57 protein-coding genes and 2 pseudogenes are annotated in these 57,671 nt (G+C 42.4%); 17 read left to right on the top strand and 42 right to left on the bottom strand.

Annotated features, from left to right (window positions below; genetic code table 11):
• Nucleotides 1–18: 18 nt before the first annotated feature.
• Both ACVBDU_RS12150 and ACVBDU_RS12145 read left to right on the top strand, forming a co-directional pair.
• Nucleotides 19–357, top strand: a complete 339-nt coding sequence (locus tag ACVBDU_RS12150; RefSeq protein ID WP_447180024.1) for an SMI1/KNR4 family protein — start codon at nt 19–21, stop codon at nt 355–357.
• A 204-nt stretch (nt 358–561) separates the two neighbouring features.
• Entirely contained in the window at nt 562–1,467 is a 906-nt protein-coding gene (locus ACVBDU_RS12145) for a DUF6892 domain-containing protein (protein ID WP_447180023.1), read from the top strand.
• 105 nt (nt 1,468–1,572) lie between these two features.
• Here ACVBDU_RS12145 and ACVBDU_RS12140 read toward each other — a convergent pair.
• Nucleotides 1,573–1,922: pseudogene (locus ACVBDU_RS12140) on the bottom strand (transposase).
• Between the two features lie 75 nt (nt 1,923–1,997).
• Nucleotides 1,998–2,585, bottom strand: coding sequence for an RNA polymerase sigma factor (locus ACVBDU_RS12135; RefSeq protein WP_447180022.1), 588 nt, complete (start codon nt 2,583–2,585; stop codon nt 1,998–2,000).
• Between the two features lie 104 nt (nt 2,586–2,689).
• Between ACVBDU_RS12135 and ACVBDU_RS12130 the strand changes: the two genes are divergently transcribed.
• The 9 genes from ACVBDU_RS12130 to ACVBDU_RS12090 all read left to right on the top strand — a co-directional run bounded on the left by ACVBDU_RS12130 (nt 2,690) and on the right by ACVBDU_RS12090 (nt 15,872).
• Nucleotides 2,690–3,853: a FecR family protein gene (locus tag ACVBDU_RS12130; RefSeq protein ID WP_447180021.1), complete on the top strand. Its 1,164-nt coding sequence runs from the start codon at nt 2,690–2,692 to the stop codon at nt 3,851–3,853.
• A gap of 229 nt (nt 3,854–4,082) precedes the next feature.
• Nucleotides 4,083–7,325: a TonB-dependent receptor gene (locus ACVBDU_RS12125; RefSeq protein WP_447180020.1), complete on the top strand. Its 3,243-nt coding sequence runs from the start codon at nt 4,083–4,085 to the stop codon at nt 7,323–7,325.
• A gap of 23 nt (nt 7,326–7,348) precedes the next feature.
• On the top strand, nt 7,349–8,815 hold the full coding sequence (locus tag ACVBDU_RS12120) for a RagB/SusD family nutrient uptake outer membrane protein (protein WP_447180019.1): 1,467 nt from the start codon (nt 7,349–7,351) through the stop codon (nt 8,813–8,815).
• A gap of 54 nt (nt 8,816–8,869) precedes the next feature.
• Nucleotides 8,870–10,549, top strand: coding sequence for an FAD-dependent oxidoreductase (locus tag ACVBDU_RS12115; protein ID WP_447180018.1), 1,680 nt, complete (start codon nt 8,870–8,872; stop codon nt 10,547–10,549).
• A 7-nt stretch (nt 10,550–10,556) separates the two neighbouring features.
• Nucleotides 10,557–12,002 carry a carbon starvation CstA family protein gene (locus tag ACVBDU_RS12110; protein WP_447180017.1) on the top strand — a complete coding sequence of 482 codons (1,446 nt, stop codon included), beginning with the start codon at nt 10,557–10,559 and terminating at the stop codon, nt 12,000–12,002.
• Nucleotides 11,995–12,732 carry an SGNH/GDSL hydrolase family protein gene (locus tag ACVBDU_RS12105; protein ID WP_447180016.1) on the top strand — a complete coding sequence of 246 codons (738 nt, stop codon included), beginning with the start codon at nt 11,995–11,997 and terminating at the stop codon, nt 12,730–12,732. The genes ACVBDU_RS12110 and ACVBDU_RS12105 overlap by 8 nt, the downstream gene beginning before the upstream one ends.
• Before the next feature lie 16 nt (nt 12,733–12,748).
• Nucleotides 12,749–13,588, top strand: a complete 840-nt coding sequence (locus ACVBDU_RS12100; protein ID WP_447180015.1) for a sialate O-acetylesterase — start codon at nt 12,749–12,751, stop codon at nt 13,586–13,588.
• 41 nt (nt 13,589–13,629) lie between these two features.
• A complete protein-coding gene (locus tag ACVBDU_RS12095; protein WP_447180014.1) occupies nt 13,630–15,327 on the top strand; it encodes a GMC oxidoreductase in 1,698 nt (565 codons plus the stop codon).
• A gap of 104 nt (nt 15,328–15,431) precedes the next feature.
• Nucleotides 15,432–15,872 carry a gluconate 2-dehydrogenase subunit 3 family protein gene (locus ACVBDU_RS12090; protein WP_447180013.1) on the top strand — a complete coding sequence of 147 codons (441 nt, stop codon included), beginning with the start codon at nt 15,432–15,434 and terminating at the stop codon, nt 15,870–15,872.
• Between the two features lie 613 nt (nt 15,873–16,485).
• Here ACVBDU_RS12090 and ACVBDU_RS12085 read toward each other — a convergent pair.
• From ACVBDU_RS12085 to ACVBDU_RS11915, 34 genes and pseudogenes are all read right to left on the bottom strand, one after another.
• Nucleotides 16,486–17,409: an LLM class oxidoreductase gene (locus tag ACVBDU_RS12085; protein WP_447180012.1), complete on the bottom strand. Its 924-nt coding sequence runs from the start codon at nt 17,407–17,409 to the stop codon at nt 16,486–16,488.
• A gap of 332 nt (nt 17,410–17,741) precedes the next feature.
• Nucleotides 17,742–18,932, bottom strand: coding sequence for an ergothioneine biosynthesis protein EgtB (gene egtB / locus ACVBDU_RS12080; RefSeq protein ID WP_447180011.1), 1,191 nt, complete (start codon nt 18,930–18,932; stop codon nt 17,742–17,744).
• A gap of 11 nt (nt 18,933–18,943) precedes the next feature.
• Entirely contained in the window at nt 18,944–19,942 is a 999-nt protein-coding gene (egtD, locus tag ACVBDU_RS12075) for an L-histidine N(alpha)-methyltransferase (protein ID WP_447180010.1), read from the bottom strand.
• A gap of 161 nt (nt 19,943–20,103) precedes the next feature.
• Nucleotides 20,104–20,406, bottom strand: coding sequence for a phosphoribosylpyrophosphate synthetase (locus ACVBDU_RS12070; protein ID WP_447180009.1), 303 nt, complete (start codon nt 20,404–20,406; stop codon nt 20,104–20,106).
• Nucleotides 20,407–20,542: 136 nt separating this feature from the next.
• Nucleotides 20,543–20,932, bottom strand: coding sequence for a RidA family protein (locus ACVBDU_RS12065; protein WP_447180008.1), 390 nt, complete (start codon nt 20,930–20,932; stop codon nt 20,543–20,545).
• A 73-nt stretch (nt 20,933–21,005) separates the two neighbouring features.
• The gene (locus ACVBDU_RS12060) at nt 21,006–21,977 is read right to left on the bottom strand and encodes an alpha/beta fold hydrolase (RefSeq protein ID WP_447180007.1); all 972 of its coding nucleotides are present in this window, start codon (nt 21,975–21,977) and stop codon (nt 21,006–21,008) included.
• A 19-nt stretch (nt 21,978–21,996) separates the two neighbouring features.
• The gene (locus ACVBDU_RS12055) at nt 21,997–22,437 is read right to left on the bottom strand and encodes an SRPBCC family protein (RefSeq protein ID WP_447180006.1); all 441 of its coding nucleotides are present in this window, start codon (nt 22,435–22,437) and stop codon (nt 21,997–21,999) included.
• 24 nt (nt 22,438–22,461) lie between these two features.
• On the bottom strand, nt 22,462–22,854 hold the full coding sequence (locus ACVBDU_RS12050) for an OsmC family protein (RefSeq protein ID WP_447180005.1): 393 nt from the start codon (nt 22,852–22,854) through the stop codon (nt 22,462–22,464).
• 28 nt (nt 22,855–22,882) lie between these two features.
• Nucleotides 22,883–23,200 carry a GNAT family N-acetyltransferase gene (locus ACVBDU_RS12045; RefSeq protein WP_447180004.1) on the bottom strand — a complete coding sequence of 106 codons (318 nt, stop codon included), beginning with the start codon at nt 23,198–23,200 and terminating at the stop codon, nt 22,883–22,885.
• Between the two features lie 283 nt (nt 23,201–23,483).
• Entirely contained in the window at nt 23,484–24,464 is a 981-nt protein-coding gene (locus ACVBDU_RS12035) for an alpha/beta hydrolase (RefSeq protein ID WP_447180003.1), read from the bottom strand.
• Nucleotides 24,465–24,560: 96 nt separating this feature from the next.
• Nucleotides 24,561–24,851, bottom strand: a complete 291-nt coding sequence (locus ACVBDU_RS12030) for a UBP-type zinc finger domain-containing protein (protein WP_447180002.1) — start codon at nt 24,849–24,851, stop codon at nt 24,561–24,563.
• Nucleotides 24,852–24,861: 10 nt separating this feature from the next.
• The gene (locus tag ACVBDU_RS12025; protein ID WP_447180001.1) at nt 24,862–26,505 is read right to left on the bottom strand and encodes an FAD-dependent oxidoreductase; all 1,644 of its coding nucleotides are present in this window, start codon (nt 26,503–26,505) and stop codon (nt 24,862–24,864) included.
• 39 nt (nt 26,506–26,544) lie between these two features.
• A complete protein-coding gene (locus tag ACVBDU_RS12020) occupies nt 26,545–26,802 on the bottom strand; it encodes a glutaredoxin family protein (protein WP_447180000.1) in 258 nt (85 codons plus the stop codon).
• Nucleotides 26,795–27,976: a cation:proton antiporter gene (locus ACVBDU_RS12015; protein WP_447179999.1), complete on the bottom strand. Its 1,182-nt coding sequence runs from the start codon at nt 27,974–27,976 to the stop codon at nt 26,795–26,797. Before ACVBDU_RS12015 ends, ACVBDU_RS12020 begins: the two co-directional genes overlap by 8 nt.
• An 11-nt stretch (nt 27,977–27,987) precedes the next feature.
• Nucleotides 27,988–28,200 (bottom strand): (4Fe-4S)-binding protein, encoded by a 213-nt coding sequence (locus tag ACVBDU_RS12010; RefSeq protein WP_447179998.1) that lies wholly within the window; start codon nt 28,198–28,200, stop codon nt 27,988–27,990.
• 8 nt (nt 28,201–28,208) lie between these two features.
• Nucleotides 28,209–28,490, bottom strand: a complete 282-nt coding sequence (locus ACVBDU_RS12005; RefSeq protein WP_447179997.1) for a GNAT family N-acetyltransferase — start codon at nt 28,488–28,490, stop codon at nt 28,209–28,211.
• An 11-nt stretch (nt 28,491–28,501) separates the two neighbouring features.
• Nucleotides 28,502–29,866 carry an alginate export family protein gene (locus tag ACVBDU_RS12000; protein WP_447179996.1) on the bottom strand — a complete coding sequence of 455 codons (1,365 nt, stop codon included), beginning with the start codon at nt 29,864–29,866 and terminating at the stop codon, nt 28,502–28,504.
• A gap of 63 nt (nt 29,867–29,929) precedes the next feature.
• Complete coding sequence (locus ACVBDU_RS11995) at nt 29,930–30,454, bottom strand: YceI family protein (protein ID WP_447179995.1); 525 nt, start codon at nt 30,452–30,454, stop codon at nt 29,930–29,932.
• A gap of 29 nt (nt 30,455–30,483) precedes the next feature.
• Nucleotides 30,484–32,280: an amidohydrolase gene (locus ACVBDU_RS11990; protein WP_447179994.1), complete on the bottom strand. Its 1,797-nt coding sequence runs from the start codon at nt 32,278–32,280 to the stop codon at nt 30,484–30,486.
• Between the two features lie 64 nt (nt 32,281–32,344).
• Nucleotides 32,345–33,034, bottom strand: a complete 690-nt coding sequence (locus tag ACVBDU_RS11985) for a hydrolase (protein ID WP_447179993.1) — start codon at nt 33,032–33,034, stop codon at nt 32,345–32,347.
• A gap of 53 nt (nt 33,035–33,087) precedes the next feature.
• Nucleotides 33,088–33,532, bottom strand: a pseudogene (locus tag ACVBDU_RS11980) (pirin family protein).
• Between the two features lie 344 nt (nt 33,533–33,876).
• Nucleotides 33,877–34,260 (bottom strand): hypothetical protein, encoded by a 384-nt coding sequence (locus ACVBDU_RS11975; protein WP_447179992.1) that lies wholly within the window; start codon nt 34,258–34,260, stop codon nt 33,877–33,879.
• Between the two features lie 31 nt (nt 34,261–34,291).
• Nucleotides 34,292–35,647, bottom strand: coding sequence for an alginate export family protein (locus tag ACVBDU_RS11970; protein ID WP_447179991.1), 1,356 nt, complete (start codon nt 35,645–35,647; stop codon nt 34,292–34,294).
• 65 nt (nt 35,648–35,712) lie between these two features.
• Complete coding sequence (locus tag ACVBDU_RS11965) at nt 35,713–36,732, bottom strand: LLM class flavin-dependent oxidoreductase (RefSeq protein ID WP_447179990.1); 1,020 nt, start codon at nt 36,730–36,732, stop codon at nt 35,713–35,715.
• A gap of 336 nt (nt 36,733–37,068) precedes the next feature.
• Nucleotides 37,069–37,212 carry a nuclear transport factor 2 family protein gene (locus ACVBDU_RS11960; protein WP_447179989.1) on the bottom strand — a complete coding sequence of 48 codons (144 nt, stop codon included), beginning with the start codon at nt 37,210–37,212 and terminating at the stop codon, nt 37,069–37,071.
• A gap of 15 nt (nt 37,213–37,227) precedes the next feature.
• Nucleotides 37,228–37,542, bottom strand: coding sequence for a MoaF-related domain-containing protein (locus ACVBDU_RS11955; protein ID WP_447179988.1), 315 nt, complete (start codon nt 37,540–37,542; stop codon nt 37,228–37,230).
• Nucleotides 37,543–37,628: 86 nt separating this feature from the next.
• Nucleotides 37,629–39,122: a gluzincin family metallopeptidase gene (locus ACVBDU_RS11950; RefSeq protein ID WP_447179987.1), complete on the bottom strand. Its 1,494-nt coding sequence runs from the start codon at nt 39,120–39,122 to the stop codon at nt 37,629–37,631.
• A gap of 99 nt (nt 39,123–39,221) precedes the next feature.
• The gene (locus ACVBDU_RS11945; RefSeq protein ID WP_447179986.1) at nt 39,222–39,593 is read right to left on the bottom strand and encodes a nuclear transport factor 2 family protein; all 372 of its coding nucleotides are present in this window, start codon (nt 39,591–39,593) and stop codon (nt 39,222–39,224) included.
• Nucleotides 39,594–39,613: 20 nt separating this feature from the next.
• Nucleotides 39,614–40,024, bottom strand: a complete 411-nt coding sequence (locus ACVBDU_RS11940; protein ID WP_447179985.1) for an OsmC family peroxiredoxin — start codon at nt 40,022–40,024, stop codon at nt 39,614–39,616.
• 47 nt (nt 40,025–40,071) lie between these two features.
• Nucleotides 40,072–41,022 carry a hypothetical protein gene (locus ACVBDU_RS11935; protein ID WP_447179984.1) on the bottom strand — a complete coding sequence of 317 codons (951 nt, stop codon included), beginning with the start codon at nt 41,020–41,022 and terminating at the stop codon, nt 40,072–40,074.
• A 298-nt stretch (nt 41,023–41,320) separates the two neighbouring features.
• Entirely contained in the window at nt 41,321–43,126 is a 1,806-nt protein-coding gene (locus tag ACVBDU_RS11930; RefSeq protein ID WP_447179983.1) for an amidohydrolase, read from the bottom strand.
• A gap of 29 nt (nt 43,127–43,155) precedes the next feature.
• Nucleotides 43,156–44,016, bottom strand: coding sequence for a pirin family protein (locus ACVBDU_RS11925; protein WP_447179982.1), 861 nt, complete (start codon nt 44,014–44,016; stop codon nt 43,156–43,158).
• A gap of 12 nt (nt 44,017–44,028) precedes the next feature.
• The gene (locus ACVBDU_RS11920; protein ID WP_447179981.1) at nt 44,029–44,388 is read right to left on the bottom strand and encodes a hypothetical protein; all 360 of its coding nucleotides are present in this window, start codon (nt 44,386–44,388) and stop codon (nt 44,029–44,031) included.
• A 61-nt stretch (nt 44,389–44,449) separates the two neighbouring features.
• Nucleotides 44,450–45,106 (bottom strand): hydrolase, encoded by a 657-nt coding sequence (locus ACVBDU_RS11915; protein WP_447179980.1) that lies wholly within the window; start codon nt 45,104–45,106, stop codon nt 44,450–44,452.
• Nucleotides 45,107–45,343: 237 nt separating this feature from the next.
• Here ACVBDU_RS11915 and ACVBDU_RS11910 point away from each other — a divergent pair, with 237 nt between their 5' ends.
• Nucleotides 45,344–47,458 carry a sigma-54 interaction domain-containing protein gene (locus tag ACVBDU_RS11910; protein WP_447179979.1) on the top strand — a complete coding sequence of 705 codons (2,115 nt, stop codon included), beginning with the start codon at nt 45,344–45,346 and terminating at the stop codon, nt 47,456–47,458.
• A gap of 208 nt (nt 47,459–47,666) precedes the next feature.
• Complete coding sequence (locus ACVBDU_RS11905) at nt 47,667–49,802, top strand: sigma 54-interacting transcriptional regulator (protein WP_447179978.1); 2,136 nt, start codon at nt 47,667–47,669, stop codon at nt 49,800–49,802.
• Nucleotides 49,803–50,089: 287 nt separating this feature from the next.
• On the opposite strand, the gene ACVBDU_RS11900 is transcribed toward ACVBDU_RS11905, so the two are convergent.
• Together ACVBDU_RS11900 and ACVBDU_RS11895 are read right to left on the bottom strand one after the other, a co-directional pair.
• Nucleotides 50,090–50,317 (bottom strand): hypothetical protein, encoded by a 228-nt coding sequence (locus tag ACVBDU_RS11900; protein ID WP_447179977.1) that lies wholly within the window; start codon nt 50,315–50,317, stop codon nt 50,090–50,092.
• A gap of 12 nt (nt 50,318–50,329) precedes the next feature.
• The gene (locus tag ACVBDU_RS11895; RefSeq protein WP_447179976.1) at nt 50,330–50,470 is read right to left on the bottom strand and encodes a hypothetical protein; all 141 of its coding nucleotides are present in this window, start codon (nt 50,468–50,470) and stop codon (nt 50,330–50,332) included.
• A 70-nt stretch (nt 50,471–50,540) separates the two neighbouring features.
• On the opposite strand from ACVBDU_RS11895, the gene ACVBDU_RS11890 reads away from it, so the two are divergent.
• The 4 genes from ACVBDU_RS11890 to ACVBDU_RS11875 all read left to right on the top strand — a co-directional run bounded on the left by ACVBDU_RS11890 (nt 50,541) and on the right by ACVBDU_RS11875 (nt 54,419).
• A complete protein-coding gene (locus ACVBDU_RS11890; protein ID WP_447179975.1) occupies nt 50,541–50,846 on the top strand; it encodes an ArsR/SmtB family transcription factor in 306 nt (101 codons plus the stop codon).
• Between the two features lie 51 nt (nt 50,847–50,897).
• Nucleotides 50,898–51,833 (top strand): NADP-dependent oxidoreductase, encoded by a 936-nt coding sequence (locus ACVBDU_RS11885; RefSeq protein ID WP_447179974.1) that lies wholly within the window; start codon nt 50,898–50,900, stop codon nt 51,831–51,833.
• A gap of 1,252 nt (nt 51,834–53,085) precedes the next feature.
• On the top strand, nt 53,086–54,060 hold the full coding sequence (locus ACVBDU_RS11880; protein ID WP_447179973.1) for a zinc-dependent alcohol dehydrogenase family protein: 975 nt from the start codon (nt 53,086–53,088) through the stop codon (nt 54,058–54,060).
• A 29-nt stretch (nt 54,061–54,089) separates the two neighbouring features.
• Nucleotides 54,090–54,419, top strand: a complete 330-nt coding sequence (locus ACVBDU_RS11875; protein WP_447179972.1) for a nuclear transport factor 2 family protein — start codon at nt 54,090–54,092, stop codon at nt 54,417–54,419.
• Nucleotides 54,420–55,218: 799 nt separating this feature from the next.
• Here ACVBDU_RS11875 and ACVBDU_RS11870 read toward each other — a convergent pair.
• The 4 genes from ACVBDU_RS11870 to ACVBDU_RS11855 all read right to left on the bottom strand — a co-directional run.
• Entirely contained in the window at nt 55,219–55,482 is a 264-nt protein-coding gene (locus ACVBDU_RS11870) for a hypothetical protein (RefSeq protein WP_447179971.1), read from the bottom strand.
• Between the two features lie 186 nt (nt 55,483–55,668).
• Nucleotides 55,669–56,175, bottom strand: a complete 507-nt coding sequence (locus tag ACVBDU_RS11865) for a hypothetical protein (RefSeq protein ID WP_447179970.1) — start codon at nt 56,173–56,175, stop codon at nt 55,669–55,671.
• Nucleotides 56,176–56,177: 2 nt separating this feature from the next.
• The gene (locus ACVBDU_RS11860) at nt 56,178–56,816 is read right to left on the bottom strand and encodes a hypothetical protein (protein WP_447179969.1); all 639 of its coding nucleotides are present in this window, start codon (nt 56,814–56,816) and stop codon (nt 56,178–56,180) included.
• A gap of 468 nt (nt 56,817–57,284) precedes the next feature.
• Nucleotides 57,285–57,671 (bottom strand): C40 family peptidase (locus tag ACVBDU_RS11855; RefSeq protein ID WP_514372381.1); only part of this gene is annotated, 387 nt, incomplete at its 5' end.

Here is a 57,671-nt window from a genome sequence, read left to right as displayed (position 1 = left end):
TAAAAATTAAAGGCAGATATGATTCTCGTACATGCAAATATGATGGGTGAAGAAGAATTATTAGAAAGGTGGAAAATGAATGGCGTTGGAGAAGCTGCCAACTATGAATGTTTAAAATTACATACACACGTTCAAAAAGAAGTCGGAGAAGCTCAATTTGCCCATTCTGTCCATTATGGCAGAGTCAATTCAGAACGTGTGGCAGCAGGTTTTGTTATAGGTCGGGAAAACGGAGACTACTTATATTTAGATCCTGGTTGTAGTTTCTCTGTTTGGGCTTATTATCACGATGGCGGAGAAGTCACAAAAATTTCAGGCTCTTTTGATAAATTCTTAAAAAGCAGAAAGCCGTTATAACTCCGGACTGCAAGTCCGGAGGTTAGAAAGTGGCAATCCTGCCCGCCCGGCGGGGAAATTGCCATAGTTATTAGGTTACTAGGTTATTTAGGCACAATAACTGAATAACCGATTAACTAAAGTAGCTGCAATAGTCCCGATCCCGATAATATCGGGAGAAGGGTTTTAACCTTCAACTTAATAATAAATCATTAAACATCACGTATGATCACATTACGTTTATCTTCAGATCTTTTCCAAATTAATACTATTTCAGTAGAATTTCCAATTCCTATAGAACATTTAAGAAGCATCATTGGGAGCGATCATAGCGCATTTAAAGCAAAAAACCATACCCTTTGCACTTGGAATGAATTAGGAATTATAGCGTATTCAAAAGATGGAGAGATGGTTGAAGCATTAAGCCTGGAATTAGAACTCCAGAGCTATACGTTTAGTCCTAAAAAAACATTCACAGGAAAGTTCTTTTTTGATGATGAAGAAATTACAAGTTATTATAATGCCCATAAAGATAAGCGTGTAAAACTTTTTAATGGGGATTCATCCGGTGCCTTGGTCTTAAATAACATTAGCGCTTGGTTTGACACTAATGAAACAAATATTAGAGCTATTGAAGTCAGAACATACAAAGCTTATTTTCGTGGAGAGGGTATCCCCAAAGATAAATATAGTATTGAAAAACCGGAGGAAGAGGAAATCACTTTTGTAGATTTTGGGTTTAAACTATCTGTCATACAGGAATTAATGTATAACAAAGAATTAATCAAACCTAAATTTGATTTGCATGAGTTTGTAAAGTGGTATCCTAAAAGAGAAATTGATCTTGAAGAAGAAGGATATGAACCAATTGAAGAAGTGACCCGGTATTTTAAAGAGTTGCCAATTCCCAAAAGATTGGCTACAGCAGTAACGGAAATTTATCAAGATGGGGGGAACGATATTTATTTAAACCTAGTATGCTTTGCTGAAGGCTGGGAAGATTATTGGGATATAGAAAGCAGTGAAGACGCTAAAAATTTTCCAAACCTAAAAAAAGCAACTTTATGTTATGCAAAAGAATCTATTGTTGATGAGTTTAATAAAATAGGAATAGACGCACAATGGCTATAATCTTTGTGCGTCTATAATTTTGAAAGTTCGGGGGGGAACGATCATCTTTATTGTCCGTTATTCTATTTTCCATTCTTAATTTTTTCTAGCATTTTCCCGGCTTTTTTATTTAATTCTATGAAGCATCAGCCTGATCATTGCAATTTGCACCATTGCTTCTGCTGTATCTGTATGATATTCAAAATCTTTGCTCAATCTTCTGTGACTTTCGAACCAGGAAAAGGTTCTTTCCACAATCCATCTCTTGGGCAAGACCTCGAATTTCATCTGGTTGTTGGTTCTCATCACAATTTCAAGGATAAATTTATATTTTTGTTTGACCTTATCAATAAGTTCCCCTCGATACCCTCCGTTGGCAAAGACTTTGACCAAAGTGTAGCACTGTTGCTGGAGTTTTTCTAAAACTTTATAGGCTGCTTTACTGTCGTGCTGTTTGCCGAATGGACTACAACCACTAACAATAAGCCTAAAGTATCTACTACAATATGTCGCTTTCTGCCTTTAAAATATCAGATCATGGATAATAATAGTTATTCAGAGATCAAATTGGGATTGAAAAATATAAATAAAAATGACTCATACTTATCTCCAAGCTTTTGTCTAAGAATCGAAAAGGCATTCGTTATATGAGCTTCCACAGTTTTGATGGAAATATTCATATAGTCTGAAATTTCCATGTTAGTAAGTCCTTCCCTTTTGCTAAGGGTGAAAATTTCACGACATTTTTTCGGCAAGTTTTGAATTTCCATGGTGACCTGTTCAATTATTTTCTCCAGTGCTTCTTCATCCATTGATCCGGCAACTTCATTTAATAACCCGTAATGGGAATGTTCCAATGGAATTACTCTTTTGTTCCTGCGATATTCCATCAAGAACTCATTGTAAGCTGTCTTGTATAAAAATCCTTGTAAGGAAAATTCGGGATTCAGTTTTTTTCTAAAGTGCCAGGTTTTAATAAAAACATTCTGTACGATATCCTCAGAAGTGGAGTGATCATTTCCCAATGCCAGACAATAAGAATATAATCTTTGGTGGTATTTATCCACTAAGTACATAAATGCTCTTTCATCTCCATCCTTCAGATATTTAACAAAAGTTTTGCCGTCTTCAAAATACATAAACTGCTTTTTTTAAATGCAAAATATGACAATATTAAAAAAAATTATCAAAAATATAAGGGTATTATAAATTTCACGCATAATATTATTGAAGTTAAGAAATCATGGGAAATAAAAAATTCGAGCATTTTTTAGTAAAGTATCTGCACAGAACGGCTACTGAGGAAGAACTGGATATGCTGGATAAATGGATTCAGAATCCAGAACATAAATCAGTGCTTAAAGGGCTGATAAAAGTATTATTTATTACTCAAATTGCTATGAATAAACCTGATTCCAATAAAATAAAGGATACCCTAAGGAAAGAAATAAAAAGAGAGGGAGAAAGAACGAAAAGACTCCGAAGAGGCAAATATATCCGATATGCGGCAACGGTGATGATTCTTCTCTCCCTGGGATATTTTTTGATGCAACCTTTGTCAACTGAGAAGTCTTTGCATAAAATTTCAATGCCATCCGATAGTGAGATCACTCTTGAATTGAGTAATGGTAATGTTGAAGTTATTTCAGAATCAGCAGATTCAAGATTAGTAAGTGAAAAAGGAGCTTTTATCGGAAAACAAAAAGGAAATAGAATAACTTATAATAAAAAAACAGAGGACCCGGATGTATTTTCATATAATCAATTGACCGTACCTTATGGAAAGAGATTTGAGCTGGAACTTTCGGACGGGACAGTAGTCTATTTAAATTCAGGATCTTCCTTAAAATATCCTGTGAACTTTCCGAAGCATAAGGAAAGGCTGGTTTATTTATCCGGAGAGGCATATTTAGATGTTGCAAAAGATACCGGGAGACCTTTCATTGTTAACGCCAATACTTTAAACATAAAGGTTTTAGGCACACAATTCAACATTTCTACCTATCCGGAAGATCAGACGACTGATGTTGTTCTGGTTGAAGGTTCTGTCTCTTTAGATATTGAGAATACTGATCTTCCGGAGCATAAATCTGTTCTTCTAAAGCCAGGTTTTAAAGGAAGTTTTGACAGAAGGGAAAACAATATCACCACAAAAGCGGTAATTACGGACACTTATACTTCCTGGATGAAAGGAAAGTTGATTTTTAGAAATATGACTTTCGAGAATATCTTAAAAAAACTGGAAAGACATTATAACGTTACAATTATCAATGAAAATCATAAGTATAGGGATAAAAAGTTTAATGCAAATCTTGGAAATGAACCTATTGAAGAAGTATTGAAGTATTTTAAAAACACCTATGATATTGAATATAAAATTAATGACCGACATATAACCGTTAAATAAACTTAAATTTTTCGCCTATGTATAAATAGAAAAACACCTGAAAACTTCCGATTTCAGTGACGGAGTTTAGTCATTTGATCTACAAAAAAAATCGGGAAATGTTGGCGCATTTCCCGATTTAGACAAAATGGTCAGACTTAAAGTATAACCACATCAATATTACAAAATTATGAAAATTCCTCTGAACCGTGCCAGGAAAAGACCTGCGTTGGTCAAATTTGATTTAAGAATGAAAATCAGTTTACTTTTATTGTTTACGGGTGTGTTTGCAATAAGCGCCCGAAATTCATATTCACAGAATACGAAAGTATCTGTTGATCTAAAGAATGTAACTGTAGAGAAATTCATCGATTACATTGAAAAGAAGACGGAATACAGGTTCCTGTATTTGATTGACGATATCAATCTACACAGGGAAGTTACCGTTAAAGTCAGGAATGAAAAGATTAATATTATTCTGGATAGGATCTTTTCAGGCTCTGATACCACATATTCGATTGAAGACAAGCAAATATCCCTGGTCAGAAGGTCTGATCAGGCAAACAGGTCGCAGCATACTATCGCACAATACGCAATAAGCGGCAGGGTTATCGATAGTACAGGTACTGTTTTGGCAGGGGCCAATATTATCGAAAAAGGGACCACTAATGGAACACAAACCGATTTTGACGGAAATTATTCCATAAATGTAGCCGGACCTGAATCTGTACTTGTTTTTAGTTACGTAGGGTTTCAGTCCCAGGAAATTAAGGTGGGTGATAAAACCTCCATTAATATAACCCTCATAGAAAGTGCAGAAGGACTGGAAGAAGTGGTGGTTGTAGGCTACGGTTCCGTAAAACGGACAGATGTCACAGGAGCTGTTTCAACCGTTAACTCAAAAGACCTGACTGCCTTACCGACGTCCGACGTCCAACAAGCCCTAAAAGGAAGGGCTTCCGGGGTCAGGGTTGTTCAGAATTCCGGACAGCCGGGGGCTAATGTCCAGATCCAGATACGAGGTGGTAACTCCTATTTAGGGGATAATAATCCTTTATATGTAGTCGATGGTTTTCCCATAGTTGGAAGTATTTCCTTTCTGAATCCCTCCGATATACAGTCTATAGATATTCTGAAAGATGCTTCGGCTACCGCTATCTATGGCTCCAGGGGAGCAAACGGTGTGGTTATGATTACCACTAAAAAAGGGACGAAAGGACAACAGGGCAGAATAGATTACCAGAGTTATTATGGGGTTCAGCAAGTCATAAAAAAATACAACATGATGAATTCTTCCCAGTTCACAAGATTTGCTAATTTACGGGCTATTAATGAAAGTGTAGCGGAGCCCTTCGATCCGGACAACCTTCCTGAGGCCGATACAGACTGGCAGGATGAAATTTTCAGGTCGGCTCCAATCCAAAGTCACACGCTTACATTCTCCGGGGGGAATGAAAAATCTTCCTATTCCGTTTCCGCCAATTACTTCGACCAGGATGGAGTAATTCTAAACTCCAGTCTTAAAAGAGGGTCCCTGAGACTTGCACTTAATCAGGATGTAAATGACTGGCTTAGATTAAGTACCGATGCGGTACTAACGCGCTGGGAAAATAATGATGCCAACGTCAATAACGGTTCTGGCGGAGGAAATAATATTTTTGCTGCTGCACTTGCCGCACCACCAACCATTGCACCTTATGATGCAGAAGGAAATCTAAACGAGGTGGGCATATATCCCTTCAGTCCCGTAGTTATCAATAACCCCCTGGCTTATGCGGAAATCCTGGATCGCCAGTATTCTACCAGGGTATTGGCTAATATTTCTGCCGAGTTCAGACTTAGCGATCGTTTGAAACTTAAGATACTGGGAGGTACGCAACAGGCATTTACCGAAAGTAATTATTATTCTCCCTCTATCATTACAAATCGTACACCGACAGGTTATGGACTCACCGACATGACCAGAAGCATTTCTTATTTGAACGAGAACATCCTTACGTATGACAGGCAGATCGGGAATAATGACAGGCTGAATGTTGTTGGAGGTTTTACCGTCCAGACTTTTCAAAGCAAATATAACGGGTCCAGCGCCACTGGTTTTGCGACCGACGAGCTACAAAATAATGCGCTGGGTTCGGGGAGCAATACTCTTCCTAATAGTTCTTCTATCACGGAATGGACCTTGTTATCATGGCTGGGAAGAGTAAACTACCATTTAAACGATAAATATCTGTTTACGGCAAGTATAAGAGCGGATGGATCGTCCAGATTTGGAAAAAACAACAAATGGGGAATCTTTTCTTCAGGTGCATTCGCCTGGAAAATCAAGAACGAAGAATTTCTAAAGGACTGGGACCCCCTGTCAGATTTGAAACTGAGGATCGGATACGGAGAAACCGGAAGTACAGCCATCGATCCCTACAGATCCCTGAATTCCCTCGGGCAGACCAGGGCTACATTCGGGAATTCCGATGTGATAGGATTTGCAAACCTTTCCGCCCCTAATCCTGATTTAAAATGGGAAACCACAACTCAGCTTGGTATTGGCCTGGATGTAGGATTTATCAATGACCGTTTCAGGTTTACTATAGATTACTACAATAAAAAGACCACAGACCTTCTCGCGATAATTCCCCTACCGGAATCTGTCGGATACAATTCATTGATCACTAACCTGGGAGAAGTAAGAAATTCCGGGATGGAATTCAGCCTCGGAGCACTGGTTTTTGATGGTGATTTTAGCTGGGACATTTTCGGACAATTGTCCTTTAACAGGAATAAGGTAATCACCATAGGACAAGATATATTAGGAGGTCCTTTGGATATTCCTTTTGCTGCTCCTATAAACATTGCCGGGGAAGGAGAACCCCTGGGAATGTTTTACGGGTTTGTAGAAGATGGCTATGACGATCAGGGTGTAATTAATTACAGGGACCTTAACGGAGACGGACAAATCTCCAACGAAGACCAACAGATCATTGGAAATCCGTATCCCGATTTTATCTATGGTTTGAATAATACCTTTAATTACAAAAATTTTGAGCTGAATATTTTTGTAGAAGGATCTCAGGGAAATGATCTTTTCTGGGCTACTGGTGCAGTGGTAGCAAACTCTCTGAGCGAAGGAGGAAATCAGCTCTCAGACTTGTCCGATAATTATTGGAGTCCACAAAACACGGATGCCCGCTATCCGGCACCAACCGCCAACCGCTCTCAATTCAGGGTCTCCGACAGGTTTATTAAAGACGGATCTTATCTGCGGTTAAAAAATATCAGGTTAGCATACAACCTGCCTGTCTGGGATACGGGGCTTCCCATCAAATCCCTGCAACTGTATATCAGTGGACAAAACCTCATTACACTAACTAATTATCCCGGGCTGGATCCGGAAGTAAATACCCGGGCAGCCCAGGGGGATCTAAGAATAGGGATCGATCAAACAGGGTATCCTTCTTCCAAGATCTTTACCCTTGGTTTGAACTTACAGCTGTAACTAACCGCCATAAACCTATAAAAATGAAAAGAATACAAATAATCATAGTTTTAGTCTTATCCCTGGCATTGGTCAACTGCGGGGATGAATTAACCGAAGACCCCAAACACTTTCTGGTAAAGGAGAATTTTTACAGAAATGAATCCGATGCTTTTTCAGCTTTAACAGCTGTATACAGTACTCTCGGGCAAGATGGAGGGTTTCCGACAATCTGGTATATGGCCATGCTTGAAAACAGGGCCGATTATTCTAATGGCAGGGGAAGTCAATCCCCGATGAGTGTCTATGACCTCCCTCTCGATAATAGCAATCAAAGCAGGATGTTCGATGCCTATGCCGATATCTACAGAGGAATCAACCGTGCAAATGCCGTACTCGACAATGTCCCCGGAATTGATATGGATGAGGCGCTAAAGAAGCGATATATTGCCGAGGCCAGGTTTTTAAGGGCTTATTTTTACAGTAATCTGGTAAAGTATTGGGGAGGTGTTCCCATAAGAGATCACGAGTTTACTGATCTTAAAGATATTGCCACACCGAGAGCTACAGTTCAGGAAACATGGGACTTTATTATTAAGGACCTGGAAGAGGCCATACCAGACCTTTTCACTTCATTTCCGGATTCTGAAAGTGGCCGTGCTACACGTTGGGCGGCAAAAATGCTAATGGCCGACGCCTATCTGAATACCGAAAAATGGCAGGAAGCAAGTGACCTGGCCGACGAAGTCATTACAAGCGGGGCTTTTTCACTGGTTGAAGTGAACGAAGCAGAAGATTTTATGCAGATATATGGTCCGGGAGTTAATACACATTCAGAAGATATTTGGTCAATTCATCACAGCGGAACAAACGGACAACGCATACCTACTTATATAGGAGATCCCGGCATGGGCTATTCTGTAGGGGGCTTCAGGGGATGGGTTCCTGTGGAAAATTCCGTTTTTGGAAGATGGAACGAAAACGACCTTCGGAAAGAATTTAACCTGTTCTCCTATAGAATTATTGATGGCGATACGGTTTGGGTTAACCAGGAAACTCCCGTTCTGTTCAGAAAGTTCAGGGATCCTGATGCTCCGGATACTAATAACAGCAGGAACAATGTACCCGTTTTCAGACTGGCGGAAGCCTATCTTATTTATGCCGAAGCAGCCAGTGAATTAAAAGGCCAGCCGGATAATATGGCATTGGAAAGACTCAATATGATTCGAAGAAGAGGATACGGATTGGACCTGAACAGTCCTTCCGGAATAGATTATCCTTCAGGGATGTCGGCTTCGGACTTCAAGGATAAGGTTTTAGATGAAAGAGCATTTGAGTTTGTCCTGGAAATGAAAAGATGGAACGACCTCTTAAGAACCGGTAAGGCACAACAGGCCATTGAAGCTACAGGGAAAGCATGGAATGACGTGAGCCTGCTTTTACCCCTTCCCGTAAATGAGATCAATAATAACCCTGCCCTGAGTCCGAGTGACCAGAATCCGGGGTATTAAGAGAAATACGGATAGTACTATCCCATACTTATTTTTTAATTTAAAATCTTCAAAATGAATCCGAAAAAGGCTATACAAGTACTCCTGATCATCTTTTTCAGTATATCATCTCATGGGCAAATCCAAAAAGGCGCTCCGGCAGTGGAAGCAGATGTTGTAATCTATGGCGGGACTTCGGCAGCTGTTATTGCTGCGGTCCAGGTAAAAAAAATGGGGAGATCCGTAGTTGTAGTATCTCCCGATAAACATCTTGGCGGTCTTTCCTCTTCCGGGCTGGGATATACCGATACGGGAAATAAAAGTGTAATAGGCGGCCTCGCCAGAGAGTTTTATCAGCGGATCTATAATTATTACCAGGAATCTTCCACCTGGAAATGGCAAAACAGGGAATCCTATGGCAACATTGGGCAAGGAACCCCTGCTATTGACGGGGAACACAGGACAATGTGGATATTCGAGCCGCATATAGCAGAACAGGTATTCGAGGATTTTATAAAAGAACACGAAATTACCGTTTACCGGGAAGAATATCTCAACAGGGAAACCGGGGTCGAAAAAACCGGGGACCGGATTAACACCATAACAACGGAATCTGGTCTTAAATTTAAGGCAAAGGTATTTATAGATGCTACTTACGAGGGAGATCTCATGGCCTCTGCAGGAGTTTCTTATACGGTAGGAAGAGAATCTTGTGATACTTATAAGGAGCAATGGAACGGCATCCAGCCCGAAGTATTTCACCATTCCCATCATTTCGGGAATTTCGGGATAAGCCCCTATAAAGTACCCGGAAACCCGGAGAGTGGGCTGCTTAAAGGAATCTCTCCGGAAGCCCCGGGAGAGAAATGCGACGGAGACCACAGGATACAGGCATACTGTTTCAGGGTATGTATGACCCGGGTAAAAGAGAATCGAATTCCTTTTGAGAAACCGGAGGGCTATGACCCGGAACAATATGAGTTACTGGTCAGACTGTACGATAAAGGCTGGAACGAGACTTTTAACAAGTTCGATCCTGTCCCTAATTTAAAAACAGACACCAATAACCACGGCCCTTTTAGTACAGATTATATAGGAATGAATTACGAATATCCCGAAGCCGGTTATCCAAAACGCAAGGAAATCGTCAAAGCTCATAAAACGTACCAGAAGGGACTGTTTTATTTTATGGCTACAGATCCGCGTATCCCGGAGGAAGTCCGGAAAGAATTCGGACAGTGGGGCCTTGCCAAAGATGAATTTGCGGATAATGGCCATTGGCCCTATCAGATTTATGTCAGGGAAGCAAGAAGAATGATAGGGCAATATGTAATGACCGAGCACGAAATCCTCGGAAAAAAACCGGTACCCGACCCGGTAGGCATGGGATCTTATACCCTGGACTCTCACAATGTACAAAGGTATATCACCAGGGAAGGTCATGTGCAGAACGAAGGGGATATCGGGGTGCATCCGGATAACCCGTACCGGATTTCACTTGGCGCTATTCTACCAGAAAAAAAAGAATGTAACAACCTTATTGTGCCGGTAGCAGTTTCAAGTTCCCATATAGCCTTTGGGTCTATTCGAATGGAACCCGTGTTTATGATACTGGCGCAAAGTGCTGCCACTGTCGCCGTTATGGCTATTGAACATCATAGCGCCGTAGTTCAGGACCTGGAGTACGGGCCACTCAGAAAACAGCTTGAAGCTGACGGGCAGGTCCTTGAATCGACATCATCGCAAAATCATTAGTCCGACCATGATTTCATTTATAATATCCATATGCGTACTTATAGCCGGTTATTTTCTCTATGGAAGTTTTGTTGAAAAGATCTTTAAAGTAGACCCGGATCGTTCTACTCCTGCCTACAGGCTAAGGGATAATGTTGATTTTATTCCCTTGCCGACCTGGAAGGCTTTTTTGATACAGTTTTTAAATATTGCCGGACTGGGGCCGATCTTCGGAGCCATTTCCGGGGCAATGTTCGGCCCTTCTGCATTTTTATGGATTGTCCTGGGTTGTATTTTCGGCGGGGCCGTACACGATTATTTTTCCGGAATGCTATCGTTAAGACACAACGGGTTAAGTATTAGCGAGGTTGTAGGAATTTATCTGGGGCCTCACACCAAACAGGTAATCCGGCTGTTTACGGTAGTCCTTCTGATCTTTGTAGGTACTGTTTTTCTGGTCGGGCCTGCTAAAATTATAAATGAACTCACGGGAAATTTCGCAGATCAGTGGCTATGGGTAGCCATCATCCTCGTTTATTATATTTTATCTACCCTGCTCCCCATAGACAAGTTGATAGGGAAACTCTATCCCATCTTCGGGCTGGCCATGCTTATTATGGCTTTCGGCCTGTTGATCGCTTTATTGTCGGGCCGGTATGCCATTCCGGAAGTCACCTTCTCCAACCTTCACAATATGACGGGGAATCCCCAACAGACCCCCATGTTCCCTATACTGTTTGTCACTATTGCATGCGGCGCTGTTTCAGGATTTCACGCCACTCAATCGCCGATGATCTCAAGGTGTATCACCAATGAATCCCGGGGAAAACGGATCTTTTTCGGAGCCATGATCACCGAAGGTATCGTCGCTCTTATCTGGGCGGCGGCAGCAATGGTCTTTTTAGGCAACGTGGAAGGGCTCAATACAGCCATGGAAACAAACCATAATAACGCTGCATGGGCAGCCAATGAGATTGTCACCAAAATGCTTGGAAATATAGGAGGTGTGCTGGCCCTTATCGGAATTGTAGCAGCACCGATTACCTCGGGGGATACCGCTTTCAGGTCGGCACGCCTAGTCATAGCAGACACCTTTTCCCTGAAACAGGACAGCATACAAAAACGGTTATATATAAGCAGTCCGCTGTTTATCATTGCATTTTTACTGACTTTAGTAGATTTTGGCATAATCTGGAGATATTTTGCCTGGAGCAACCAATCCCTCGCCGTGGTGGTATTATGGACCGTAACCGCCTACCTGTATTACACCGGAAAATTCTATTGGATAAGCCTAGTCCCGGCGGTGTTTATGACCATGGTTTGTACCACTTATATCCTGATAGCCCCTGAAGGTTTTGAGTTGGATAACAACATTTCCTATATAGGAGGGGCCATAGCTACATTATGCGTTACAATTTTGTTCCGGATTTATGTACTCAAAGGGAAAACCGAATTTGAAATGGATTATGTGTGAATTTTTTAAAAAGAAAATCCAAATACTTATCCTGACGGGCATAAGTATTTTATCCCTTATCCGGGCATACGGACAAAATCATTCCGTGATCAATTCCGGAGTGTGCGGAAATACCACCGGGGATTTACTTGCCCGTTTAGATGCCGATGTATGGGAAAAACATCCGGACCTGATCCTCTTAATGATAGGCACCAACGATATGCTCAATACGTCGAAGATGATCTCCTTCAAGGAATATGAAGACAATCTCAGAACCATATTGAACGAGATCAAAGAACGGAAAATAGGGTGTATCCTGGTCAGCCCCCCTCCCGTGGACACTATTTATTTGTATCAAAGGCACGATCCGGAAATGTTCAAACAGGATCCCAACAGCAAACTGGACAGTATTACTTCCGTTATGAAAAAACTGAAAAACGTTTATGATTTCGGGATGATAGATCTGTATCACGTTTTTTCCCAAAAGAAAATACCTGTGCATAACCGGGACCGATTCATAAAAAATGAGTTGAATAGCGGTGAAAAAGACGGGGTCCATCCTACGGCTGAAGGCTATTACTTTATAGCAGAAAGGATTTACGAATATCTCATGCAAAACAACCTGATAGAAAACGGCATTAAGATCCTGTGTTTCGGAGATTCCATAACCTATGGAAAGCATGTAAAAGGGCAAGGCACTTCCCTGGGAGAGACTTACCCCGCCTTTTTACAAAAACTAATCGATAATTAAGAACGGAAATTTTATTATGACAATAAAAATCAATAGTCTGTGTATATGTTTACTGTTGCTGGTTCTGGGAACGGGGTGCCATAATACTAACAGGAAGAATAACGAAAAGGATGTTACAAAGAAAAACAAAAAAGAACCGGTCGGTCTCATCATTCTCGCAGGACAATCCAATATGGTGGGTGCCGGACAAAAAAAAGAGATCGATCATAAAGGGATAAATGAACATATCACCTATTACAATTTTGGGAAAAGCTCCAGGCTCTCCCCTGCTTCCGATAGTTCATTCGGGCCGGAATTAGGGATCTGCGATAAATTATCAGCATATTTTCCGGACAAGGAATTCATACTAATCAAATATGCTGTTGGTGGTTCTTCCCTGTATGATTGGGCCGTGAATTATGATCCCGAAAAGGTCGCTGCAATGGGAACCCCGGAATTTGGCAAGCTCTATGATTCATTGGTTCACCATACCTATCAGCTCACCAAGGGAAAAAAGATCAAACCGATGGCTCTGATCTGGATGCAGGGCGAGACGGACGCGAGATTCACAGCGGCCGGAAAAGATTACTATACCGGTTTCCGGAAGTTGATCGACAATATCCGTAAGGATATGGATCAACAGGATTTACCGGTACTATACGGCAGGATCAACCCGGTTATCGAACGATATCCCGGGGCCAAATTGGTGCGGGAAGCTCAGGAAAAAATAGAAAAAGACGTAGAACATGCCTATATGATTTCTACAGAGGGCCTTGACAAAAATCAGGATGAGCTGCACTATTCCTCCAAAGGGCAGATTGGGTTAGGACACCGGTTTGGAAAAGTGTTAACGGACCTTATACAAAAGAAAAATTGAGACTATTCAATCATATACAAACAAAAGATCAACCAACAAGAATGTACATCAATAAAAAAGGTAAAGACAAGAACACATACGATGCCATAGTCATAGGCTCCGGTATAAGCGGGGGCTGGGCAGCCAAGGAACTATGTGAAAAGGGATTGAAGACCCTGGTCCTGGAACGCGGGAGAATGGTAGAGCACATAAAGGATTATCCGACCGCCCACATGCATTTATGGGAATTTCCGCATAGAAACAGGCTGCCTCTGAAAGTGATCGAAGAAAACCCGATAGCAAGCCGATGTTATGCATATTCGGAAGATACCGAACATTTCTTTGTAAAAGACAGGGAACATCCTTATGAGCAGTCTAAACCTTTCGACTGGATACGGGGATACCAGGTGGGAGGAAAATCCCTGCTATGGGCACGTCATACCCAACGTTGGAGTGATCTGGATTTTGAAGCTAATGCCAAAGAAGGGATAGGAGTGGATTGGCCCATACGATACAAAGATATAGCTCCCTGGTACAGTTATGTTGAAAAATTTGCGGGGATCAGTGGAAACAGGGATGGCTTGCCGCAAATCCCTGACGGGGAATTTCTGCCTCCTATGGAAATGAACTGCCTGGAAACTTACGTAAAGGAAACCCTTTCCTCGAATTACAAAGACAGACACCTGGTAATTTCGAGAACTGCTAATCTTACCACACGGCACAACGAGAGAGGTCCCTGCCAATACCGGAATCTATGCAGGAGAGGATGTCCTTTCGGCGGTTATTTCAGCAGTAATTCCTCCACCCTGCCGGCAGCAGAGAAAACCGGGAACCTTACCATAAGACCCCATGCCGTGGTAGATTCTATAATTTATGACCGGGAAAAAGGTAAAGCAACCGGGGTAAGAGTCATAGATGCTGACACAAAAGTAGCTACCGAATACTTTGCCAAAATAATATTTGTAAATGCCTCCACCCTAAACTCCACCCTCATTCTGATGAATTCCAGGTCTGATCGTTTCCCCGACGGGTTGGGAAATGAAAGTGGAGAATTAGGACATAACTTGATGGACCATAACTATAATGCCCGGGTAGTCGGGGAATACAACGGCCTTAAAGACAAGTATTACGCAGGCAGAAGACCCACCAGTACGTATATGCCCCGGTTCAGGAATTTTAAGGAAGATAAACAAGTCGGATTTAAAAGGGGATATGCCTATTCCTGCGGCGGCTTTCGTCCTTCCGCAAGCGGCAAACAAGAGTCGTTGATAGGAAAAGAATTGAAAAAAGAAATGACCAGTGTCGGTCCCTGGATGTTTTCTATGCTTGGGATGGGCGAATGCCTTCCCTATCATGAAAATCGTGTTACCCTGCACCCGGACAAAAAGGATGCGTGGGAAATTCCCCTGCTCGTAGTGGATGCCGAATATAAGGAGAATGAAAAAGCTATGGAGAAAGATATGGTCATGTCCGCAATGGAAATGCTGGACAAGGCCAATTTTAAGAACATCCGGGACCTGAAAGAAAGACGGAATTTCGGGCTCAATATTCACGAAATGGGAACTGCCCGGATGGGCAGGGACAGAAAAACTTCCGTACTGAACAAAAATAATCAGGTTTGGGGGGCAGAGAACGTATTTGTCACCGACGGGGCCTGTATGACTTCCAGCGGATGTCAAAACCCTTCTTTAACTTATATGGCCCTGACCGCCCGTGCAGCAGATTTCGCCGTAAGGGAATTAAACAAAAGAAATTTATAGCAATGTTACGAAGAACCTTTTTACACCATGCAGGCCTATTAGGAGGAATAACACTAATTCCTTCATGGCTTTTATATTCCTGTTCATATGTACCAAAAAACAGGGTGAGCATTGAAGATGTTGAACTTTCTCTTCTCGATGACATAGGAGAAACAATTATCCCTGCTGCCGATGACATTCCCGGGGCGAAAGCTACCCGGATCGGGGAATATATGATCGTTATGGTAAAAGATTGTTTCAGGGATGAACAAAAGAAACTGTTCATTGACGGCCTCAACGATTTAGACCAAAAATGTGCAACTCAATATAACAGGTCTTTTCAACAATTGGCTCCTGATCAAAAACTCGAATTTTTGGGAAGATTGCAGGAAGAAGCTCTAAACTCAGAGGAAAAACACTATTTTGATATTTTCAGAAGCCTTACCATTAGCGGTTATTTCACTTCTGAAATCGGAATGGTACAGGCCAGAGCCTATGAGCCGATTCCCGGGCGATATATTCCCTGCATGTCCCTTGCAGAAGGACAAAAACCCTGGGCGATATAGCACCAAAATAATGACCCTTCAAAACTGGATAACAATATTTGGTCTCCCATACTCTATGACAACTTAAATTGCTTATCGAATGTGAGTTCCTTCGGAAATCTGACATTCAACAAAGCTAAAACATTTATAAAAACTAAAATAACTGCAATGAAATTGCAAGGTTTGAACCTTTAACCGGATAATCAATCACTTAACCAAGTTCGAATCCTGTTAAGCTATCTTGTAAGGTTTTCAAAGAAATAACAATACTTGACGAACAGCATGGTATAAAATGTTAAATTAAAGAGGCTAAATTTAGTTCGAACTCACAGATAGAATAATTTCATACAGTACATCATTCTGACTAACAGAATATTGGGTGCAAGTAAAAACGGGACATTCGTTCCCGTATTTTTATCTTTGTATGGTGGGATTATGCTACCATACAAAGATTTTACTATGGCTTATACAATACCGAAAAGATAAGATCGACCCTGTATTACAAGGGACCGATGCCATCGTGGACGTGGAAACATATCCGATATTGGGAAATATGCTTGCGCCCCTTCAGCAAGTACAGCGAACGGCACTCCCCTAGCCCTAGTAGCTATTTTTTCAAAGCAATGTGATTAAGTCAAGAAAAATTTGGAATTATTTTTTCACCAATTTCCTCTATCAATTCCTCAGCTGGTCGTGAGGCATATTTTAAATTCAACATCACGTGGTTTACACCATACATTTCCAATATTTTTAAATGGGCATTTAAATGTTCCGTTCCCGTTTTAAATCCGAGATGGATAGGTGTTGGTTTTGTTTTTGGATCTGTGGTCAGATCAACGTACAAGGATTGCATAAACGGTTTCCAATCGACCTTGTTATTTTTTAACGCATCCTTCCAGAGTTGCATCATTAGTTGCAGTTTTTTAAAATCTCTTGGATAATATAACCAACCATCTGAATGTTTTGCGATCCATTCCAAGGATTGTCCGGAATGTCCGGTCACAAACATTGGCGTTTTTTTGTGATACTTTGGAAGTAAATCAATTCCGCCATTGGTGTTGCCATAAAATTCTGAGGTGTATTTTGGGAAATCTTCCTGCAATGCCTTGATGTAGTGAAAACTATCTCTAAAAAGTTCTGATTTATGTTCCAACTGTTGATTAAACGCAGGATATTCAATAGGCCTATCTCCTGAAGCAACACCCATTACCAGTCTTTGCTTTGAAAGTACTTGAAGACTGTTCATTGATTTTACCGTGTGTACAGGATGGCGCAATGGCAAAATGATACTTGCGGAACCTAAAGCAATTTCGGCTGTGTGATTCATTATATGAGTCATATAAATCCAAGGGTCATACAACTGTCCGGCATCACCAAAATTTGGGTCGTTGAACGGAACATCTCTAAACCATAAAGCTTTAAAACCAAGTTCCTCTGCTCGTTTGGCCAATTGTTCTTGATTGTTCATTGTTGGAATGGAACCACTATAAGCTTCCAATGGAAACACAAGGCCCAAAGTCAATTTACCTTTGGTCGCAATTTTGGTAAAAGCACTCATTTGAATATTTTAATTTCCATGTTTCAGATAGTATTCTTGTTACTTTCTCTCGTTCATAGACATCTGTAACCTGCCCTTTTCTCGGACCATTGGTCAGACGAATTTTATTTATTCTAAATCTCCTCCCATATTTAAGTATCGGTCATATCTGGAGAATTCGGGTTATTTTCATAGTTTTCAATGTACTTGTTGGGAGATATCTCTCCCACGGAGCTGGTCGGTTAATAGCTGTTTATAGTCTTCTTTCCATATATCGAACTTTTCCTGGGTATCCTCCAAGAATCAGACTTAAAAATGGACAAACCAAATCAGCAATCTTATTATTTGGCTATTTATTGCGCCAATCTCACACCGGAAAATTGCCATCGTCGATCGGTTTGGAAAAAATTCCGGTACGTTTTGCGGCTATGGCCTTGTGGGGTTGCCACGGACGCTCCTCGCAAAACCATTTGATCGACCATGAACTTCCCATTGTATTCCCCTATGGCGCCTTTGGCTTTCTTGAATTTTGGGTAGGGCAGATAGGCGCTTTCCGTCCATTCCCAACGATGGCCCCACTTGATCAGTTCGGAAGCCACCTCCCATTCCATTTCGGTTGGCAATCTTTTGCCTCTCCATGCCGCAAAAGCCGCAGCTTCATAATAGCTGATATGGCAAACAGCTTCTTTGGCATCAATTTCCTTTAGGCCCTTGAGTTCATACTCCATCCAATGCCCATCCATCCAATGCCAGTACAGTGGTGCCTTGATTTGGTTCTTGTTCACCCATTCCCATCCTGCTGCATGCCAAAATCTAAAATCGGAATACCCTCCATCCTCAATAAATTCCAAATACTCCCGATTGCTAACGGGGTGGGGAGCGATCTCGAAGGCATCCAGATAAACCAAATGTCTTCCCTTCTCATTGTCAAAACAAAAGCCCTTGCCTTTGTGACCTATCCAATAGGCCCCTTCGGAAAAAGCAACCGGCTCTTCCCGTACAACCTGTATTTCATCAAGGACCGTTTCCTGGGAATAGGCCGGAAACAGGGGATTATGCCCCAGTATGTACTTGATGTCCATAAACAGCAGTTCCTGGTGTTGTTGTTCGTGATGAATCCCCAATTCCAAAATGTCCCATAGTTCTTTGTCGATACCCGCCCCCCCAAACAGTTGTTCGACATGCTTGTCCACGTATTGTCGGTACTGATAAATTTCGGACACCGTAGGGCGGCTCAGGTTTCCCCTATCCGTTCTAATTACCCGTGCCCCTACGGTTTCATAGTAGCTATTGAACACGAAGTTAAAATTGGGGTCAAACACCTTATACCCGACCAAGTTGGGAACCAGGACAAAGGTTTCAAAAAACCATGTCGTATGTCCCAAATGCCATTTGGGGGGACTCACATCATCTATGGGCTGCACCACATAATCCTCAGTTTGTAGTGGGGAACATATGGTCTCGGTATGCTTTCTAACACGTACATAGGTGTCCAATATTCGTTGTTCCTTATCCTTTTCTTTTTCTTTTGGCAATGTTTTCATAGGGCTTACCTTTAAACTTCTTCCTTGATTTTCCAGACAGCATCCACAAACCACTCCTTGGAGTCATGAATCATTCCGACGGTATCAAATCCGGTCTGTTCCGCTAGGTTTTGGATTTCTGTCAGGTCGTACTTTTGTGATATCTCTGTAGAAATCACTTCATGCTTATCAAATCGGATGGTATGTCCATCGACATGAACATCTTGTTCCCGCAAACTGACCAAAAAACTCCTGCATGCCCCACTAATCGGATCATACGTAGGATAATGCTCAAATTGGCCCAGGACAAAATCGGCCATAAGTTCCCTATTGATCCGTTCCAAAAGGTTCAAATTAAACTTGGATGTCACTCCTGTTGCATCATCATAGGCCCGAAGTACCTGTTTAGGATCTTTCTTCAGGTCAAACCCTATCAGCACCATATCGCCCGGAGAGAGCAAGCTTTGCAATTGACCACAAAAGTCCTTGCATTCATCCTGTTCCATATTTCCGATATTGGCCCCTAAAAAAAGAACGACTTTTCGATTGTTGGAGCAGGAACAGGCCTCGGCCAACATTTCCATGTATTCGCCCTCAAAACCTTGTACTTCCACTTCGGGGAATTCCGTTTGTAATGAACTGCCCAGTAAATCAAGAATAGAGTCAGAAATGTCAATGGGCATATAGTTAAATCTCGCATTTTCCAGGTAAAGCTCCCGAAGCAAATACTTTGATTTAAACCCATCCCCTGCCCCTAGTTCGATCAAGTCGAACGGGGTACCGTCCTTGTTGACCAACTTACTCAGTTCACCGGTTTTATTCTTGAATATGTCCAGTTCACAATCGGTCAGGTAATACTCAGGCAACCCCATGATTTCCCTGAACAATGCCGACCCTTTTTTATCATAAAAATATTTGGGGTACAATTGTTTTGGTGAAGAAAACAATCCCTTCAACACATCCTCCCTAAAGCGCAACACGGTTGCCCTTCGAATTCCTGATACTACCGTACTGGTTCCGTTTAAATCCAATTTTATTCTATTTTTCGTTTCACTAATTAAGCTTCTGTGTGTTCCAAACACTTCCACAAGTTGCAGTATCACTGCCCCAAACATTAAATAACAGCCCAGGGTTTCCAATGGACAAGCATATGTGATGTTCAATGCACAAAATCCCTGAAATATGAAAGGGATCAAACTTTGAGTTTGTCCAACATTTCATCCGTAATACTTTCTGAATAAATACCATAACCATTGACCAATTGTCCTTTTAGCTTGTATTTATCCGATGAAATAGCATATAGAATACTGGAGTCCCCAGGGTCACTCATACCTTCAAAACGGTAGTATTCATCTATTTTAAATTCATCATGGAATACTTTGTATTCGCCATTGCGGCACTCAAGGCAATTCTGTTTTAGGTTAAAATCTTCTACATAACCCTCATCTCTCAGTACATTCATTGCCTGGCTCAACGTATCAAAATCTCTTTTCATGATTATATCCGGTTTTTTATTTTAATTCAATTATTGCCCAATTAAAAGAACCTCAAAATTCAATCAACAATTAAAGAGGTAAACTGTAAAGAGTTTTACAGCCCTCCTTCTTCACAACATCATGTGATTTATCAGCTTATTTCACTACAGTTACTTCGAGTTCAACGGTTAAGGTTTCAAAAAGGCTTACAACTTCAAGTAATGTTAGCGCCTGTTTTATTTCATTCTTTTCTACCCAATTTTGAAGTATGTTAAAGTGTGGCCAAAGTTCTTTTGTTGAAGTTGTATAAATGTTAAGCCTTACGATATTTCGGCATTCATACCCAGCCTCAGAAATTACTTTTTCCAGGTTCTTAATAGCTAATTCCAATTGGGTTTTCATATCCGCGGTGCTGGATATACCTTCATCGTTAATAGCAGTTTGACCGGATATATATAAAGTTCCAGTTACATTCTTTACTTCGACCGCTTGATTGTAACTGCGCTCATTTTGCCAGGTCCAAGGGTTGATTACACGTTTTTCCATTTTTCTTGATTTATATTGAGCGAATAAATCGCAGTTATTGTGTTGATTAATAGGAATGTCAATATGAGTTATGCTATTTATTTACCACACCTCCCATAAAGGTTCTGATTTTATTTATGATTTCAGTTCCATCTTCTTCCAAAGCAAAATGTCCTGTATCATAAATATTATAGTCAATGTTTCTCACATCTTTTTTAAATGCTTCAGCTCCACTTTCAGGAAAGTATTCGTCATTTTTCCCCCAAACAACCAATAACGGTGGTTGATTGTCCCTAAGGTACTTTTGCCATTTTGGATATAGTTTCAAGTTATTTTGATAGTCGTACCATAGATCCAAATTGACTTTATGGGCATTGGGACGGCTCATTCTCAAATAATCCAAATGCCAGGTATCAGGATTCACATTTTCAGGATTGCGGGTTCCGTGGGTATAGTCCCATCTTAAACCTTCCAATGTAAAAGCAGGTAATAATGCCTTTTCGGTACTATCGTTCCTATCCGCCCAAAGGGCTTTGATCCCTTTCCATATTTCTCCAATACCTTCCTCATAGGCGTTTCCATTTTGTGTAATGATCGCTGTGATGTTTTCCGGATGTGCCGTAGCAATTCTAAATCCGATCGGAGCACCATAATCCTGCATCATTATGGCGAATGAATCCAGGCCCTTTAACTGTAAAAACGTATCCATCGTTTCTGCAATGTTGTCAAAAGTGTATTCATATGTGTCCGGTGACGGAAAGTCGCTATTCCCGAATCCGGGATAATCCGGAGCTATTAAATGATATTCATCAGAAAGTTGGGTCAATACTTTTCTATATTGATGTGAAGAGGATGGATATCCATGCAGCAATACAATTGTAGGGTTTTCAGGGTTTCCAGCCTCTCGATAGGCAACATTCACTCCATTAACTTCTAGTGCTTTATATTTAATTTGTTCCATTTTATTTTCTTTTTTTATTATTATTTGCTTCTCTACAGTTGAATTCTCTTGACATCCGAGAGCGAACATCAACAGTAACAGGTAATGCGGTTTTAAATTTTTCATAATCGGTTCGCTTTTATATTTATAAATCCAAATTGCTTTCCACTCGATTCTTCAACTCTACGTTCATCCACTCAAAGCCTGTCTTGGTATTATCCTTAAGTTGTTTTCTGAATAACCCTACCAACATCCCTTTAAAGGTTTGGCTATGGTTAAAAATAGTAGTACCGTTACCGTTGTCCATGAGTTCAAACTTATGTTCTCCGTCGAATACACCTTTGAACCATAACTTTCCTATCCAACGAAATTCTTTATTATGTTCAAAGGCCAGTACTGCTGGTTTAAATGTCATATGCTTACCTTCTGGTGATACGATGCTTACTGTGATTTGACCGCCAACCTTTGGTTCTCCCGTAATGCTTGTAATAAAAGAATTCCAATTGGGGGAGTTTTCAAAGTCCATCAAGACCGTCCAAACTTTATCAAGTGTGGCATTTATTATGATTTGTGTCTTGATTTCCATTGCGACCAGATTATTTCTTAATTTTTATTTCAAATAAGATTCTACCGTAATATTTCCGGTAATCATTTTTTCTATCGGACATTTTGACCCCATCTCCAATAATCGCTCACGCGCTTCACTTTGAAGGTTTCCAAACAGTTGGATTTCTTTCATAAAGGTCACCTCACCTGTGGCCATGTTCCTTTTGAAACCTACCTTGATCTCCACCTTTTCCAAATCCCATCCTTTCCTGTCCGCATACATTCGCAGGGTCATCGCCGTACAGGCCGCCAAGGAGGATTCAAGGAGTTCTGTGGGTGTAAACCCCAAATTTCCCCCGCCCAACTCTTCCGGTTCATCGGCTATGACGATATGGTTTCCAGCTTGGATTTCAGTTTTATATTTTTGTTTTCCTATAGTAGCAAAGCTTGTTTTCATCCTATTTCAGATATGGTTATTATTTTGGCTAAAGTTTGTCATAGCCCTTAAATTTTTTGCTCACAATACGCTTCCACTCCGGGTGTCTTTGTATATAGGCAAATACAAACGGACAGAAGGGTAGCAATTGAAGCTGCTTATCTTCCAAATACCGCAAGGTCTTCTCGATAAGTGCGCTGGCCGCTCCCTGCCCTGACAACTCCGGGTCGGTCTCTGTATGGACCAAGGCAATTTGATTGCCGAATTCCCCATAATTGGTGAATGCATATCGACCCCCTATTTCTATTTCAAAACGTCTTCTTTCCTCGTTCTTGAAAAGTGCTATATTTTTATATTCAGGTTTCATAAAGCATGTTATTGGATAAGTACTATCTATTTATTCATTTGAGATAAGCGGAATACATCCAAATCAGCTTTTCCTGTTCACTGATATAATCGTTCATCAAAGCATTGGTGCCCGCATCGTTTATTTCTGCTGATTTATCCAATAAAACTCTTTGTTTGGATAAAAGGATTTGAAGTGACCCTATGATTTCCTGCACAGAACTGTGTCCATCGTGGTCATTGTTATTTTTCAGTAAATGACAGTGACATTAAAGGTGGCACTGTCATGAATTCAATGTATTATTCTAATTGCTGAATAAGGCTTCATGCAATAGCGCCGAAGCTTGTGTCAAGGCTTCCTGTACCCCTGGGATGTGGGACAATGGGTTCAACATCCCATAGTCGTGTATCATCCCTTTGTAGACGGTGATCGTGGTGGGAACTCCCGCTTCATCGAGCTTTCGCCCATATGCAACGCCTTCATCGTAGAGGATATCATTTTCGGCGACCTGTATCAGAGCCGGTGGCAATCCTTTTAACTCTTCCAGAGTGGCATTTACCGGAGAGACATACTTTTGCTTCCGATCCTTAGGATTGGGAATGTACATATCCCACATCCACTCCATGATCGGGGTGGTCAAGAACCTGCCCTGGGCATATTTCTTGTAGGACGGACGGCTTGTGTCGGAATCCACGAGCGGCCAAAGCAAGAGTTGAAAGGCCAGTTTGGGGCCATTTTTCTCCTTGGCCATCAAGGCCACCACGGTGGACATGTTTCCGCCTACACTGTTCCCGGCAACCGCCAGTCTGGAACCATCCACACCGATTTCATTACCGTTCTCAGCCACCCAAGTAGTGGCTGCATAGGCCTGGTTGATGGCTACAGGAAACTGAGCATCCGGGGTTGGGGTGTAATCCGGAAAGACGGCCACAGCGCCACTTCTCACTACTAAATCCCTTACCAGTCGTTTGTGCGTGGGATAATCTCCCAATACCCATCCCCCACCATGGAAGAACATGAACACGGGCAGCTTGCCCTTTGCTCCTTTGGGCTTTACGATATGGAGGGTAATGGTCTGGCCATCCTGGGTTATTTGTCGTTCCGATTCTTCAATATCGCTGTAGTCATAGGATACCGATTTTTGTGCATCCACAAGCACCTGACGGGCATCTTTAGGGGATAGTTCTTCTAATGGTGGCCCATCACCACTGTTCAGTACCGCCAAAAATGCACGGGTATCCTTTGAAATGTTGGGGTCCATTTCCCCCTGAACTGTTTGTGACATAATGTTGTTGTTTAAAATGGTTAATAAGAAAAAAAATGTTGCCCCTGCTAATTTGATCTGTTTCATAGTGTTTCTATTTTTGGTTTATCATAATATTCAATTGTTCTGTTTTAAGGGTCTCTTGATCTGGTCCACATAGCACCAGGCAAACCTGGACCAAGGCTTGGGCAAAATCGAAGTGACCACGGGGTGACCGGTTTCCTCAAAATGCTTTTGGGCGTGTTGGTTTGGGGAAGCGTTACAACACAATACGGCACCACAGGTTTGGCAGAGTCGCAAATGGTTCCATTTGCCCCCGGTCTTCACACATGCTTCACATACCTTTATATGGGTCGTCTTGAAATCTTCCCTGTCCAAATGCCCACAATGTTCTTTTGTGTCTTCCATGATATTTTTTCTAGGCATTCACTTTGAGTTCGGCCAAATATTGATGGATCTGGCTTATGGCCATGGAACCTTCACCCACTGCCGAGGCAACCCTTTTCACGGAACCTTTCCTGACATCGCCGACCGCAAAGAACCCCGGTATACTGGCTTCCAATGACTGTGGTTTGCGTTGATCGAATATGAAACATTTGATCATGGCAGCCTCCAAAACATCGGGTCCGGTATAAATGAAACCTTTTTCGTCCATGGACACGATCTGGTGCAACCATTCGCTACAGGGTCTTGCGCCAATGAAGGTGAACAAGTTGGATATTCCTATGGTCTGGGGTTTCCCTTCTGATTCCAGTATCAAGGATTGTAAATGGTGCGCTCCGTTGAGTTGGACCACATTGCTGTTTTTATGGACGATGATATTGGGTGAAGAATAAATTCGTTGCACCAGGTAATCGCTCATTTTGGAGCCCAGGTCATCGCCACGGATGATCACATGTACCTCAGCGGCATGGTCAGCCAAAAACAAAGCTGCCTGACCTGCTGAATTTCCGCCGCCCACTACGCCGACCAATTCATTTTTACAGGCCGATGCATTCATACCGGTAGCGGAGTAGAAAACGCCGCTGCCCTCAAACTTCTCGATGTTCTCGATGGGCAACCTTCTATATTCCGCCCCGGTGGCAGCAATTATCGATCTTGCCTTGATCTTCTTGTTGTTGGATGCGGTCAATGTAAAGTAATCCCCATTGTGCTCCACTTGCTCTGCTTTATGTGGAATGGATATGTTACAACCAAATTTCTGTGCCTGGAGATAGGCCTTATTGGCAAGATCGTTTCCAGAAATCCCTGTGGGAAATCCAAGGTAATTTTCAATTTTCGAACTTTTTCCAGCCTGTCCTCCTGGGGCATTGCCATCAATGGTCACAACGGACAATCCCTCTGAAGCGGCATAGACACTCGCCGCCAGTCCAGATGGTCCCGCCCCGACCACCAATACATCATAGATGTCGTCACCGAAATCCATCAGTACCCCGGTCAATCTTGCCAGTTCGGCAAGGCTGGGATTTTTATATAGCTCACCGGACATATTGATGAGTATGGGAAGGTCCCTCGCATCAAGTTTAAAACTATCCAATAGTTCTTTTGCTTCCTCGGACTCATCGATATTGAGAAATGAATGCCAGATATGGTTCTTCTCCATAAAATCACGCAGTGCATAAGTGGCTTTGGACTTTTCGGACCCAATCACCTTGATACCCCCGACAAACTCCTTTAGCATGACTTCCTGCCTTAGGAGAAATGCACTTAAAAGCACTTCCCCGATCCCGCTGTGTTTGGATATGATTTCCTTCAGGATGTCCGGCTTAATACGCAATACGGAAGCGCCCTGTGAAGCATGGGCGCTAAAAGGTATCCTTCTACTGGACAGCATACTGTTATCCCCGGTAAATTCATTGATCCCGTGGGTTACGAGCACTTTATTTTGATCATGGGAATCTTTCATGGCGATTTCACCCTCCAGAACGATGTAAAAATCATAGTCCCTATCACCAACCTGAAAAAGCACTGTTTCTTTTTCAAAGCTGATGATGTCACCATATTCCTTAAGGGTATTGATCTGTTTCTGTGTCAATATGGGAAATCTAGGGTCGGTCATCATGCTATTGCATTTTATTGTTAATTTGTTGTTTTCTTAAAATCAGCTATCAATGTGGTGTTTCCTCAAAAATGCATTGAGTTCCGGTACACTTGGATTTTTGATAAAATCATTCCCAGCCATTACCGTGGGAAACTTGAGGGTCCCATCATACAGTGACCTTATTTTAAGTTCTGCCACAGCATCGGTCTCCACGTTAAAATCTTCAAAAGCTATCCATTTGCCTTGCAAATAATTGCGAATGGCAGCTGATTTGGGGCACCAATCGGTGCCGTACAATTGCAATTTTGGTCTATCCATTTTTAGTGATCATTTTTTTGATTGTGGGATGGATTTTTTCCGCATTGGTGACGATAAACGGAGTCACGGACATCAGGATGATGGACACCGCCAAAAATATCTGGTAGTTGTTGGGACTGATCAAATCATATTGTAATCCACTCTGTGCAAGGACAAAGGAAAACTCACCGATCTGTGCGATTGAAAATCCAACAGCAAGGGCCGTTTTCCATTCCAGTCCCAATACTTTTACCGCTAAGATTCCGGCTACTGCCTTTACGGCAAAGGCAAACAAGGTCCAAAATACGATCCATCCTAAATCGGTCAGGAATATTTCATAGTTGAGCAACATTCCCATCGAGATGAAAAAGAAACTCATGAACACATACCGAAAGGGCAAAAAACAGGTGATTGCCATATGGTCATAATCGGTTTCCGCTATGATCAAGCCTGCGATAAATGCGCCCAATGCGAGCGAGAGACCCAATTGCTCCGTAAGTAGTGCAATACCCGTAACGATAAAGATCAAGGCAATCAAGAACACTTCCTGACTCTGAATCTTCATAACGTTTTTTAGGAAATAGGGAATCACAAAACGGGCCAGTGCATAGGCAATTCCACCCATCAATACTAATTTGGCCAATAGCCATCCAAAAGCGGCAAACGAATTCCCTCCGACCCCCGCGATTATTGGGGTCATCAACATTAAGGGCACGATCATGATGTCCTGGAACAGCAGGACCGCCAAAATGAATTTCCCATGGGGCGTCACTATTTTATTGGAGTCCTGCAATGTTTTGATGACAATGGCGGTACTGCTCAAGGCATAGAGAAACCCCCAAAAAATACTTTCCTCCCAACTGGGCCTCATGGTCAACCATATAAGTGCCGCAGTAAGCAGGATGGTAAAGAATACTTGTGCACTTCCCCCACCCAACACATAGTTCTTGATCTTTTTGAGTTTATCGAATGAGAATTCAAGTCCAATGGTAAACAACAGCAGGATTACCCCGATCTCGGCATACACATCAACCTCGTCCATATTGGCGAAGTAGCTGGAGGTATTGGGACTGAGCAGTATTCCGGTGATCAAGTACCCGATGATATATCGGATCTTAAGGAACCTGCATATAATGACCACAGCCGTGGCCACGCCAAAAATGGCACAGATGTTCAGCAGAATGTGGTGTTCCATGATATTTGTTTTTAGGACTCCCGGAAGCTCAACGCTCCGGAAGGACAATTATTGATTTGATTTTTTAGGGCCTCTGTCGAGGCATTTTCTGGTTTTATCCATGGTTTTGCCTTGGGGTCATAGACTATGGGCAAGGTTTTGACACAGATCCCCGAGTGAATGCATTTTTTGGGCTTCCAGATTACAGTCAAACCATCCTTTTGATACTCTTTGATATTTTCCATTGTATTCATTATTTTAACACGTCCTTGATTTCTTCTATTTTTCTGAACATTGATGCCGCAAAAGGACACAAGGGGATGATCTTTATATTCTTCCGCCTGGCCATCTCCACAATTTTGTAGAGCATCTGTTTGCCCACCCCTTTGCCGTTGTGAGCCGGATCAACATCGGTATGGTCTATGATGATCAATTCGGGTCCGGCAATGGAATAGGTCATAGATCCCACCTGTTTGTCATTTTCTTTTGCCAATGCCATCCCTTTGCTTTCAGATTCAATTATCTGTATATCCATATTTTGCTATTTTAAAACTTAATTTCGGTGGTCAACACAACATGGTACAATGTGTCATCCAAATTATTTTCTTGTAAAAAAGGTCCTGGAAAAATCACGTTGCCTTCCAGTTCCACACCGATGGCATGGTTGAACCGATATCCTGCAATGAAGCCCATTTGATTGGCGATGAACCTTTCATCGTTCAGACTCGGATAATCCAAGGTCATAGCGGCCCCATACACCCCGTCTTTCAGGGAAAAGCGCCAAAAGGCCGCATAATCGATTTCAACGCTAACCTTTTTGAACCTTGTGTTCACATAGGGGTGCACATCGATTAAATTGGATGGACCGAAACGTGCCACCCTCCCAAAATAGGCACCTCTTGGATATAGGGCATCAAAGGTGTTCAGTTTGCTGTCAGCTTCATTTTTGTCTCCACTGATGGCCTCTGTTTTAATTCCCACTCCAAATGCCTTCCCCGGTACTGTCAGCTGGCCTTCGACTTGAAGGGACAAGGTCCAAGCAGAGATATCCTGTTTTCCAAAGGAGCCCAATTGATATACTACCTCATTGTTATAGGTAAGTCCCTTAAAGGTGCCAAAATGCCTAATCCCAAGCGATACCCTTCGCTCATTGTCCGTCCCACTCTGATACGTGGCCCCATTCTCTTTCTGATAAAGGACGTAGGCATCCAAATGGGTGACATCAGAAAAGCGGGCCGTGGTATACAGACCGGAAAACGTTTCGTCAAAGGTTCCAAGATCGTTATCAAACGCTCCCGGTTCCGGGGTCACCGGAATGGAGAAAAATGCTTGGGCCTCAAAGCCTTTTGTGCGATACCGAAATCCTGCCAAATCAAATGACCTTCTCACGTTTGGACCTTCCCGTATATCCACCAATCTTCCGGAGCCCAACCGTAAATTGTATCTCCCCACTTCCAGGGTCCAGAGAGAGGAGATTTTGTAGGCTACAAACAATTGGTTCACGTAAAGGGCATCCTTATCGACCGGACTAAGACTGTTTTTCCCATAGGTCCAACTACTCCCCAATTCAGCAAAGGTTTCGAACCGATCACCAAGTTTGAGATGGGCATGGAACAGGAATCTGTTCAGGTACCATATGTTGTCCTGACGTCCCTCCGTACTGAATTCCTCATTGACAAAGGACTCTGCTTGACCTCTCCAACTTCCTCCAAGGGTCAACTGATTTTTCTCCGATAGGTACGGATGTTTCAAAGAACGGTACCATGACATTCCCTTTCGATCTTTTACCACAGGAACACTATCGTCTTGTCGCAACAAGGCAAAACGGTAGGTGCTCTTCTCCTGTGCCAGGGTATCAGATATAACTATCCAAAGGGCAACTAATGACATCATGGTTTTCAGTACTCTCATAGCAATTACAACATTTGGTCAACTTGCATATCCACTACACCATTATCAAAAATCAGTTGTACGCTATACTTTGATAAACTGCAGGTCGATGTTCAATTTCACCGAATCACTCACTACAATGCTACCGGTTTCGGTCACAGTGCTCCAGTTGAGGTTAAAATCCTTTCTGTTGACTTCCCCCGTCATTTCGAAACCTGCCTTGGTCTGGCCGTAAGGATCCACAGCTATTCCGTTGAAATCCACTTGCAATACAATTTCCTTGGTGACGTCCCTGATCGTCAAGTCGCCCGTCAACCTGTTCCCATCAAAGGATTTGGACTTAAAGGTTATTTCAGGATATTCCTTGACATTAAAGAAATCGTTCGATTTCAAATGATTGTCCCGGTCCTTGTTTTTGGTATTGATGGACACTGATTTGGCCGAGAAATCGAAATCCGCATCAAGAAACGTATCATTGTCGGTCTCTATGGTTGCATCGAACTCTTCAAAATGGCCTGTTACCGTGGAAATCATCATATGCTTCACTTTAAAGCTGATTTCCGCATGTGCCACATCAATTTTCCAGTGGGTCCTTTCCTTTTTACTCATAAGATTTGTTGTTTACATTTTATGTTCAATTATTTACCTTGATAACCCCCGTAGTGTTTCACTGGCGACCAGTTTGGTACCACTTCAGGCAACGTTGGATCAAGGGCTTTATACATGCCATCGGCATACACTACCTTGCCCCCAACGACGGTCAACAGCGATTTTAGCGTGTTGATCTCTTTTTCCGGTACGGTGAAGAAATCATCGGACAATAGGGTGAAATCCGCATACATCCCATTTTCCAAAGTTCCCTTGACCATTTCCTCGTCGGAGATCCAGGCACTTCCCTTTGTATAGAGATGCAACGCCTCTTCCCTGGTCAGTCGGTTGGCCGATTCGGCCAATTGATAATCCCCTACCGTTTTTCCGGTGATCAACCAGTACAGTGCGGGCCAAGGATTATAGCTGGCCACCCGGGTTCCGTCGGTCCCAGCGCCAACGGGAAGGCCCATATCCATCATTTTCCGGACGGGTGGGGCCTGCTTTGCCTTTTCTTCACCATAGCGCTCCACAAAAAATTCCCCCGCATAGGCCATACGCGCTTGGATGGCAATTCCCCCGTTTAAGGCCTTGATCCGTTGCAACTCGTTTTCCTGAACAGTTTCCGCATGGTCGAACAGCCATCTTTTGGAAGCGAGCTTTCCATAGGTTTCCTGATTGACCTCCTCTATGACATCCAACATATGGGCAATCGTCTCCCCATAGGTGGCATGAATTCTGAAGGGCCACCCATTGTCCACATGAAGCCGAATAACTTTTTTGAGGTCCTCCCTCCATGTTGGCCTGTCTTCCAACAAAGGTTGGGGGGCCAAAAAATTTTCAAAGTCACCGGCGCTCCAGGCCAGGAACTCCCCTCCCCCTTCCAGTTCATAGCCGTGATCCAGATGGATCTCTCCATTATGTCCCACTTTGTTATTGGCCATCCACTCTTGAAATTCCGCATATTCTTCTCCTTTATTTTGTGGAAAGAGGTAATAGGAGAGTCGGATGGGCATTTCACCGGTGTCGGCCAAGAGCTTGGTGCCCGTATAATCTTTAGGGAATTTATGCCCACCACCACCGGCATCAATACCACTGGTGATTCCGAAGCTGTTCAATTCCCTGTAGAACTGCTTTGTGGAGTTGACCATTTCATCATTGGACAAAGGAGGCAAGGCCCCGATTCGTGCATAAAGTATTGTTGGGTTGGGTTCCGCCAACAATACACCGGTCAAGGTACCGTCCGGGCCTTTTTCAAAACTACTGCCTTCCGGAGCCTTGGTGTTTTCATCAATGCCCAAGGCATCAAGACCGGCTTGGTTCAACCATGCCCTACTATAGAGGAAAAGCACCAAGGTTGGGACATTCCCCGTGGCCTCATTGATCTCCTCGGGCGTGGGAAAGCGCTTTTCTTCAAATTGAAAGGGGCTCCATCCCCCAATAACGCGGACCCATTGCCCATCCGGGGTTCTTTCTGCCTGTTCCTTGAGCATTTCTAGGGCCCGTTTCAAGGATTTTACTCCATCCCAACGCAGTTCGGCATTATAGAAACGTCCTCCCCTGGTCAAATGCAGATGTGAATCGTTCAGCCCGGGAATCAGCGTCCTGCCCTTGGCATCGATGGCGATGGTCTTTCCATTTTGCCAATTCAGGATTTCCTGGGTGGTACCTGACGCAATGACCTTACCATCCCTGATGGCTATGGCCTCCTTAAAGGTTCGCTCCTTGTCCATAATGGCCACCTTGGCATTGACCACAATCAGGTCTGCATTTTCCACACCTTCTCCCTTCTCGCTTTTGCAAGCGATGAACATAGTGGTCCACAAAAAAATCGTGAAATACCTCATAACAATGCGGTTTATAAAGGATTTCTTCCTTCTCGTTTTAAGGAAGAAATCCTGGTTTGATGAATTAATGCTTAAGCATTTCTCTTGCATACTGTACCCCAATGCCATAGGGACCTGCATATTTTACCACTAGATCGTTAACCGCCTTATAGGTCTCTTGACGGGCCCAATCCCTTTGCAATTCCAATAGATACTGTAATGAGGTCATTGGTTTGGCACCGGCCTGTACCATTCGTGTCACCGCCTGATCGTGTGCTTCCTGGGAAACATCACCAGAGGCATCGGTGATGACATATACATCATAGCCCTCACTCAATGCGGATAGAACAGGCCCCACGATACACACGCTGGTCCATAGACCGGCCATTACAATTTTCTTTTTGTTTTTTCCTGTAATGGCCTTGTAGGCATTGATATCTTCCCAGGTGTTCATGGTCGTCCTGTCCACGTAACCAGAAGTCGATTCCGGATAAAATTCTTGGATTTCCGGAAAAACGGGACCACTGAACGATTTTTCTGCCACTGTGGTCACTACCGTGGGCACCTTAAAGATTTTTGATGCACCGGCTACAAGACCAACATTGTTCCTTAATTCCGTTGTTGAAATACTGTGCGTGGCAAAGGCCATTTGGCCTTCATGATCAATCAACAGCAATGAGTGGTTGGTCGGATTCAATAATTCGGGGCTAGGCTTTTGTGCCGCCCCAGCGGTAGTTAAAACAACTGCACTTAGAAATACAATAATTCGTTTCATCCTTGATTTGATTAAAGTGTCAATATTGACTGTTATACATTTTAATTCATATGTTATGACATTGGAACCTCCATTACTAGTAGCTCAACATCCTCCTTTGCATTTATATTCAATTGGTCGACGTCTCAGACCCCAAAACCATCCCTGCTGCCCAACGTTTGCTTGATTACGGAAACTTTTCCATGGAGCACAAAAACATAAACCCCATTTTTACCGGGCTTGTTCAAATGGTGCATTACCTCCTTTTCTTTTTCAAGTTTGGCCATATGGAACCATACTCCGGCATCCTCAGGGTATGGAAATGATTTCCATATTGTTATGGTGATGTGTGCCAAAGCCCATCCCCGCAGCGACCTTGTCATCATTCAGTACCCGCAAGGCACCAAAGTTCATTCGCTCAGGATCATAGTAATTGGCAAAACTGAAAGAGTGCCTCGATTCCAGCCAACCATGGTTGGCGTTCCCTCTTGTTTCGGCTTTATGCAATGTGGTATTCATAATTTGGATTTTTGGAATGTTGGGCTTCAAATATGTTATGACCATGACGAAATCCATGCCATTGTTTTAAGTTATTGATTATAAGTTATTTACATTTTAAAAAATATAATCAATCCTTCCGATTTTTAATACTTTTCTAATATTTTAGAATTTACCAAGGCTAACTGATGCTAATTTGCATCCCTTGAACCATGGTTATGGATAGGCTTATCCATAGTTTGGGTCGATAGATGAATTGGTAACGTGATATATCAGGGACAATAGTTGTCTACAAAAACTATATCTACCTGTAGGAATACCACTTACAAGCTAAAATCGTCAAGTCATTTCACTTTTAGGGAATACTACGATGTCGTAGCAGTGATGGGGTTGAGAACATCATTTTCCCGGAACGGCTTAAAAAACCCCTTCTTTTTAAAACATCCGTTTATATTTCTTAAATAATAGAAAAGTATTAAGGACGGCGTTTGTACATAGGGTCCAAAAGCGGTTCTAATGTAAACATAGGCACCTCCAGGGTCTGTAACCCTGCTTCCCACTTCCGCAAAGCAGAGCTTCACAAAAGCCACAAGAACTATACATAACAGATAAGCAAAAACACTGGAAGCCCCGAGGCCGAAAGCCACGATTGCAGGCAATACAAAAATACCGGAGTCCACAACCATATTGACCATATGGGCTCTGTATCCAAAAACACCTATTTCCCTTTTTAATTTGGTTTTGTTCATTTACGAGGTATTCTTTGTACTACTTAAGCCACTAGAACTTTATTTGTGCACTGACAAATCCGAATACAATATTTTCACCGGTAGATACCTCCCTGAGATATGCCCCTGAGTCGAACCAGCTCATGCCCGTAAGCAGAAAGACATGCTTATTGGCCCTGTAGGTAAGAATACCGGAAATCTGACTCCCTATATAACGGGAAGAAGCGTCATTATGCTCGAAAAACGGTAACATATTGGGCCGGTAAATTCCTTCACCTCTACTGTATCTCCAAAGAAAGGCATAATCGCAGGTAAATGCTGCTTTTTCCGAAAGATATAGTTTTACACTCGGGTGAATGTCCATAAGATTACTTGGGGCTATCGGTGCAGCCATACCAAAGTAGGCTCCGGGACCAAACATCGTATTCAAGCTTTGTTGCGTATTGTCTGTGTTGTCCTTGTCACCACTGATAAGATCAGCCTTGAGTCCGATTTCCGGAGTATATTTTATTGAAGTAAAATTATACGAAGTAGCTAAAGCAATGCTCCAGGCTGATATTTTCCTGCTGCCTATCGAGCCGAATTGATAGCCTCCTTCCAAATCATACCACCATTTACCACTGTTTTTAAAAACCCGGGAAGCGATGGTATGTCTTTTTTCCGTACCGGCACCGTCATAGAACAGCGCATTCTTGTTATAGAAACCCAAGTAATAGAAATTAAAATGCAGTTCCTTTTTTGATGTGGTAATATCCGAAAATGTGCCCCAAAGCCGTAAATCCGGTGAAGAGGTATCATCAAAAATACCCACTTTATCTGCCACGGCATGCAAATAGAAAATATCGGTTTTTATGTTATCTCCACTAAAAATTGCTGTAATCCCATCAAATGAACGGCGGGTATTGGGAGAATCCCTTAAAGAAATTAAGCGCGTAGAACCATAGCTTACTTCCTGTCTTCCCATACGGAATGTAATAGGAGTCTTAATGAATGGTTTGTAATCTATAAAAAGTTGATGAAGTTTTAATGGGTTTTCCTCAACAGGCAAAAGGATTTTCCTGCTATTGGCCAAAGCGCTCTGTAATTCCGCATAAACACGAACGTTTCCCGAGAGATGCAGGTCAGCATGTAACAGCCATCTTGTAAGCAAATACCCGTCATCATCCCTAAGATCCGGATTCCAACCTTCGTTGTCCATAATCAGGTATTGTGTTCTGAAATCGCCTCCAAAACTGATATAAGCATCTTTGCTGATCCTTTTATATTTCAATCGATGGTACCAATCCCTTACGGTATCTTTTTCGAGACCGGAGTAATCTTCGTTATACCGCACTTGTTGAAATTTGGGAATTTGCTGGGCGGTTACGAGGAAGCAATTACATAAAAGTACTATTAGCAAAACGCGCATTATTGATTTTTACTTTATGGAAGCATGTAAAACCTCCGGAGAAGCTCAGAGGTTTTACATTTTTATTATTTTGATTTTTTAATAAGCGGAATAACCTTTGTACCAATCAACTCAATGGATTTCAATAATTGCCGGTGTGTCAGACCGGCATTGTCCATTTGAAAGGTAAACCGGTCAATGCCACCAAGCGCTTCACTGTGTCGTAATAATTTTTCGGCAACTTCTTCCGGGCCACCAACCACCAACACACCTTTAGGCGCAATTAATGCATCAAAGCCGGCTTTCGTTACCGGAGGCCAGCCACGCTCCTTACCTGCTTTGGTCCATAGTTCGGCATAACCCGGATAGTAGTCTGTAATTGCCTCCTCACTTGTATGTGCCACATAGCCTGGTGAGTGTAACCCCACTTTTAACTGCTCGGGCGAAAACCCTGCTTTGGTTCCTGCTTCGCGGTAAAGGTCTATCAGGGGGCGAAAGCGTTCCGTTTCCCCACCGATGACAGCCACCATTAAGGGAAGTCCTAAAGAACCTGCCCGTATAAAGGAAGCCGGTGTACCTCCTACACCCAGCCATACCGGGAGCTTTTCCTGAAAGGCTCTTGGGTAAACGGGTTGGTTATTTAAAGCAGGTCTGAATTTTCCTGACCATGTTACATATTCCTGCTCTCGTATTTGGAGAAATAATTTCAGTTTTTCTGCAAAGAGCGCATCATAATCTTTAAGGTTATATCCAAAGAGAGGGTATGCTTCAATAGCTGATCCGCGGCCTACGACCAACTCTGCTCTTCCTTTTGAAATGAGATCCAGCGTTGCAAAACTCTGATATACCCGTACAGGATCATCCGTACTTAAAACCTTAACTGCACTCCCGAGAATAATATTTTTGGTCCTGGCAGCCGCAGCAGAAAGAATTACCGCTGGTGCCGAATCCAAAAACTCTTTTTTATGATGCTCTCCGATGCCAAAAACATCAAGGCCTGCATCGTCGGCAATGACTATCCGATCCAGTAACTGTTCCATAGCATCGGCACTGCTAAGATTACTGCCGTACATGGCCGATGCAAAACTATCGATACCTATTTCCATTTTTAAGTGTTTACTTTTTTTAATTTATATTTACTTTCATTGCTAAAATTAACATCGGGCAAGCATTGCCGTTGTCTCTGAATTTTCTTCTATGCAATCATATATACCGAGGACCGAATATCAACCCATAAGGTTTTTACGCTTTAGTTTCGATTACATAGGCCGTTAGCTCTGTCATTTTCCTTTCACGAAATCGCCATAAATCACAGTAAGTGTAATGCCTGTTTTTTCCGTCTTCGTCTGTTATTTCTATTTCTCCGAAAGCAGTCACGTATTCATTTTCAGAAATTAATTGTATAACATCAAATCTCGGTGGCACTATATAATTTATTGCCATTATCTAACAGCTTCTTTTCCTTCAAGAATTATGTCTCCTACAAATGTCCATCTGGTATCCTCGGTGCAGAATGCCAGAAAACCTTCATAATCACCAGCTGTAACGGCCTTATTGGCTTTTGCCAATATCTCTTTATTTTCCATATTGTAAACTTTTGTTTACAAAGGCTTTATTGTGCCTTTCATCGTATAAAAACTGCCATCGGGCAAGGTCGCATTGCTATAAATGATTCCGTTTTCATGGTCTTCGACATGGGTTACCGTTGCTCCGGATTTTTCTCTCCATGCTACCATATATACCTGCGGTCGAACTTCAGCGATTGTGGTTTCCACTCTTTCCGAATACCCATTGGTGGTTAGACCTCCTCCCTCTATTACCGTAAAAACCATGGATTCCTCGGCTTCGAAGTAGAGTTCGGTTTTCAAAACACCTACATCCATTATATATCTGTTGCCTGTTAAGTTGTTTTTCATTTTTAAATTTCTTTAAGACTTTATTCCGTTGATATCAAAGAGTGAAAATGCCTTTGATTTGGTAGTTATTTTACAAGGTATTGTCATTACCACTGATATATTGTGGTCAGCTCTGCACCCTCGGTTAAGTTTACCTTCGGTATACTGTCGTTGATTTCGACCACAAATTCGTCAATAAGTTTTACGTTGTTAAAATCAATGGGGTGTCCTTCAACCATATGGCGAGCTACCTGTCCTTCCAGTTCTTTTTTGTCCACATAGGCAGCGCCTACGTCAATAAAATCATAAACCGTTAAAATCCCATCATTCTTTTTTGCCTTTCTGATCGCGTACAGGTCGAGCAACATATTCCTGAGTGTAAACTTCCCGTCAGATGCCAACCTGATCTGGTTATCAAGAAAAAAAGCATAGATCAGCCCCCGTCTGTAGGGAAGTTTTCCATAATTACCATAATCCGTCCAGTAATTTGCGGCAATGGAATCATTATGTGCCCCTTTGACCTCACTCTCGTAATGTGGTTTTAAGCTCTCTTCATTCAGGTAATTCAGAAAATCCTCCTTCCCGTAAATTTTACTGTAGGCCAAATTAATGAGGGTGGTATAATCGTTAAACCCTTCCCCGAACCATTGATGGTCAAAACTACCCTCCCCTAACATGATTTTGATGCCAATCCAAGTGTGGGCAGTTTCGTGTGCCGTTACGTACTTTTCCCATGTACCAAATGGCCTTCCCAACTTCATGACAAAGCCGTTTTTGATCCCAAAACCGCCCCCACCAATTTCTGCTTGGTTGTTTTGCAGTGCTGTGACAGATAAAAAATAGAACGGAAAATCCGTATCGTTCCAAAACCTGTGGATGCTCGGAAAATAGCTTTCAAAAAAAGGGTTGAGACTCCCCTGCAAGTCATTTCCATAGTTGTCGACTTTCGTGATCACACAATAGTAGGGAATATCCATAACGCTGTATTCCCTCACGTCAATATTATCCCCCATAACAAAGTATACCATTTCGGAAATGGAGTCGTAATAGGCTGAAAGCTTTTCCGATGGATTTCCTTGAGATGGGACAACGGAATTGAAATAGCTGAAATTCTCGGGATAATCACGCCATCTGAACGATACCAAAGGATTACTTTCATCAGTTATGGCCAGGGCAAACTGCTTGTTTGCCAACGTCAATACTCCATTTGTGACAACTGGCCTGAACAGTTCCGTTTGAGAAGCCATAGTTGGTTTATCAGCGGGAAGTGAACCGTTTATTTCATAACTGATCCGGTGTTTTTTTGCCCCGTTGTGGTATATGGTGATACGTCTGTCCACTTCATCTATCCTGACCACTTCAGGCCGGGTAGCACGAATATTTTTGACAACTTTGAATATATCTGTCTGCCCGCCAAAATTCGGGTCCCCAAATATAAACACAGTACTGTCTTTTTGAGATGCAGAATACGTTAGTTCGACCTCTAATGTAGAGGAGTGTCCGTCCCAGCTGAGCACATAGTCCATAAAGGGTTTTTGTTGCGCATAAGAATGGATGCCAAAAGTTAAGAGAAGAACTGATATTATATTGTTTTTTTTCATTTCCCTGAGCCTTGTGGTATCATAATGATTAAATTATTCAACTGATTTTCTAACTTATTTTATTGCAAACCCTAAACTCGTCCGGTTTATTAATGGGCATTACAAAAAAGAAGTCATGGCATTTCCGTTTGCTGATTTGACCGATGGCACCTCTTCCTGTACGACATCCCAATGTTCTGCTATTTTTCCATCTTCTAAGCGAAAGATATCCACCACTATGACCGGAACCGGACCCCACCCGTGAACGAGACTATGGGTTATCACAATATCCTTCTCTTCCACGATGATACCGGGCTGCCACTTAAAACCTAAATCCAAAACAGGCAAAAGCCTTCTAAGCCCTTCATGACCATTGATCATCGATGGGTTGTGCTGTTGGTATGATTCATGCCAATAGCGTTCTATGGCTGTGCTGTCTTTTTCATGGAATAACTCATCCATTGCCTTTAATACGATTTCTTTATTTGTCATTTCTTCTTCTTGTTTTTTGTTTATACTAAAGTAGCATTCAAAGTAATTTCTAATTTGAAAGCGTTACTTACAGGGCAGGTTTCTTCAGCAGATTTTGCTTTTTTTTGAAATTCTTCTTCCGTAATCCCTGGAATTTTTGCGGTCAAAACCAAATCTGATTTTGTGATAACCCCTTTATCCAATGTGATAGTTGATGTTGTTGTCAGTTCCTCAGGATGGTAGCCTGCAGTGGTGAGATCCGCACTCAATTTCATGGTGAAGCAACCGGCATGCGCTGCGGCCATCAGTTCTTCAGGATTGGTATCCGTTCCGTTTTCAAAACGGGATACAAACGTATAAGGTGTTTGCTTTAAAGCTCCACTTTGTGAAGTCAGATGGCCTTTTCCTTCTTTGATTGTACCGTTCCACACGGCTATTGCATGTTTTTTCATATTCATAGTTGTTTAATTTATTTAAGAAATTAGGGTTGGGTTTATGATTAGTATTCTAAAACATAAATTTTTTTATGCTCATAATCCCATACCGTTTTATATTTTGCCAGAAACCGATGAGCTATGAGTAAAAAATTATCCTCTGTTAATCCTAAAGCCTTTCTAACAGGACTAAAGTCACCTTCATATTTATCGATCGCTATAAAATCTGTAGTCAGATCAGAATTCATTTTTACTTTATTCAAAGAAAATAAACTGACATTATAACCATCTTTTCCATAATCGATAAGATTTTTTTCCTTCGTAAGTTTTTCAGCATCTTTATCGGTTATTCCCAGTAATCCATAATTACCACCTGTATCGAAGATCCCTAGAATTTCAACATTGTTTACCTTTACTTTTAGCATAGGAATATTAGGTAGATTTCTAATTTCAAAGTCTAATGTGGCTAGTAATTTTTCTCCGTTTAAAAAGTCTTTTGAAGATGCTCTTACAGCAGTGTTTTTATAGAAAGTAAGCTTTCTTTTGGTATAATCCAGTTTGAAAAGGTATCTCTTGAAAAAATCAAAACCTATATATCCTATACAATCAGGGGTAATACTATTCTGTAAAAAATCTAAATTAGCACTTTCGATTTGTTTGAGATTTTGAAAATGTAAACCGTTTACTAAACCTACCTCTTCAATAGTATCATTGGTATACTTTTTAAATTTTTGACCACTCGCAACAAAACCATCACCTGACTCTTTTTGAGACGATAAAGGAACCATGTTATTATTGATTTCTAAAGCTTCTTGCTTACCCGTATCAAACATAAATTTCCCTTTAACCCCGTTAACTTCACCGGAAATAAACGGAAAAGCATTCACAATCGTCAGGGGAAAAGAAATGCTGTCTCCTGTCAATTGGAACTCGTTTTGAATGGTAGATTCTTCAAGATTTTGAGCATGTAAAACAGTAGAAATTATTAAAGATGCCAGGGTGTAAATTGTTTTCATTGTTCAATGATGATTTCCTTTAATGTAATGTTTGTCTCTCTATGCATATTTTATTTTAGGTTCCGTAGAGTCTTTGCTACGAACTACCCTTCCTTTTTATTGATTGATTTCTCCATGTTTTCCTGGTCTAAAATCGTCGGAGGCGTCTACTATCCCTGAAGAATAGCTCATCATAAATGAACGATTTACCATCATTTTCAATGGTCACGACCATGGATGGATTATGGTCTTGTTTATTAATTATCTCGTTCGATTCATATTTGCATAACTAAAAGGCTATTCCACGTTTATCATTAATTCAGTTCTTCGTATTATAATAGCCTCCGAAGTATTTTACAGCTGACCATTCAGGAAGTGTCTCTGGCAATTTCGGAGACAGTTCACTGTAGTCTTTTGCACCAAAGACCACTCTTCCATCAACCACGGTCAATACGGATGAGATGGTTTTTATCTCTTCATCAGGTATGGTGAAGTAATCTTTGTCAAGCAATGCAAAATCTGCAAAATGCCCCGGAATGATCTTGCCCATTTCGCCTTCTTGGTTCTCAAACCAAGTTGGCCCGACTGTAACGAGTTTCAATGCTTCTTCCCTTGTCAAACGATTGTCCTTTGCAAGAATCTCCGAACCCGACACCGATTTGCCCGTGGTCATCCAACTGATACCGATCCATGGATTATAGGAGGAGGCCCTAAAGGCATCGGTGGTAATGGCAAGTGGAATCCCGCTGTCAACCAACGCTCGTAATCTTGGGGTTTGAAGTGCTTTCCCAACATTATATGTCTTTATAAACCCATCACCGTGCATGGCCATTTTCATGTCCAGGGCTATACCGCCCCCCAGTCTTTTTACCCTGGCAATATTCTCGGGAGTAATCGTTTCAGCATGTTCAATACTCCAACGTAAACCGTCCAATGGTGTCTTTTCATTTATAGTTTCTAAGGCATCCAGGAATGCAGTGATATTCTCGTTATAGCTAATATGCAAACGAAAGGGGATTCCTTTCTCGATAAGTTTTGTAATGTCTTCTTTTATATAACGATGCATTAATTCTTCATCTATGATTACCGCGGGTCGGTCAAAATTCTCGTGATCGTGTATTTCAAGTCGAAGTATTTCACCTGTGCCTTCATATTCATGACCATGTGTCATGGTTGGATGCAAGTTCTCTCCTGCACTTATGGGAGATTTTCTTGTAACGACGTTAATTTCAGCATCCACCAAACTTGCGCTGTTGGTATCGCCAAACTGAAGATCGATAAATGGCATTCTAATATTCAGACGATTTTCCTTCGTCAGTTGTTGTATGGGAGCATGTCCATGGGGATAACCATAAATACTTGCTGCGTCTACAGCTGTAGTAACTCCGAACCGGTTCATATCGTTTATGGCATTGGTAATGGAACTAATTTGCTCTTCATCTGAAGGTTGTGGCACCATGAGTTCCAGAGCGGCGAATGTAAATGTATAGGAATGTACAACACCTGTGTAATTTCCATTTTTGTCTTTTTCGAATATGGTTTCTGGTGAATCTGGAAACTTATCCGTACCAACTCCAAAAGCTTCCATCGCCAATTCATTTAAATATGCGCGGTTGTAGGCGTATTGTACAATCGCAGGCCTGTTTGGGACCGCTTTCCTAATTTCTTCTATGGTGGGCAATCGATTTTCTTTAAACTGGTATGGCGACCAACCACCGATCACTTTCACCCAATGGCCTTCAGGAGTTCGTTTTGCTTGCTCAGTCAACATTTCCAGGGCTCTCTCCAAGGTCGGCACACCTTCCCATCTCACATTATAGTTATAGCTCCTTTCATTCAGTACGTGGGTATGGGCATCATTGATACCGGGTATCAAGCGTCGACCCACTGCATCGATAAGCTTGGTGTTGTTGTCCTTCAACTCTAGTATCTCGGCATCAGTGCCTACGGCATATAGTCTGCCTCTTTTTACCGCCAATGCTGAAGCTTCGGGTTTGGTCAGGCTTCCCGTGGTAATTTTTGCATTGAATACGATCATATCGGCACCCACCAATGGTCCAGTGGATTGCGCCCTACTGCTTACACTAAAGATAACCGCAGTTACCAGAACGATTAATTTTCTCATGATTTGTTGATTTTTCGTTAAGCTTGTTTTTAATACTTTATTTTTCCGTATTTCCCCGCATAAAAATCCCGGTATGCATCAGCGATCTCGGACCGACTGTTCATCACAAATGGTCCCTCAGCCACAATGGGCTCCGAATAGCGTTCTCCCCCGAACAACATAACATCGATGGGACCCTGAAGTTTGTTTTCAATGGTTATCTCCCCCGCATTCCTATCAAATTCCACAAATTCCCCTGCCCTGAACTCGGCGCCGTTCAGTAGCGCATGCTTTGTGGGCAAAAAGGCGGCTACCTCTATGTTTTTCTCCATGAACACGGTAAAATCCTTCCCCGGTTCCAATTGGATGTGATATAGGAACTGTATTGAATAGTTGGGTATGGCAGAATGAAGCCCTTCATAATCGCCCACGATGACCTTGATCCACCCCCTATTGTCCGACAATGCTTTTTGTGGCACTTCATGGGCATGGATGGCCAGGTACTCCGGTTTTTCAGCCTTGTTCTTTGCTGGAAGGTTGATCCAAAACTGAAAGGCATGGGTGCGATTGGTTCCCGCATCTGAATCCACGTTCAAGGTCTCATCGTGCACAATACCATTTCCGGCCTTCATCCATTGCACCCCGCCTGAATGCACTTTGGCGTAATTTCCCGCACTGTCGAAATGTTCATCTTCCCCATCAATAATATAACTCAGCGTGGCAATGCCCCTATGGGGATGCGCCCCTGTTCCGCTATCCATGACAGCAGGTTGGCGTTTCGGAACAATATGGTCCAAAAAGACAAAGGGTCCAACGGCATCCGCATACCGGTTCGGTACCATTCTATTGATCGTCAAGTCCCCTATATCGGCCCTTTGGCCCTCTGTTGAAAAACTAGTTCCTTTTTTCATTTCTTATGTTGTTTAATCCAAAAACACATAGAGTGCCTGTATTTTGTCATTTTGGAAAATGGCGATATCCATTCCGGTCTGCACGGGCTGCTCCCCTATCGGCCCTATCCCCCAAAGCAACCTTCCGATATTGTTGTTAATCACTACGGGTTGTAGTAAACGAAAGACAAAATCTTCCGGCATTTGCTTCAATACCTCGGTGATACTATCATTGATGGCTTGGTGTCCATGGGTCTGATGCCCCACATGGTAGAGTCCACTATCGATCCCATAAAGGCCTTCGATGACTTTCAGCCGAATCGCCTTGTCCCGCTCACTCCAAACTTTATTTAAATTTTCCTCCATAATGGAGGCAAGTACTGTATTTCCCATAGCAGTAGTTTTAAACAGTTAAAAACCGATCCCGATACATCGGGACCGGTTGTAACGCACTTTACTTTTCATTGGGCACCGGGGTGTCCAAAAGTTGAAGTTCCCAAGCCAAAGCAACACCACTTCCTCCACCATGATCAAACAAAACTGGCCCCAATTGAGTTGCTGTTTCCATACGGGCCCAATCACGTTGCCATTCTGAAGCCACGGCCAACCAATTGATGGGCACAATTCCTACCTGGACCATTCTACGGACAGCCATATCATGGGCCTCGGCACTTACACTGCCACAGGCATCCGTAACAACAAACACATCATAACCTTCCCCCAAAGCTTGGATTGCAGGCATGGCAACACAAACTTCTGTCCATAACCCTGCTATGATCAATTGCTTACGACCACTTTCATTTACGATATCGGTAACTGCAGGATCTTCCCAAGTATTGATAAAGGTTCTGTTAATGGGTTTCTGTTCTGGGAATACATCTTGAATACTTTTAAAGATATAGCCCCCACGTTCTTCAATTACCGTAGTAAGTATAGTTGGTACATTAAAAACTTTTGCTGCTTTTGCAAGACCTACAGTGTTGTTAATGACCATTGTCGGTTCGTGGCTATGCAAATTGGCCATTTGAAAAGGTTGATGATCGATTAGCACTACGATGCTGTCTTCGGGCCGAAGAAGCCCCTCAAGTCCGGTTTTTGGTGTTTTGTTCATAATGGTTACATTTTTTAGTTCTTGTTATTTGTTATTTGACCATCCGCTTATCAACCTTACGGCATCGATTTGGATGATCATGCTGTCCCAATTGGGCTATTTTTATGCCACATATATAAACACATGATAATCAATAAAATATAGAAATTAAGAAAAATATAAACTCTCCTTAATATCATATTATTCTCTTATATTAGAAATTAAAGTATCTTTAACTGGAATCAAACGCTATGAAAAATGAAGGATATGCTCGATGAGTTTCAGCTTAAAGCAAAGTTGATGGATCAATGGCCCTATGAAGTGGTCTGGGTAGATAAGGATGCCAAGTTTGTATATGCCAACGAGAAGTTTTGCAACACTATTGGTTACAATAGAAAGGAATGTAGCACATTATCGGTTCTGGATATCAACACGACCCTGACACCTGAAGGCTGGAAAGCCCATTGGCAGGAGGTCATGGAAAAAGGAAGCGTCAACTTTATCACGGTCCACAAAACCAAAGGAGGCAGGTTCTACGATGTAGAGGTACATGTCCAAAAATTCTCATATAACGGAAAAAATTATTTGTGCGCTGTTGCAAAAGAATTTGCGGAACCCAGCTTTCATAAAAAGATCATAGACAATACCTATCAGATCGCAAATATAGGGGGGTGGGAGCTGACCTTACTGGATGGGTCCATCATGGCAACCCCTTGTGCCATGGATATTCTGAATGTCAAGAATCCGGAGGGACTGACCCCACCAAAGGTCATCCATAGGTTTAAGGACAGTGACCGGTACAGGTCGTTGTTGGGAGAAGTGATTAGAAATGGGATTGCCTTTGATGAAATATTGGAAACCAACGATTCCCCGCCCCGATATGTCAGGGCCGCTGCAAAGCCCATTTTAAAAGGGAAAAAGATATATAGGGTATTCGGTATCTATCAAGATATTTCCGATATAAAGCATAAAGAAAATGATCTAAGTTTCTATAAGGCCGTTATGGAAAATGCCCAGGACTTCATTGCTGTCTACAATAAAGAAGGGGATGTGATACATTATAACAAATCCCTAATGAAACATTTGGGGTACAGCAAGGAAATGCTGGACCATACTAAAATATTTGATCTGGATCCCGCGGTCAACCGGGAATGGTGGGCAACCCACTTTCAAGAAATCATCGATAAAGGCTCGCTTCGTTTTGAAAGGTTGTTACCAAGAGCAGATGACACAAAGTTTCCAATTGAAGTTACGGCAAACCATCTAAGGTTCAATGGCCAGGATTATAATTGTGCCGTGGGCAGGGACATCACCGCTAAAAAAATGCGCGACCTGGAACTGTACGAGGCCCTGCAAGAAATAAAGACCTTAAAGGAGCGTCTTGAAAATGAAAATGAATATTTGCAGGAAGAGATTGGCAATAAGATCAATTTCAAGAATATCATAAGCAGTAGCGAGGCCTATAAAAGCGTACTTATACAAGTTGAACAGGTGGCTCCCACGGATACAACGGTATTGATCACCGGCGAGTCAGGCACCGGAAAGGAATTATTGGCTCATGCAATCCATAGTAACAGCAAAAGAGGAAATCGTCCGTTGATCAAGGTCAATTGTGCCACCCTGCCCAAAGAACTCATGGAAAGCGAATTGTTCGGCCATAAAAAAGGTGCTTTCACCGGGGCGATCGCCCATAAGGAAGGTAAATTCACCCTCGCTGATGGCGGCACCATCTTTCTTGACGAAATAGGTGAGTTGCCCTTGGAGCTTCAACCCAAGCTTCTCAGAGTTTTACAGGAAGGTGAATACGATGAACTAGGGGGCACCAAAACAATCAAGGTCGATGTAAGAATAATTGCCGCAACGAACCGGAATTTAAAGGAAATGACCCAAGAAGGCAAGTTTAGGGAAGACCTTTATTATCGTTTGAACGTATTCCCCATACACAATATCCCCTTGCGGGCCAGAAAACCTGACATCCCGATACTTGCCCAATATTTTTTGGAAAAGTATGCCCCCAAGGCCGGAAAGACTTTCAAGCGCTTGGCACCACAAACAGTTGAAAGACTCATGGCTTACAACTTTCCGGGCAATATCCGTGAATTGGAAAACCTGATAGAACGTGCCGTCATAGTCGAAAACGGCACTACCCTAAACCCTGGTAACTGGGTTCCGGAACAGGAAAATATACCTCTTTCTAATGAATTCAAATCATTTGAAGCCAATCAAAGGGATTATATCATCGAGGTGTTGGAACATACCCATTGGCGTGTCGGGGGACCCCATGGCGCGGCAAAAATTTTGAATATGAACGACAAGACCTTGTTTGCCAAAATGAAGCGTCTAGGTATAGAAAAACATATTTCGTCCAAGTAAATTATATGGACAAAACACCTAGTCAAGCATGGTTATACTATTACAGGGCTGGCCAATTCCGGCAATGATTTTTTATACCAATTCCATAGATCTCGGAATATAGGTATCCCCTAAACTAAAAAGATACTTTGTAATATTCTTTATTTTTGTAATTTTCCATTATATGAGAAATAAAATTTATTTTTGTCATCATTAAAGAGGTATACAGATGAAGGACAATATGCACGATGCGGAGATAAATGGCTGGCTACTGGAACAACTACCGCACGAGATGGTCTGGTTGGATGAGAAGGGCAAAATCATTAAGGCCAATGCTAAGTTGTGCAATGCACTGGGTTATAGTAAAAAGGAATGCGAAACACTGTCTATCACTGACATCAATATTACTGTTACACCCGAAAGTTGGAGGAAACATTGGGAAGAAGTCCATGACAAAAGGAGTATTCGATTCACTACCACCCACAAGACTAAAACAGGGAAATTTTATGAAGTCGAAGTCAACGCCCAGAGTTTCTCATATGATAGAAAAAAATATATATGTGCTATTTTACATGAAGTAAGAGAGGCCGGTTTTTTCAAAAAATTGATTGAGGACACCCAATCCATGGCCCATTTGGGAGGGTGGGAACTGAGCTTATATGATGGATCCATCCTGGCCACCCCTTATGCATTGGAAATTTTTAATACAGAAAACCCAGAAGATTTAACTCTCGCCAAAATCATCCATAAATTTAAGGATAGTGATAAATTCAGGTCTTTACTTGAGCAAGTCATAAACAATGGAATCGCTTTTGATGAACTTTTCGAATCCAGTGATTCCCCTCCCCGATATATCAGGGCCGTGGCCAAACCCATCTTGAAGGGGGATAAAATCTATAAAGTCTTAGGGGTCTATCAAGATGTGACAGAAATCAAGGACAAGGAAAGTGATCTGGGCCTTCTAAGCACTGTGATTGACAATGCCCAGGATTTGATCTATGTATATAATGACAAAGGAGATTTACTGTACTATAGTGAATCTCTGATTGACAAGTTGGGATATAGCCGGGAAGAACTGGACAAAATGGGCATGTTTGACCTGGATCCCGTCGTTACGGATGAATTTTACAATGCGCATTTTGATCTGTTAAGGGCAAAAGGGTCGCATCGGTTCGAATGGTTGATCAACAGAAAGGACGGCACCGTGTTCCCGGTGGACATCACTTCAAGTTATTTAACCTATAAAGGTGAGGATTACTGTTGCTCTGTGGTCCGCGATATCACCGCCAAAAAAATGCACGACCTACAAATTTATGAGGCCCTGGAAGAAATTAAATCCTTGAAGGAGCGTCTTGAAATCGAAAACGAATACTTGCAGGAAGAAATCGGTATTAAAATAAACTTCAAAAACATCATATGCAAAAGCGATTCCTATAAAAGTGTACTTATCCAGGTCGATCAAGTGGCCCCTACGGAAACAACGGTATTGATCACCGGTGAGTCCGGTACCGGTAAGGAATTATTGGCAAGGGCCATACACAACAATAGTAAAAGGAAGGAACGTCCCTTGATCAAGATCAATTGTGCTGTCCTTCCAAAGGAACTCATCGAGAGTGAACTGTTCGGGCATAAAAAGGGGGCATTTACCGGAGCTGTTGCAGACAAGGTTGGTAAGTTTACCCTTGCAGACGGGGGAACCATTTTCCTCGATGAAATCGGGGAATTGCCCTTGGAACTTCAACCCAAACTCCTTCGGGTGCTACAGGAAATGGAATTCGATGAGTTGGGCGGTACCAAAACAAAAAAAGTCGATGTACGTGTCATTGCGGCCACCAATCGGGATTTAAAGGAAATGATTCGTGATGGCCGGTTCAGGGAAGATCTTTATTACCGCTTGAATGTGTTTCCGATACATAATATTCCCTTGCGCGCCAGAAAGGACGACATCCCTATATTGACACAGTTTTTTTTGGAAAAGTATGCAGTGAAGGCCGGGAAAGTTTTTAATCGTGTGTCAAAAGATGCGATAGATGCATTACTAAACTATAATTTTCCCGGAAACATCAGGGAACTGGAAAATATGATCGAGCGTGCGGTCATCGTAGAGAATGGTCCAACGCTAAAACCGGGAAGTTGGATACCACTAAAAGATATCCATGCATCCAACATCGGCTTTAAATCCTTCGAAGCTGTTCAAAAGGAGTACATCATCGAGGTCCTCGACCATACCAATTGGCGGGTCAGTGGTCCCAGTGGTGCGGCCAAGATATTAAAGATGAAAGACAAGACCCTTTTTGCCAAAATGAAGCGTTTGGGCATCGAAAAAAAAGTCAGTCTAAAGAGAAATCCACAGAAAACGACTTGAGATGGCTGAATATATGACAATCCCCAATAAAAACCATGCAATCAACTACCTCGCGTCCCGATAATTATCGGGACGCGAGGTATTCACACGAGCAAGCCTTAGCTCATTTCGATGCAGAGGATCAGGGAATAAGACCCATTTAATGGGATTCAACAACCGCTATTGGGTCCGTATTTGTGAAAACCAAAGGTATTGGCCGACAAAATTGAAATCTGTCCACCCCCATTAAAACATAAAGTGAAATCGGCCAAACGGATTTCCCTTTTCCACAAACACCTATTTGGATACTATTTAACAACGGTATAATCCTCAAAATCAACGGTCAAGTTCTCTAATAGGCTTACTACTTCCAATAATGTTAAGCCCTGTTCCATACCGGGTTTTTCCACCCAACCCCGAAGGATTTTGAAATAGGTCCATAGCGCTTCGGTCGACGTGGTATGGATGTTCAGGCGGACAATGTTCTTGCAGTCATATCCTGCCTCTGTAACCACCCGCTCGAGATTAAGGAGCATCAAAGAGGCCTATTATGAATGAAGGCGGCTCAGTGTTTCCCTGGACACCCCGGGATAGGCGGCCAATGCCGGGAGGCGCATGGTACTGTTAACCATCAATGCACCCTCGATATGGTGAGGTATAGAAGATTGGATATAATTGGACCATTTCATAAAGTTTTATTAAAAATTATGTAGGTATTTAGGTAATTACCTAAATTTGTACCAGTAAAAAAACAGAACTATGGAATTGTTGGAAATCATAAAGTCCTTATCAAATGAAACCCGTTTAAATATTCTGGAATGGTTAAAAGACCCTTTTGCCCATTTTCCGGAAGAGGAACTGAGCGAAGACACCCCGGAATTGGGTGTATGTGTGTCAGATATTGCAAAAAAGGCGGGAATGTCCATCCCTACTGTTTCCGATTATCTAAAAACAATGTCTACCGCGAATATGTTGATCGCTACACGAAAGGGACAGTGGACGTATTATAAAAGAAATGAAAAATCAATCCAAGATTTAGCAACGCATATTAAAAATAAACTATAAAAAATTTTGTTCAACTTTTAGGTTTTTACCTAATTATATAAATATATAAATATGAAAGCAATTGTATTACAGGCACCAGGCGGTGCAGAAAACTTAGTCATTCAAGACGTGGACAGACCGGAAATCAAGACCGGGGAAGTATTGGTAAAAGTCAAGGCGATAAGCATCAATCCTGTCGATGTAAAAACCCGTAATGGAAAAGGCATATATGGTCGGATAAAGGATGAACAGCCCCTTGTTTTGGGATGGGATATCTCCGGTACTGTTGTAGAGAGCCACGATGCCAAATTTCAAATTGGCGACGAGGTGTTCGGGATGGTAAACTTTCCCGGGCATGGAAGGGCGTATGCGGAATACGTAGCGGCCCCTGCATCGCATTTTGCCCTTAAACCTCAAAACATTTCCCATGAAAAGGCGGCCGCAGCAACCCTGGTCGCCTTGACCGCTTGGCAGGCCCTGGTCACAAATGCCAATGTCCAGAAAGGTCAGAAAGTACTTATCCATGCCGCTTCGGGAGGAGTGGGTCACATCGCGGTCCAAATTGCCAAGTATTTAGGGGCCACGGTGGTCGGAACCTCCTCCGCAAAAAACAAGGATTTTGTATTGGGCTTGGGAGCTGATGAACACATTGATTATCGTGGCTATGACTGGGCTGCACACCCAAGGGAATTTGATTTTGTCCTCGATACCATTGGTGGTGATAATATAGACCACTCCCTTGAAGTGACCAAGGAAGGCGGAAGCATCATCAGCATCCCTACCGGGTTGAATGAGGAAGTCACCTCAAGGGCTGCTACCAAAGGGGTAAAAGGCTATTTCATCCTGGTGCAATCCCATGGTGAGGATATGGAACAGATTGCGTCCTTTTTGGAAAAAGGGATCCTAAAACCACATATTTTCGAAACGTATGGTTTCGATCGGATGCAAGAAGCCCATTTACAGCAAGAGACCGGTAGAACTGTTGGGAAACTGATCGTTACCACATAACATTGGAACTTATGAGCGTGCATAAATCAAATCATGGGGTTTTGTGCCGAGAACGACTAAAAAACCTAAAGCCCTTTGGAGAACTCTAAATCAAGCCCTAAAAGTGCTTTGTTTGACACTTCCAGTCCTGTAATCATACCAACCTCGGTCAGGTTAGCAATGGACAACAATAACGAGGTGAAATGGAAGATTTTTCAAAAGATTGCACCATTGAAAAAGGAAATCTTCAAAACGAAATTGAGAATATGTAGCCATCTCTAATAATTATAATTCAATTTTTAGTACATGACAAAAATTAATTTCGTCATACATACGAGTATGCCTGTGGTCGAGTGTACGAGTTATCAACATCCATCCATATACCCGAACACCCGAATACCCGAATACCAAAGGTCAAGATGCGTTTTGCCTTGTGGTAATACCTACGATGTGAATTGAAATAAAAAAATGTCATGTACTAAAAATTCAATTTCTAAATTCCTACTATTCCTATGCATAATATAATAATGTGAATTAAGGGTTGAAATTCAATCTTTATAACCTTCAGGAGCATATTTTGATAAAGAATGAAATTGCACTTTAGTTATTGGTTATTAGGCTATTGAGTTATTTAGACAATACCTGTAAACTGAATAACTCAATTACTCAGTAACCTAATAACTCGACTATTTTTTTATTGAAAAACCACAACTAATTGATCTTTAACTAAAACAAAAATCTGACCCTTAATTAGCATTAATAGCATGGCTAGGGCTTACATTTCAAAATTGTTAGAATAATGATACTAAACGCTAAGAAGAAAGTACTATTTCTTAAATATTAGAAAAATATTACAATTAAGGAATATAATAAATACTACTTTACACTTAAGATGCTGTATACAAATGACTTACTGATTTGGCACAGAATTGGTCAACAATAAGACGTGTAAGTATTGCAGCGATATGAAATTTTACTTTAAAGAGCACTGGTTTATAGATACGTAATTTTTTAAGCTTACAAATCAAAATCATTGTATGTTTTTCTTGATTAATCAAGAATTATAACTACTCAGTTTCTTTTTAAACTAATGAAAATTGAAATGAAAAATATCAAGTTTATCCTCATTTTGTTGGCCACATCGGATTTACCCGGAATCTATGGTCGCCTTATCTAAATGATTAACTGTCTAAAACATCATTTGTTAGAAATCAAAATTTCTCAAAGCAATATTTTTCAACCTTTTTAATTTAACATTTTTAAATATAATATTATGAAAGCAGCAGTGTTAAAAGAGTTCGGCTCTATTGAAAATTTTGAAATTGTGGATATCCCCACACCTAAACCCGGATTCAAGGAAGTTTTGGTCAAGGTCTTTGCAACTTCTGTAAATCCTTTGGACTACCAGGTACGGCGTGGAGATTATAAAAATGAATTGGAATTACCGGTCATTACAGGTCACGATGTCTCTGGTGAGATCGTAGAGATTGGTCCGGGAGTGGAAAACTTTAAGGTCGGGGATGAAGTGTATTATACCCCTGAGATTTTTAACGGACCGGGAAGCTATGCACAATTTCACGTGGCAAAAGAGGCCATCATTGGTTTAAAACCAAAGAACCTGAGCCATCTGGAAGCTGCAACACTTCCCCTGGCCGCAGGAACAGCCTGGGAGATGCTCGTTACCAGGGCGCAGCTCAAGATCAACCAGTCCATACTCATCCATGGTGGTGCCGGTGGTGTAGGTATACCGACCATTCAAATAGCCAAGGCCATGGGAGCAATTGTGTATACTACAGCCAGAAAAGCCCATCATAAATTTCTTCTTGAATTGGGTGCTGACTATGTCATTGACTATGAAAATGAAAATTACATTGATGTCATTCAGCAAATGACAGGCAATAAAGGGGTTGATGTGGTCATTGACACCATAGGGGGCAATACACTTTCCGATAGTGGAAAGATACTCGGTCAGATGGGGCAAGTAGTCACCATTGTCGATATAGAAAAACCTCAGAACCTTATTGAGGCTTGGGGGAAAAATGCCTCCTATCACTTTGTCTTTACCAGACAGAACAGAAATAAATTGGATGAACTGACCCAATTGGTAGAAAACAAAAAGCTAAAGCCCGTTTTAAATAAGGTCTATCCATTGTCTGAAATAGGTAAAGCCCATGGTTTATTGGAATACAAAACTGGTGATGAAAACTTCTATGGAAAAATAGGAATAGAGGTTGAAAAAGAAGTTTAATTAAAACAGTTATTAAACAAAGATCAGATATGAGTAATCAGGATATTTTTATAAAGGCGAACAAAGCTTTGGCAGAAGGAAACTATGACGAATTCATCACTTACTGCACCGAAGATATAAAATGGGAAAACGTCGGTGAAAGCACCTTCCATGGAAAGGTCGAAATTCTTAGGTACATGAGCTCAACTTATGATGGATTAGTATTTACAACAGAAAATTATATCAAAGAAAAGGATTTCGTTGTTGAGCTTGGTCAGATAGTATTTGAAAAAAACGGGGAGTCAAAAAATAGTTCCTTTTGTGACGTTTGGAATTTTAAGGATGGTTTGATCCATCAAGTAACTTCGTTTGTGATTTGAGAAAGCCTGATAAAAAACTATTAATTCAAAACCCTTGATTGAATCAGGGGTTTTGTTCCTTTTTAGGAAAATTATACAGGGTTGAAAAAGTCATAAAACCTGTAGTCCTCCAAAGGAAAATCTTTTGGCAGTAAACGATGCGCTACATAGAGGAGGCAATACTGTGTTAAACTTTGATATAAGTTTCTGATTTTTAATAAAATAAAAGTATAAAAAAGAATGGGAATATTTGTATAAATCCTTGGTTTTTTAGTATCTTAATAGGATTATTTCACGATTCTACAAGATAAGGTCTCCCAGACCTTTTTTGACGCTCGGTCCTAGCGCAAAAAAGCCTGCATCTGAAGCAAAAATCTCTATTTCCTGCCTGCCGGCCAGGCAGGTTCGCTTCAATCACAAAAGTCAAGATGAGTTCTATAAGAATGTTATTTAAGGTCGTTTAATTTACCTTTAAATATAACAAAACCAAAGAGAAGCGGGGAGTCAAATCCTATAAGAAGTATTTGGCGTCTTCGGAAACCGGGCCAAACTTTAGACATATTTGACCGGCCGTTGTGCGATTGAACAATTGGTGGAGCAGACCTCATGACAAGCACAGCCCCCTGGCATACATACCCGTGGCAGGACCAAAACGGCATTCACCCCATTGCTCCCGGTTTAATGCCCGGAAAACGGCCATTAACACAATCCTGTTTATGCCGGAGGGAACTCCGTATGCAGCTCACCCGTTCCCGTTAGCCGCATACCGGTCTCCTTCTGATTTTATACCCGGTTGCCTTAGCCGCTAACAGGGTTGGGTTTATATTGTATTGGGAATGGGTGGACGGCCCAGGGGATTCTGTCTGCCGTAAACAGAACTCTGTTTACCGCTTACCGGGTTGCGGCTGATTTCACACCCGAATGGGTTTACCGTATACCGGGTTAAGTTTGCTGCACAACGGACAGGGTTGGCAGCCGGGAGTATTCCGTTTACGGTTCGGGGGGATGTATAGGCGGTGCGGAGATCCCGGTTTACGGTGCTATGGATACTATTGGCAGTAAAGAGAAAACAGGGTGAATTCACAAGCAGTTGGGTTAGCCGTCAACACGGTTACCTGGACATACGTATGTAAATGCAAAAGCGGCGGACTGGTTTCAGTCCGCCGCTTACCGGGATGCCTTTGCGGCTGATCCAACTCGATCCTGCATATACGCATTCCCTTAAATGGCACTATCCGGGCTTGTTCGGACACAAAAATCTACACGGTTCCTAAATCCGAAAACGCTTCCGGATCACCCGGGCAAGGACGATAAAGGCCAGGACCGCTATGGCGATCCACCACCAGCGCCGGCTGGTGGCACCGGTACGCTGTACGGCCCTGGCTTCGTACCGTTGTGCTTCCCGGGTATGGGTGCTGTCCCGCAGGTTGTGTTTTTCCTGTAAGGTATGGCTACGGTGTTCGTTTTGCAACGCATCATAAACCACGTTATGTTGACCGTAGATCACCACCTTTTCGGCCTCCCCGCTAAAGCCAGAATCCCGGTGATAGCTAAACCGGCCCACAGGCACGATAGCCACTGCTTCCAGTTCCTGCCAGGCCTGGTGTACCTGTACCACGGACAAGCTGTCGAACTGTTCGACGGACATGGCGCGGAAGTCGGTTATTCGTGCTTCCGAACGCTGTTTGATTTCGCTTTGCCGGTGGTGCCGGGTACTGCTACAGGCCACAACACAGCAACCGGCCCACAGGATAAATAGCTTTTGCAGGGTGTCCATGCTCATTCCTTTACCGTGGCACGCATGGAGGATACGGGGCTCCAGGCGCTCACCCCGTTCTTATTGCGCGCCCGTACCCGGAAATAATACGTCATCCCGTCCTGCACGGGAGTATAGAAATTGCCGCGGGAGTTGGAGTTGCTCCCGGCGGGCTGCCATAGAGGCTGCCCGTCCTCGTCCAGCGTATCGGCAATCTGCATCTCATAGTCGTAGGCTTCCCGAATAGCCGGGAACTCCAGCAATATCTCACCCGGCCGTCGGGAAGCACGGAGACGCGTCCATTCACAAGCACGGGGTACCCTGGTGCTTTTAGGATGGGCTACAGGATAGAACCCGGAGCTGAGCTGTGTGGAAGCCAGATCAGTAAAATTATTGATGTACGTGGTTACCCGCCGCATCATGGTAATCAGTGCCGTACGGGCTTCGTCCTTTTCCTTGGTTTCCCGAAGGTTGCCGCCTAAAGCGGTAATGGCCTGTTTGTTCAGGTAATCCTGCACCACGGGCTCGTATTCCGCAAATGGCGGGTACAGGTCCGGGAAATGGGTATTCGTCCCCAGGGCATCCAGGGTACGGGTGGCCAGTACGGCCAGGTCGCCATCACTCAGATGGCCGTAGTTTGTTACTAATTTTGGTCGTCTCATTTTTTTAAGTTTTTTATGTTAAACATTTGGTTTTAGTCAAAACCTCTAAAGGCTCCTCCCTCCCGATAGTCATCGGGATGATAAAGGGAGGTGGGCGGACTTTAGTCCGGTCGGAGGGTTAGAAAGCCCAAGCCATAGGAAAACCTGAATGTTTTGGAATAATCCCGTGACCTGGGATTTCAAACCCTCCCCCCGTTGCTACGCTCGGGTACCTCCCTTCTCCCGATAATCATCGGGATGAAGGGAGGAGCTTTTGAGATTTGTTCAAATACAAGATTCATTTTCACAACTAAGACTTTATGCATTAATAGTAGTTTTCATTGATGAATCTGTATTAGTTATCCGTCCACCGGGCAATAACGGTAAGGGTTCGGACGGGGCGGCGTTTGCGTACTACGGCGTTATTCACGTTGCCTTCTACGGTATAGGCCCAGTTGGCGGTCCACCGGTCTATAAAACCGGCGTGGGCTATACGGCCCAGGCTGGTATTGTAGAGGCCGAAGACATCGCCGGCACGGGGGGTTTTTGGAGCCTTCCCTCCTTTTTGTTTGTCCGGATCACCTTACGGTCCGGGAACAGTGCGGGGCTCCAGGGAGTGCGAGGCTTGGCGTAGCCTGCCTTGCCAAAACAGAAGCTTACGAATGCGGCACACCAGTTGTAGCCTTCGCCAAGGCCGGTATAGCGGAGGTATTCCGCTACCCGTTGGCCATCGTTGTGCCCGGTGGCTTCTTTGATCCCCACTTCGGCCGTGTAGACCCGCCGCAGGGTGGTTACATCATTCGCGAGAGCCAGAGGGCCATACCCCAGAATAAGGATATATAGCCAGCCAGGTAAATACATACGTGTTGCCATGGG

The sequence above is a fragment of the Sinomicrobium endophyticum genome (assembly GCF_052983315.1).
Note: the sequence above shows the minus strand (reverse complement) of the source record. Positions and strands in the feature narration are given on the sequence as shown.

Excerpts from the sequence above, each read along its gene's own strand:
- ACVBDU_RS11885 (WP_447179974.1), top strand. The coding sequence starts at position 50,898 with ATGAAAGCAATTGTATTACAGGCACCAGGCGGTGCAGAAAACTTAGTC.
- ACVBDU_RS12130 (WP_447180021.1), top strand. The coding sequence starts at position 2,690 with ATGGGAAATAAAAAATTCGAGCATTTTTTAGTAAAGTATCTGCACAGA.
- ACVBDU_RS12025 (WP_447180001.1), bottom strand. The coding sequence starts at position 26,505 with ATGATGACCGACCCTAGATTTCCCATATTGACACAGAAACAGATCAAT.
- ACVBDU_RS12120 (WP_447180019.1), top strand. The coding sequence starts at position 7,349 with ATGAAAAGAATACAAATAATCATAGTTTTAGTCTTATCCCTGGCATTG.
- ACVBDU_RS11935 (WP_447179984.1), bottom strand. The coding sequence starts at position 41,022 with ATGAAAACAATTTACACCCTGGCATCTTTAATAATTTCTACTGTTTTA.
- ACVBDU_RS12150 (WP_447180024.1), top strand. The coding sequence starts at position 19 with ATGATTCTCGTACATGCAAATATGATGGGTGAAGAAGAATTATTAGAA.
- egtB (WP_447180011.1), bottom strand. The coding sequence starts at position 18,932 with ATGAAAACATTGCCAAAAGAAAAAGAAAAGGATAAGGAACAACGAATA.
- ACVBDU_RS12115 (WP_447180018.1), top strand. The coding sequence starts at position 8,870 with ATGAATCCGAAAAAGGCTATACAAGTACTCCTGATCATCTTTTTCAGT.
- ACVBDU_RS11975 (WP_447179992.1), bottom strand. The coding sequence starts at position 34,260 with ATGAACAAAACCAAATTAAAAAGGGAAATAGGTGTTTTTGGATACAGA.
- ACVBDU_RS11940 (WP_447179985.1), bottom strand. The coding sequence starts at position 40,024 with ATGAAAAAACATGCAATAGCCGTGTGGAACGGTACAATCAAAGAAGGA.
- ACVBDU_RS12000 (WP_447179996.1), bottom strand. The coding sequence starts at position 29,866 with ATGAGAGTACTGAAAACCATGATGTCATTAGTTGCCCTTTGGATAGTT.
- ACVBDU_RS12100 (WP_447180015.1), top strand. The coding sequence starts at position 12,749 with ATGACAATAAAAATCAATAGTCTGTGTATATGTTTACTGTTGCTGGTT.
- ACVBDU_RS11950 (WP_447179987.1), bottom strand. The coding sequence starts at position 39,122 with ATGAAAAAAAACAATATAATATCAGTTCTTCTCTTAACTTTTGGCATC.
- ACVBDU_RS12020 (WP_447180000.1), bottom strand. The coding sequence starts at position 26,802 with ATGGATAGACCAAAATTGCAATTGTACGGCACCGATTGGTGCCCCAAA.
- ACVBDU_RS12015 (WP_447179999.1), bottom strand. The coding sequence starts at position 27,976 with ATGGAACACCACATTCTGCTGAACATCTGTGCCATTTTTGGCGTGGCC.
- ACVBDU_RS11900 (WP_447179977.1), bottom strand. The coding sequence starts at position 50,317 with ATGCTCCTTAATCTCGAGCGGGTGGTTACAGAGGCAGGATATGACTGC.
- ACVBDU_RS12135 (WP_447180022.1), bottom strand. The coding sequence starts at position 2,585 with ATGTATTTTGAAGACGGCAAAACTTTTGTTAAATATCTGAAGGATGGA.
- ACVBDU_RS11945 (WP_447179986.1), bottom strand. The coding sequence starts at position 39,593 with ATGACAAATAAAGAAATCGTATTAAAGGCAATGGATGAGTTATTCCAT.
- ACVBDU_RS11895 (WP_447179976.1), bottom strand. The coding sequence starts at position 50,470 with ATGAAATGGTCCAATTATATCCAATCTTCTATACCTCACCATATCGAG.
- ACVBDU_RS11990 (WP_447179994.1), bottom strand. The coding sequence starts at position 32,280 with ATGAGGTATTTCACGATTTTTTTGTGGACCACTATGTTCATCGCTTGC.
- ACVBDU_RS12030 (WP_447180002.1), bottom strand. The coding sequence starts at position 24,851 with ATGGAAGACACAAAAGAACATTGTGGGCATTTGGACAGGGAAGATTTC.
- ACVBDU_RS12125 (WP_447180020.1), top strand. The coding sequence starts at position 4,083 with ATGAAAATCAGTTTACTTTTATTGTTTACGGGTGTGTTTGCAATAAGC.
- ACVBDU_RS12045 (WP_447180004.1), bottom strand. The coding sequence starts at position 23,200 with ATGAAACCTGAATATAAAAATATAGCACTTTTCAAGAACGAGGAAAGA.
- ACVBDU_RS12010 (WP_447179998.1), bottom strand. The coding sequence starts at position 28,200 with ATGGAAAATATCAAAGAGTATCAAAAGGATGGTTTGACTGTAATCTGG.
- ACVBDU_RS12055 (WP_447180006.1), bottom strand. The coding sequence starts at position 22,437 with ATGGAAATCAAGACACAAATCATAATAAATGCCACACTTGATAAAGTT.
- ACVBDU_RS11965 (WP_447179990.1), bottom strand. The coding sequence starts at position 36,732 with ATGGAAATAGGTATCGATAGTTTTGCATCGGCCATGTACGGCAGTAAT.
- ACVBDU_RS11875 (WP_447179972.1), top strand. The coding sequence starts at position 54,090 with ATGAGTAATCAGGATATTTTTATAAAGGCGAACAAAGCTTTGGCAGAA.
- ACVBDU_RS12095 (WP_447180014.1), top strand. The coding sequence starts at position 13,630 with ATGTACATCAATAAAAAAGGTAAAGACAAGAACACATACGATGCCATA.
- ACVBDU_RS11985 (WP_447179993.1), bottom strand. The coding sequence starts at position 33,034 with ATGAAACGAATTATTGTATTTCTAAGTGCAGTTGTTTTAACTACCGCT.
- ACVBDU_RS11860 (WP_447179969.1), bottom strand. The coding sequence starts at position 56,816 with ATGAGACGACCAAAATTAGTAACAAACTACGGCCATCTGAGTGATGGC.
- ACVBDU_RS12070 (WP_447180009.1), bottom strand. The coding sequence starts at position 20,406 with ATGAAAAGAGATTTTGATACGTTGAGCCAGGCAATGAATGTACTGAGA.
- ACVBDU_RS11925 (WP_447179982.1), bottom strand. The coding sequence starts at position 44,016 with ATGAAAAAAGGAACTAGTTTTTCAACAGAGGGCCAAAGGGCCGATATA.
- ACVBDU_RS12085 (WP_447180012.1), bottom strand. The coding sequence starts at position 17,409 with ATGAGTGCTTTTACCAAAATTGCGACCAAAGGTAAATTGACTTTGGGC.
- ACVBDU_RS11865 (WP_447179970.1), bottom strand. The coding sequence starts at position 56,175 with ATGGACACCCTGCAAAAGCTATTTATCCTGTGGGCCGGTTGCTGTGTT.
- ACVBDU_RS12050 (WP_447180005.1), bottom strand. The coding sequence starts at position 22,854 with ATGAAAACAAGCTTTGCTACTATAGGAAAACAAAAATATAAAACTGAA.
- ACVBDU_RS12105 (WP_447180016.1), top strand. The coding sequence starts at position 11,995 with ATGTGTGAATTTTTTAAAAAGAAAATCCAAATACTTATCCTGACGGGC.
- ACVBDU_RS12005 (WP_447179997.1), bottom strand. The coding sequence starts at position 28,490 with ATGGATATACAGATAATTGAATCTGAAAGCAAAGGGATGGCATTGGCA.
- ACVBDU_RS12060 (WP_447180007.1), bottom strand. The coding sequence starts at position 21,977 with ATGAAAAATTTAAAACCGCATTACCTGTTACTGTTGATGTTCGCTCTC.
- ACVBDU_RS11915 (WP_447179980.1), bottom strand. The coding sequence starts at position 45,106 with ATGAACAAAACACCAAAAACCGGACTTGAGGGGCTTCTTCGGCCCGAA.
- ACVBDU_RS11890 (WP_447179975.1), top strand. The coding sequence starts at position 50,541 with ATGGAATTGTTGGAAATCATAAAGTCCTTATCAAATGAAACCCGTTTA.
- ACVBDU_RS11930 (WP_447179983.1), bottom strand. The coding sequence starts at position 43,126 with ATGAGAAAATTAATCGTTCTGGTAACTGCGGTTATCTTTAGTGTAAGC.
- ACVBDU_RS11955 (WP_447179988.1), bottom strand. The coding sequence starts at position 37,542 with ATGAAAAACAACTTAACAGGCAACAGATATATAATGGATGTAGGTGTT.
- ACVBDU_RS11880 (WP_447179973.1), top strand. The coding sequence starts at position 53,086 with ATGAAAGCAGCAGTGTTAAAAGAGTTCGGCTCTATTGAAAATTTTGAA.
- ACVBDU_RS11970 (WP_447179991.1), bottom strand. The coding sequence starts at position 35,647 with ATGCGCGTTTTGCTAATAGTACTTTTATGTAATTGCTTCCTCGTAACC.
- ACVBDU_RS11910 (WP_447179979.1), top strand. The coding sequence starts at position 45,344 with ATGAAGGATATGCTCGATGAGTTTCAGCTTAAAGCAAAGTTGATGGAT.
- ACVBDU_RS12065 (WP_447180008.1), bottom strand. The coding sequence starts at position 20,932 with ATGGAAAAACGTGTAATCAACCCTTGGACCTGGCAAAATGAGCGCAGT.
- ACVBDU_RS11960 (WP_447179989.1), bottom strand. The coding sequence starts at position 37,212 with ATGGAAAATAAAGAGATATTGGCAAAAGCCAATAAGGCCGTTACAGCT.
- ACVBDU_RS11920 (WP_447179981.1), bottom strand. The coding sequence starts at position 44,388 with ATGGGAAATACAGTACTTGCCTCCATTATGGAGGAAAATTTAAATAAA.
- ACVBDU_RS12110 (WP_447180017.1), top strand. The coding sequence starts at position 10,557 with ATGATTTCATTTATAATATCCATATGCGTACTTATAGCCGGTTATTTT.
- ACVBDU_RS11905 (WP_447179978.1), top strand. The coding sequence starts at position 47,667 with ATGAAGGACAATATGCACGATGCGGAGATAAATGGCTGGCTACTGGAA.
- ACVBDU_RS12145 (WP_447180023.1), top strand. The coding sequence starts at position 562 with ATGATCACATTACGTTTATCTTCAGATCTTTTCCAAATTAATACTATT.
- ACVBDU_RS12035 (WP_447180003.1), bottom strand. The coding sequence starts at position 24,464 with ATGTCACAAACAGTTCAGGGGGAAATGGACCCCAACATTTCAAAGGAT.
- ACVBDU_RS11995 (WP_447179995.1), bottom strand. The coding sequence starts at position 30,454 with ATGAGTAAAAAGGAAAGGACCCACTGGAAAATTGATGTGGCACATGCG.